Source organism: Brachybacterium alimentarium (assembly GCF_002332425.1).
Classification (GTDB): domain Bacteria; phylum Actinomycetota; class Actinomycetes; order Actinomycetales; family Dermabacteraceae; genus Brachybacterium; species Brachybacterium alimentarium.
In genome coordinates this window covers 115,344-172,344 of the sequence record NZ_NRGS01000004.1, presented here as the reverse complement: position 1 = coordinate 172,344, position 57,001 = coordinate 115,344, and the positions used below count along the sequence as shown (strand labels likewise).

Sequence of the window (57,001 nt, the reverse complement as noted above, 5' to 3'; positions counted from 1 at the left end):
CGAAGCCGACCTCGACCTCGGGTCCGGCACCGATGCGGACGCTCGCGATGTTGTCACCCCCGCGAGCTCGACCGAGGCTCCGACGCCGGCCTCGTCTCCGGCGTCGGGTCCGACGCTGTTCTCGGCTCCGTCTCCGGCCGCGGAACCGGTGGAGGACGCCTGGCTGCAGGAGGCTTTCACCGAGCCCGAGCCCGAGCCCGAGCCCGAGCCCGAGCCCGCCGTCGAGCCCGCCTCGAAGGCCGCGATCAGGGCGGCGGCCATGAGGGATGCCGAATCCGGGGATCGCTGGACCGTCGTCGAGCAGAGCGCCGACGGCCACGACCAGGAACAGGACCACGACCAGGACCAGGACCAGGACCGCGACCGCGATCACGAGGCAGGGCACGGAACTGATGACGAGCGGCCGGGCGAGGCCGCTGCGACCTCGACCGAGGCCTCACGCCCCGAGGGTGCCCGCGCCGCGGGGCCCGGGACCGCTGAGTCCGGCACCCGCGAGCACGGTGCACCCGATCGCGATGCTCCGCCGGCGGATGCGGATGCGGAGGAGGATGCCGACTTCGCCGGCGACGCGAGTGCCGACGCCGACAGCGGAACTCCTCCCCGGGCCGAGACGGGGCGGGACTTCGCGCCCGCCTTCCCGGTCCCGGTGACGATGTCCCCGAAGGCCAAGAAATTCGGATGGTCCCGGGACTCCCTGCTGCCTCATGCCTCGGGCGAGGACGGCGCGTCGGGTGCGTCCCCGGAGTCCGTCGAGCGCGCGCCCCGGCGACCTGCCGGTACGAAGCCCGGCCGCGGGATGAAGGCGCCGCGCCCGCGGACGCAGGCCCACGGCGAGTCCCGGTCGGCGCAGGAGCCGAGCTCCATGTCCGGCACGACGACGCCTGCTCACGACGCGACGCCTGCTCACGACTCAGCGCCCGCGCCGCAGCCCATCCCGGACCGTCCGCCCGCGTCGGCGCCGGCCGCGGCTGCTCCGCGGCAGCACCCCATGGCGACGCCCAGCGCGCCCGAGGCCGACACCACGTCGGCGATCGACTCGGCCAGGCCAGGAACCGCCTCGGCCGCACCGACCACCACCGCGACCGCGCCGCGGGGCACGTCCGTCGCACGGGGCGCGGGTGCCCCGTCAGCGCCCTCTGCGGCAGACAGTGCTGTGACCAGCATCTCGGCAGGCGACGCGTCGGAGGGCGAGGGGCCCTACCGGAACGTCGTCCAGGTGCTCAGCCCGTATCTGCGCCGCCATCGCGCGGTCCTCATCACCGGTTCGATCTCGCTGCTGCTGAGCGTGTGGCTGCTGATCGCCCTGCCCTTCCCCCTGAAGTACGCGGTCGACGCCGCGATCGCCTCGACCGGAGCCGACCTCCCGGCGCTGTCGGGCCTCGACGAGGATCCCGGACGAGCGCTCATCACCAGCGTGATCGTCCTTGGCGGGCTGCTGGTCCTGCAGGTCATCACCCGGTTCGTGGCCATCTCTGCGCTGGGCCGGGCCGGGGTCCGGATCGCGACCTCCCTGCGCTCCCGGCTGCTCGCGCACCTGCACCGGCTGACCCCGGGATCCGCCGACCATCCGGCGTCGGCCGCCCGTGCCTCCCGCCGCGGCGGGAGGCCGGACGCGGACCCGGTGCGGCCGCTGATCGACGACATCGCCGCCCTGCGGGACCTGCTGTCCCACTCCGGCCCGCGGGCGGCCGCGAGCGCCCTCACCCTGCTGTCGCTGCTGGTCGTCACGGTGATCCTCGACCCGCTCACGGCGCTCGTGCTCGCAGTGACCGGGGCGCTGTTCGCGCTCGCCGTGGGTGTCGGAGTGCGCCGCAGCCGCGCCGCCGAGGCCCGGGCCGCGGTCGAGGCGCAGATGCTCGCCGACACGGCCGACGAGCTGGTCGCGGCCACCGGCACCATCCAGTCCTACGGCCTGGAATCCCGCTCCGAGCGCGGGCTCACCGAGGCCGGCGTGCGGGCCGGGCGTGCCCTGACCCGGGCCCGTCGCGCCCAGGCGATGCTGCAGCTGCTCACCGTGCTCGTCGCCGGGATCGGCGTGACCGGCACCCTGCTGCTGGGCGGTCCGCGGGTCGAGGCGGGCACCATGACCCCGGGCGACCTGGTGATGCTGCTGGCCGACCTGCTCATCGTGGTCGTCGTGCTGCGCGAGCTGCTCCAGCACGGGGGAGCGCTGAAGTGCGCGACCGCCGCGGGCGACCGCATCGCCGCGCTGCTCGCCCGGCAGGCCGGGATCACCGAGCCCCAGCGCACCCAGCCCGTGGACCGGGTGGGCGGCGAGATCGTGTTTTCGGCCATCAACACCCAGGGCAGCGCCGTGGCGAGCGTCGGCGAGGGCGCGGCCGATGGCGCCGGGAGGCCCTCCGAGGCAGCGGCCGAGGCCACGGCCGGCGGTTTCCTCGACGGCACCGCCGACACGTCCTCGAGCACCGCGCTCAGCAGCCCCGAGCACTCCGGGGCACAGCTGTTCGACACCGTCTCGCTGGTGGTCCCCGCAGGTCAGCACGTCGCCCTGCTGGACCATGAGGGTCGCGAGGCCGCCGCGCTCATCTCGTACCTGCTGCGCTTCGACCAGCCGGACACCGGCCGGGTGCTGCTGGATCGCTTCGACACCCGTGCGGTCTCCCTGACGGATCTGCGGCGGCAGATCGCCGTGGTGCAGCGGGAGCCCGTGCTGTTCACCGACACGGTGCGCGAGAACATCCGCATCGGCCGTCCCGACGCCACCGACGCCGAGGTGGCCGACGCCGCCCGCAGGGCAGGGATCGACGACGTCATCGCGCAGCTCGCCCAGGGCTTCGACACGGTCCTGGTGGGGCGCGGGAACGTGCTCACCGACGGCCAGCGGCGCCGGATAGCGATCGCTCGCGCGCTGCTCCGCGATGCGCCGATCGTGGTGCTCGATGCGGCGGACTCCGGTCTGTCCGGGGCGGAGCGACGCCCGGTGATGGCGGCGCTCGTCACCCTCCTCGAGGGACGCACCGCGATCGTCTCCAGCCGCGATCCGGAGACGGTCGCCGCCGCCGACCGCGTGCTGTGGTTCGAGGGCGGCGAGGTGCGCGAGGACGGCGCTCCGTCGGTGCTCGCGGCCCAGGAGGACTCCCGCCTGGCGCGCTGGCTGCGCAGTCAGGACGAGAGCGTCTGATCCGACGGGTGGCCCCGGTCCGGTCACTTCCTGAGAGAGTCCTCATCCGCGCCTCATCCCCACCTCATGGCCCTTTGCGATTCTCCTGGCGTTCACTCGAGACGCTGCAGGAGGCCCGGACCCCATGGTGGAGACCACGATCGCGCTGTACTCCCACGACTCCGTGGGACTCGGCCATGCGCGACGCAACCGCGCGCTCGCCTACGCACTGGCCGAGCAGCTCCCGGCACTGACCGGCACCGCCGTGCGCGGACTGCTGATCGCCGGGCATCCCGACGCGGGCCGCGACCCGCTCCCGGACGGGTGGGACTGGCTCGTGCTGCCCGGCCTCACCCGCCGCGGCGACGGCTACGTGCCGCGACGACTCGGGACGGACGCCGACGCGCTTCGTGACCTGCGCAGCGCCACCATCGACGCCGCGCTCTCCGTGCTCCGTCCCGACCTCCTGATCGTCGACCGCCACCCCTTCGGCATCGACGGCGAGCTGCTGCCGGTGCTGCGCAGCCAGCGCGCCCGCGGCGGAGCCACCGTGCTGGGCCTGCGCGAGGTGCTGGACACCCCGCGCGTCGCCGCCGCCGAATGGGAGCGGCTGGGCGGCGCCGAGCACGTGGCCCGCCACCTCGACGCGGTCTGGGTGTACGGCGACGAGCGGGTCTACGACCCCCGCCGCACCGGAGAGCTCCCACCGGCGCTCGCCCGCCTCGCCACCACCACCGGCTACCTGGGCCACGGCCGCCCCGCCGTGCGCAGCCCCCGCCCGAGCGCCGCTGCGCCCGATCCGTTCGTCCTGACCGTCCTCGGCGGCGGCTCCGACGGCACCGAGCTCGCCCGCCTCGCCGTACGCGCCGAGCCGCCCGCCGGCCATCGGCACCTGCTGATCACCGGCCCCCAGATGGCGCCCGCCGAGGTCACGGAGCTGCAGGCGCTCGCCGGGCAGCGCACCACCGTGGTGCGCACCGCCCCCGACGCGCCCGAGCTCACCGCCGAGGCCGCCGCCGTGCTGTGCATGGGCGGGTACAACACGATCGCCGAGGTGCTCGTCACCGACACCCCCGCCCTCGTCGTCCCGCGCAGCCGACGCCGCCAGGAGCAGCGCCGCCGCGCACACGCCCTCGCCGCCGTCGGAGCCCTCGAGACCGCCGAGATCACCGACCTCGCCGTCGCCGACCTCACCGCCTGGTGGGACCGCGCGGTCACCACCCGCACCCCGCGCGACGGCGTCGACCTCGACGGCCTGTCCGTCGTTCCCCCACTGGCCGCAGAGCTGCTCGCGGCCACCGCACCGACCCCTGCAGAGGTGAGCATCCATGCAGTCTGACCAGCCCCGACGCATCGGCTACGTGCTGAAGATGTACCCCCGCTTCTCCGAGACCTTCATCGTCTCCGAGATCCTGGCGCGCGAGGCGGCGGGGGAGGAGATCATCATCTTCTCGCTGCGCCCGCCCACGGACGCCCGCTTCCACCCCGAGCTGGCGCGGGTCCAGGCCCCCGTGATCCCCGTCGGCCGCTCCTCGAGCCCTCGTCGGCTCTGGGAGACCTGGCGCGAGGGAATGGCGGATCCTGCGATCGCCTCCGGGCTCGCGAAGAGCCTCGAGGACCTGGTCGCCGCGGAGGCTGACGAGGCCGAGCAGGCGATCGCCGTGGCGCATCTGGCGCGCGAGCACGGCGTCACCCACCTGCATGCCCACTTCGCCTCGATGGCGACCACCGTCGCACGGCTCGCCGGCCGCCTCGCGGGCCTGCCGTACTCCTTCACCGCGCACGCCAAGGACATCTTCCACCGCGATGTGGAGGACGCGGACCTCGCCCGCAAGCTGCGCGACGCCCACCACGCGGTCACCATCAGCCGGTACAACCTCGACCATCTGCGGGAGCGCTTCGACCATCGGGACGTGCAGCGCCTGCATCTGGTGCGCAACGGTCTCGAGCTCGAGCGCTTCCCGTATCTCCCGCGGCCCGCGCTGCGGCGGGTGCCGCGGATCCTCGCCGTCGGCCGGCTGGTCGAGAAGAAGGGCTTCGCCCACCTGATCGAGGCGGTCGCCGCGCTGCGTGAGCAGGGAGTCCCCGTGACCGCCGAGATCGTGGGCGACGGCCCCCTGCACGAGGAGCTCGCGGAGCAGATCACGCGCCACGGTCTGGGAGAGGCCGTGCACCTGCTGGGCCCCCGCACCCAGGAGGAGGTGCGCCTCCTGCTGCAGGAGGCGGACCTCTTCGCCGCCCCCTTCGTGATCGCCGAGGACGGCAACGCCGACGGCCTGCCCACCGTGCTGCTCGAGGCGATGGCCAGCGGCATCCCCTGCATCGCGGCGGACGTCACCGCCGTGGGCGAGGTGGTGCGCACGGGGGAGACCGGCTGGCTGATCCGCAGCGGGGACATCGACGAGCTCGTCGCCGCGCTCCGCAGTGCGGTCGGCGCCGGCCCCGATCTGCGGCGCCTGACCGACGCGGCCCGCGCGCTCATCGAGGCCGAGTACGCCTCCGCCGGGCAGGCCGCTCGCCTGCGCACCCTGGTCGACGCCCCGACGGCCGCCCCGTCCGGAGACACGGCCGACGGGTCGGACGATGCCCGGGCCGTCGCGTCCACCGCCCCGTCCTCCACTGATCCGACGCCCGCGCCGGTGCTCGCCGCCGACGCCGCCGTCACCACCCCGAGGAGCTGACCATGCGCATCGCCTACATCCTGCTCGACCCCGGCATCGGGGTGTTCGGCACCAAGGGCGCCTCCGTGCACGTCCAGGAGGTGATCCGAGCCCTGCGCGCCGACGGCCACGAGGTCACCGTGTTCTGCACGCGCATCGATGAGCACGTGCCCGCCGACCTCTCCGATCTCGAGGTGCGCCGCCACCGCCTGCCCAAGGGCACCGGCGCCGAGCGCGAACAGGCCGTCGCCACCGCTGCCGGCGAGATCGCCGCGGCGATCACCGCAGGCGGCTTCGACCTCGCCTACGAGCGCTACTCCCTGTTCTCCGACGCCCTCGCCCGTCTCGCGGATCCCGCCGCCGGCCCGCCGGTGCCCGGGATCCTCGAGGTCAACGCCCCGCTGATCGAGGAGCAGCGCCGCCACCGTCACCTGCACGACGAATCCGCCGCGCTCGGCGCCACCCGCGCCCAGCTGCAGGCCGCCCAGGTGGTCTCCTGCGTCTCCCCGGCCGTCGCCGCTTGGAGCCGCGGCCAGGGCGCGGACCCGGCTCGCGTGGTCGTCACCCCCAATGGGGTGAACACCGCCCGCATCACCCCGCGTCCGCACCGCGGGGCTGACCTCGGCACCGCCGGCACCGCCCGCACTGCCGATATTGCCGGAACTGCCGATGAGGCCGACGCACCCGTGACCGTCGGCTTCGTGGGCACCCTCAAGCCCTGGCACGGCACCGACCTGCTGCTGCGGGCCCTCGCCCGCACCCACGGCGACCTGCGCCTGGACATCTGCGGCACCGGCCCCCAGCAGGAGGAGCTCGAGCAGCTCGCCGCCGAGCTGGGCATCGCCGACCGGGTGCTGCTGCGCGGCGCCGTGGCCCCCGAGCTGGTGCCCGCGGTGCTGCACGGCCTCGACATCGCCGTGGCGCCCTATCCGGCCGGCGAGCACTACTTCTCGCCGCTGAAGGTCTACGAGTACCTCGCCGCGGGCCTGCCCGTGGTCGCCTCCGCGATCGGCACCATCCCCGAGGTGCTGCGCGACGGCGAGCTGGGCATGCTCGTCGAGCCCGGGGGCATCGACGCCCTCGCCGCCGCCCTCGACACCCTGGCCGCGGATCCGGCGCGTCGGGACCGGCTGGGGCGCGCCGCCCGCGAGGCCGCGCTCGCCGAGCACGACTGGCGCAGCCGTTGCCGGGGCCTGCTGGCGCGGATGGAGGTGACCGTCCGATGAGCAGCTCCGCTCGTTCGAAGAAGGACCGGATCGACCCGTCGGCCCTGCGCCGCACGCTGCGGATCATCCGCCCCCACCTCCCGCGCCACCTGCTGCTGTGCGGCCTGGGCATGCTCGCCCTGCTCGCCGACGTCGTGTTCCGGGTGCTCGAGCCCTGGCCGCTGAAGTACGCGGTCGACGCGGTGACCTCGTCGCTCGGCGCCTCGATGCCGGATTCCACGCCGTTCGGCCTGGATCTCACCGGGACGGTGGTGGCCGCCGCGATCGGCCTCGTGATCATCGTCGGCGGCCGCGCCGCCGCCAACTACCTCGCCACCGTCTCCTTCGCGAAGGTCGGGGCACGGATCGCCACCGAGCTGCGCACCCGCGTGTTCGACCATGTGCAGGCCCTCTCGCTGCGCTACCACCAGAAGGCGTCGATCGGGGACACCTCCCAGCGCCTGGTGGGGGACATGGGGCGCCTGCAGGACGTCGCGGTCACCGCCGGCCTGCCGCTGGTGGGCAACGTGATCACCCTCGGCGTGCTGCTGGTGGTGATGACCCTTCTCGAGCCGCGGCTGGCCCTGATCGTGGTCGTCGCCGCGATCGGGTACCTGCTGCTCTCGCGCACCTCCTCGCCGGAGATCGTCACCGCCTCCCGCAGCACCCGCAAGGGCGAGGGCTCCCTGGTGGGCGCCGCCGCCGAGGCGCTCGGCGCGATCCGCGTGGTGCAGTCCTACGGGCTGGAGAAGACCGTCGCCCACGAGTTCGCCGGCGGCAACGAGAAGGCCATGAAGGCCGGCGTGCGGGCCAAGCGCCTGGCCGCCGGGCTCGAGCGCTCCACGGACGTGCTGGTGGGCATCGCGCAGGCCGCGGTGCTGATCGCCGGCTCGCTGCAGGTGCTGGGCGGGTCCATGACCCCGGGCGACCTGGTGCTGTTCATGATGTACCTGAAGATCGCGATGAAGCCCCTGCGGGACATGGCCAAGTACACCGGCCGCATCGCCCGCGCCACCGCCTCCGGGGAGCGCATCGCGGACCTGCTGGACGAGCAGATCGAGATCACCGATCCGCCGCACCCGGAATCCCTGGCCGGGGCCCCCGGCACGGTCGAGATCCGGGGCCTGCGCTCCCGGGACGGCCACGGCCGCCCGCTGTTCGACGGGCTCGACCTCACCATCCCCGAGGGCCAGCATCTGGGCATGCTGGGCCCGTCCGGCGGCGGCAAGTCCACGCTGGTCTCCTACCTGATCCGGCTCGCCGAACCCGAGGGCGGCGTGCTCCGCGTGGGCGGTCACGACGTGCGGTCGGTGACGCTCGAGGACCTGCGCCGGCACCTCTCGGTGCTCCCGCAGGAATCCGTGCTGTTCTCCGTCTCGGTGAGGGAGAACATCCGCTACGGCCGTGAGGACGCGAGCGACGCCGAGATCGAGGAGGCGGCCCGCCGGGCGGGCGCTCACGACTTCGTGAGCGGTCTGCCCGACGGATACGACACCGTGCTCGGCAACCGCGGGGACACCCTCTCCGGCGGACAGCGCCAGCGCATCGCGATCGCCCGCGCGCTGATCCGCCATTCGCCCGTCGTGGTGCTCGACGAGCCCACCACCGGCCTCGACCCTGCCTCGAAGGCACAGGTGGGCGAGTCGCTCCGGGAGCTCTCCCGGGATCGCACCACCATCTCGATCACCCACGACGCCGCAGCGGTCGAGGGGCTGGATCGCGTGCTCTGGCTCGAGGACGGCGCCATCCTCGAGGACGGCAGCCCCCGCGCCCTCGCCGCCGATCCGGACTCCCGCTACGCGCGCTGGATGCTCGAGCAGCGGGCCGACGAGGACGCCCCCGACGACACGGCGGCGGGCACCGGGCCCGACGACGCGGGCGACGTCGGGCACGACACGGCGGCGGACGCCTGGTCCGACGCGGAACTGGACGCCTGGCATCTGGAGGCCCCGGCCTTTCCGAAGGAGGCCCGCTCATGAGCACCGCCCGTCTCGCCGCGCACGCCGATCTGCCCGGTGTCGAGCAGCTCCTGGAGCCCGGTGCGCTCTCCGCGCTGCACGGGGAGGACCTCTCGCTCCTCAGGGGTCGCCTCAAGCCCGGCGCGAGCGCGCTGGTCGCACACTGTCAGGTCGCCACTGCTGACGCCGATGCCGATGCCGATGCCGAGGCCGACTCCGATCTCGAGGCCGATGCCGCTGACGAGGCCGATGCCGCGCGCGGGCCGTCGCCCGAGGACATCGGCTGGACTCTCCTGATCGCCTCCCCGCACAAGCGGGACGGCGTGCTGCGTCGCGCCGCCCGCTCCGGGGCCGAGGTGCACGAGCACACCGGCCCCGCCGAGGGACCGTTCCTGCTCAGCGGCGGTCTCGAGGCGGACCCTCGGCTGGGACGGCTGGTGCACCGCGTGCTGCGCTCGCTCCGGCAGACGCCGCGGGTCCTCAGCTACAACCCCGCCCGCCACCTGGTGCTGCATCTCCCGCAGACGGGGCAGGTCGTGCGCATCGCCACCCGCCCTCTGGACGGCCTGCTGCACGTCACCCGCTGCTGGACCGCGCTGGGCGTGCCCACCATCGCGCAGCGGCCATGGCGTCGACGCTCATCCGTACTGGTCAGTGAGCACTGGGGGACGGGCGATCTGGCGCACCATGCCCAGCATCCGCGGGCTCTTCGCGCCGCCGAGGCTGCCGGTGCGGCGCTGTCGCAGCTGCATGACGCCGCGGTCGCGGCCGACGAGCTGCCCGAGGCACGCCTCGGCGAGCGGATCCCCGCGACCCTGCCGGAGATCGCGGCCCTGCTCCCCGAGCAGGCGCCTGCCGTGCACCGTCTCGGGCGGCTGCTGCGGGACCGGCTGCCCGAACACCCCCGCACCGGGCTGATCCACGGCGACCTCAGCCCCGACCAGGTGCTCCTGGACCTCCAGGACACGGGTTCCCTCCCGCAGATCCGCGTCATCGACCTGGACCGCTCCGGCCACGGGCCGCTCGGCGCCGACCTCGGAAGCTGGCTGGCGGCGTGCCTGAGCGCGGACACCCCGGAGCTGGGAGCTGCGCTGCTGGCCGGCTATGCCCGCGCGGGCACGCCGCCCGAGGCGGACGAGCTCGCGGCCTGGACCGCCCGCGCCCTGCTGGCCGGGGCGGTCGACCCCGTCCGCCGATTCCGCACCGACTGGCCCATCCTCGTCGGCCGACGCCTGGAGCTGGCCGCGGCGATCCTCGAGGACCCCGCTCACCTCACGACGCTCCTGTCGGCCGCTCACCGCGGCGACCGCGGCGCACCCGTCGCCGCCACCGGGCCGACCGCGCCCGTCGCCGCGACCGACTCGGCCGCGACTGACCCGGCCGCACCGGTCGTCCCCGCCGCACCCGGCGCCGTGACCGACCCAGCCGTGGCTGTCGTCCCCGAGCGGGTCCTCGCCGACGGTGCCGTGTGGGCGGTCGATCGCGCCTGGCCCCATGACGGCCGCGGCATCCCCCTCGAGCTCCGCGCCGAAGACCCTGAAGACACCGCAGACACCGGGAACGCGGAGGTCACCGGGAACGCGGAGGACCCTGCCGAGCGCACCGACTCCGCGACCGCTCGCCGCGGGCCGCGCGGCGCCCGGCTGGACCCCGAGACCGGTGAGGTGACCGTCTTCGCCCCGGGCACGGATCCTCGCCTGCCCGGACTCGCCCGCTGCCTGGACGCGCACCCCGACGCCGAGGTCGTCTCCCACCGGCCCGGGAAGCGCGCCGTGGTGCGCGTCCCCGCCGCCGGTGAGCAGGGCGAGCGATACGTGAAGATCGTCCGCCCCGGTCGAGCGCAGCGTCTCCGTGATGCTCTGACCAGCGCAGCCTCCTTCGACGGGCCCTTCCGGCTGCAGCAGGAGATCACGGCTGACGAGGACTCGGTGACCACCGCCGCGCTCGCTGGGCGCACCCTGCACGAGGGGCTCCCGCTCGAGGACGGCGTCTGGCGCCGCGCCTGGCGCGAGACCCTCACCGCGTGGGCGCAGGCCCTCGCCGCAGGTCCGGTCACTCCGCCCGACGGCGCAGTGCACGGTCCCGCCGAGGAGAGCGCCGTGCTGGAGAGCTGGCGCGAACGAGCCCGGCTCGTCGACCCCCTCGGCAGCACGCTGCGGGACCGCGCAATCGAGGCCGCCCGGCGCGAGCTCGGCCGCCTCACGGCCCCGGAGCGTCCGGCCCTGATCCACCGCGACCTCCACGACAAGCAGATCCTTCACGCCCCGGGCCTGGCCCCCGGACTGCTCGACGTGGACACCGCCGTGCTCGGCGATCCCGCCCTGGACCTCGCGAACCTGCGGGCCCACGCCAGCTGGCGCGAGCTGCAGGGGATCTGGAACGCGGAGCACGTCCGGATCGCTCGCGAGGAGATCGACGCGGCCGCGCTGCGTGCGCGGATCCCCGCCGCCACCCTCGCCGCGTACGAGAGCGGCACGCTGGCCCGTCTGACCTGCGTGTACGCCTTCCGTCCGCGATGGCGCGCCCTCGCCCGAGAGCTCGCCGCGGATCTCCGCCCCGCCCCGGGAGCCCCACCTGTCGCTCCCGACGACTTACTGCATACCCCCGACGAGAGGACCGTGACGACATGACCCTGAGGATCTCCGTGATCGGGATCGGCTACCTCGGTGCCGTCCACGCCGCGAGCATGGCCGAGCTGGGCCACGAGGTGATCGGCCTGGACGTGGACCGTGACCGCGTCGCCGCCCTGCAGGCGGGCCACGCGCCCTTCCACGAGCCCGGCTTCGACGAGCTGCTCCAGCGCGGGCTCGACAGCGGCCGCCTGCGCTTCACCTCCGACTACGCCGAGCTCGCCGACGCCGACGTGCACTTCCTGGGCCTGGGAACCCCCCAGCTGGCGGACGGGATGGGCGCCGATCTCGGCCACCTGCGCTCCGCCATCGCCTCGCTCACCGAGGTGCTCCCCGCCCGAGGCGGCGCCCCGACGCTCGTGGTCGGCAAGTCCACCGTGCCCGCGGGCACCAGCCGCGAGCTCGCGGCGACGCTCGAGCAGGTCGACGGCGCCCGCTTGATGTGGAACCCCGAGTTCCTCCGCGAGGGCTTCGCCGTCCAGGACACCCTCGTCCCGGACCGTCTGGTCTACGGCGTGCCCAGCGGCGACGAGCAGGACGAGCGCGTCGCGATGCTCGACGCCGTCTACGCCCCGATCCTCGAGCGCGGCGTGACCCGTCTGGTGATGGGATACGAGGCCGCAGAGCTGGTGAAGGTCTCGGCCAACGCGTTCCTGGCCACCAAGATCTCCTTCATCAACGCCGTGGCGGAGATGTGCGAGGCCACCGGGGCCGACGTCACCGATGTCTCCCGTGCACTGGGCATGGACGACCGCATCGGGGCGAAGTTCCTGCGCGCCGGGCTGGGCTTCGGGGGCGGCTGCCTGCCCAAGGACATCCGGGCCTTCCTGGCCAGCGCCGAGGACCACGGCGTCGGCGACGCCCTCGGCTTCCTGCGCGAGGTGGACGCCGTCAACGGACGCCGCCGCACCCGCATGGTCGCGCTCGCTGAGGAGACGCTCGGCGGGCTGGAGGGACGGCGCATCACGGTGCTCGGTGCGGCGTTCAAGCCGGACAGCGACGACGTGCGCGACTCGCCGGCCCTCGAGGTCGCGTCCCGGCTGAGGGCCGCCGGGGCCCGGGTGACCGTCACCGATCCCGAGGCGCTGCGCACGGCGCAGCGGAGCATCCCGGGCCTGTGCACGGTCCCGGACACCCAAGAGGCCCTGCGCGATGCGGAGCTGGTGCTGCTGCTGACGGAGTGGCGCGAGTACCGCGATCTCGACCCGGTGGCCACTGCCGACCTGGTCGCCTCGCCGCGGATCATCGACGGCCGTGCGGTGCTGGACCCGCAGGCCTGGAGGGAGGCCGGTTGGGAGTTCCGAGCGCTCGGTCGGCCCGATTCCGAGGCGCCGGAAGCGCCCCAGGATCCCGGATCCTCCGAGGGTCCGGTGAGCTCCGACGAGGCCATCACCCCGGGTCGCGTGCTGTTCCCCTCGGGAGTGCGCGTGCCCGCCTGAGCGCCTCGGCTCGGCTTTCGCGGGCTGCGGCGACGAGGAGAGGCGACATAGAGTGCGGGGATCGACGGCCGTGCCGAAGGCCCTGAGACCCCGGAGGCGCACCATGACCCTCATGACTCGGTCGACCCTCATGACTCGGTTGACCCGGTTGACCCGGCTCACCCTCATGACTCCGATGACGGGCGTGACCCGTGGGACCGGCGCGGCCCGCACGACCCACCGGCCCACGCGCCGCGGCGCCCTGCTGCTGGGCTGCGCCGCGATGGTCGCGCTCACCGGGTGCGCGGGATCCCTCCCGCGCGACTCCCAGGGCACCCTCGACCGTGCCACCGGCGGCATCCTGCACGTCGGCGCCTCGGAGAACGCCCCCTGGACGCAGATCGACCCCGACGGCACCGTCGGCGGCACCGAGGCGGAGCTCGTCACGCGGTACGCCGAGTCCATCGACGCCACGATCGAGTGGGAGGTCGCCGCCCTGAGCGTCCTGGCGATGAAGGTGGAGAACGACGAGCTCGACCTGGTGATCGGCGGCCTCACGGCGGACACCCCCTGGTCGGACACGATCTCGCCGACCCGCCCGTACCAGACGGCCACCGCCGAGGACGGCTCCACGCAGAAGATGGTGATCGGGGTGCGCCCCGGCGAGAACGCCCTGCAGGTCTCCCTCGAACGGTTCCTCGCCGAGCAGGAGGGGGAGCTGTGAACGAGAGCGGCGAACCCGCCCCGGAGAGCACCTCGACCTCCGGTCGCGACGCCCTGCCGGAGGAGCAGCAGAAGATCCTGGCCAGGGCGATCCGGCTCGAACGGTTCTCGATCGTCTTCCTGGTGGTCACCGTCGCGATGGTGGCCGCCGTCTCGGGGCAGTCCCAGGCGATGAAGGCCGCCTGGCTCGAGGACTCCATGTCGCTGCTGCCGCCGATCGCCTTCCTCGTCGCCGCCCGGCGGATCCGCAAGGGCTCCAGCCGCGAGTTCCCCTACGGCCACCACCGCTCCATCGGGGTGGCGCACGTCGTCTCGGCGGCGGCGCTGCTGGGCATGGGCGCCTTCCTGGTGATCGACTCGGTGACGACGCTGGTGAAGGTCGAACGACCGCCGGTGGGCCTGATGGTCCTGTTCGGGCACGGCCTCTGGGCCGGCTGGCTGATGATCGCCGTCATGGTGGTCACCAACATCCCGCCGATCTTCCTGGGGCGGATGAAGATGAAGCTCGCCGAGCCGCTGCACGACAAGGTGCTCTTCGCCGACGCCGACATGAACAAGGCGAACTGGACCTCGGCGCTCGCGACCGTGATCGGCATCCTGGGGATCGGCGTCGGCCTGTGGTGGGCGGATGCGGCCGCCGCGATCGCCGTCTCCGTCTCGATCCTCCATGACGGCGTGAAGAACCTGCGCGCAGCGATCCGGGGGCTCACCGACGGGCAGGCGCGCACCTTCGACGAGAAGGAGCCGCACCCGTTGACCGCCCAGGTCGAGCAGACGGCGCGGGCGACGACGTGGGTGGCGGACGCCGTCGGCCGGGTCCGCGACGAGGGCCACGTGTTCCACGTCGAGATGTTCGTCGTCGCGGCCGACGGGGAGGAGATCACCGGCCAGCGGTGCGAGGACCTCCGGGCCGCGCTGCACGACGTGGACTGGAAGATCCACGACGTGGTGATCGCCCCGGTGGTCCGGATCCCGGCCGAGCAGGCCTTCCGGGAGCCCTGACAGAGTTAGGCGCGATCAGGCGGGATCAGGGGCGGCCTCCGCGTCCCCGCTGCCGGCCTCCTGCAGGTCCGCGTCGTCCCCGGCCCGCTGGGCGCGTCGCCGCTGCACCACGGCTCCGGCCAGCCCCAGCAGGACGCCGAGCAGCAGCCAGCCCGAGAGCCACAGGAGGTCCTCCGTCGGATTCACCCAGCCGCCGCCGATCGCTCCGCGGAACGCGTCCACGGCATGGGTCATCGGCAGGTACGGATGGATGATCTGGAAGAACTGCGGCAGGGTCTGCGTGGGATAGGTGCCGCCGGCCCCGGAGATCTGCAGAGCGATCAGCACCAGCGCCACGAACTTCCCCACGGGGCCGAACAGAGCCCCGAAGCCGTGGTTCAGTGCGACGAACACAAGGCTCGTCAGCCCGGCGAGCCCGAACATCAGCGGCAGGTCCCGCATCGTGATGTCGACGGCCCAGTACAGCGCGCCGACGGCGATCGCCGCCTGCACCAGTCCCAGCAGGAAGGCTGGGACCAGACCGCCGGCGAGCAGGCGCACCGGCCCCGCCCCACGGGCGGCGGCCTCGGCGGAGAACGGCGGCATCATGAGGAAGATGGCCATGCCGCCCACCCAGAGGCTGATCGCGAGGAACAGCGGGGCCAGGCCCTCGCCGAACCGGGACAGTTCGTTGGCGCGCTCGAAGCTCATCTGCACCGGGTCCGACGCCGTCTCCGCGAGGTCCGCGCTCTCGTCGTCGGTGTAGGCGGGCACGTCGTCCTTGGAGTCCTCCAGGCCGTCGCGCAGCTCGGCGGAGCCGTCGGCGAGCTCTCCGGCGCCGTCATCGAGGGTCACGGCGCCCTCGGCCAGGTCGCCGGCCCCGTCGTCCACCTGACCGGCACCGTCGGCGAGCTCTCCGGCGCCCGAGTCGAGGCGGCCCGCGCCGTCGGCGAGCTCCCCGGCGCCCGAGCTGGCGTCGCCGAGACCGTCGGCGAGCGTCCCCGCTCCTGCCGTGAGCTGCGAGGAGCCGTCGGCGAGGTCCTCGGCGCCCGAGCGGGCGGTGCCCACGCCGTCGGTGTACTGGCCCAGCCCGGAGGCGAGATCCTGGGCACCGGAGTTCGCGGTGCCGGACGCCGTCGCGAGCTCCCCGGCGCCGGTCGAGAGATCCTGCGCACCGCTGTTCAGGCGGTGCACGTCGTCCGCGCCCTGCTGGAGCGTCCCGTAGGCCTCGGGCAGTGCGGCGGCCGCGGTGCGCGCCTGTGCGGCGAGCTCCTCGGCGCGATCGCTCGCGGACGTGCCCTGGTCGGGATCCGAGGTACCCGCTGCGGCGTCCTCTCGCAGGTCCGAGAGCGCGGAGTCCAGCGCCGAGGCGTCCTCGGTGAGTGTGCCGGTGGTGCCGGCGACCTGCGAGGTGCCCTCGGCGATCGTGCTGGTCGTGGTCGAGAGCTCATCGAGGGAGTCGACGATGTTGTTCGCGGCGGTGGACATCCCGGAGGCGGTGTCCGCGATGCCCGTGGACCGCTCGGCGGCCTTGGCGGCGGCGTCGTCGGCTGCCTCCGCATCGGTCACGGCCGTGTCGGCATCGTCCCGGGTCGGCTCGGAGGTTTCGGACAGCTCGGCGAGCTCCGCGCACAGTGCGGCATCGCTCGCGCCACCGTCGCCTTCTCCGTCTCCACCGCCGTCACTCGGGTCGTCGCTGTCGCCGTTGCCGCCCTCGCCGCCGTCGCCGCCGGTGCACTGTTCGGCGACGAGGTCGTCCACGCGGGCGGTGTAGTCGTCGATGCTGGCCTTCGAGGCCGAGGCGCTCTCGGCGGCGTCCCCGGTCGCCGTCTTGACCTCCTGGACCTCCCCGTCGAGAGTCTCGACCTCGTCGCCAATGCTCTTGGCGCCCTCCTGGAGGGTCTTGGCGTCCTCGAAGCGGTCACCAGTGTCGGCGGCGAGGGCCTGCGCGCTGTCGTCGACGCTGGTCGCCGCCTCGTTCAGGGTGGCCATCGAGCTCGCGAGCGACTCCGCGTCGGTGCCGGGCTGCTCGAGGGCGTCGGTGACGGAGGTTGCCGCGTCCTCGAGGGTGTCGATCGCGGCGATGAGGTCGTCGGTCGCGGTCTGCACGCTCTCGGGCGTCACACCGATCTCCTGGGCGCGCTCCTGCGCGGCGGAGATGGTGTCGTCCAGCTGCTGGGTGCCGCCGGCGACCTGATCGGCGCCTCCGGCCAGGGCGCTCGCGCCGGTCGCGAGCTGATCCGTGCCCGCGGCGAGCTGGTTAGCGCCGGAGCGCAGCGGCCGACCCTTCTCATCGAGCGTCACCAGGCCCGTGCTGAGCTGCTGAGCACCGGCGTTCAGCGTGGCAGTGCCGTCGCGCAGCTCGACCGCTCCCGCGGAGAGCTGGTCCAGGCCCACCACCAGGTCGAGGCTGCCGCCGTGCAGGGTGGAGGCCCCGTCGGCGAGCTCGTCGGCGCCGCCGACGAGACTGCTGGTGCCGTCCTTGAGGTCGCTGGTCCCGGTGACCAGATCACCGGTGCCGTCGTGCAGCTCGGAGGAGCCGTCGGCGAGCTGCGTGGCGCCGTCCGCGGCGTCGACGATGCCGTCATGGATGGTCGTGAAGCCCACGTAGATATTGTCGAGGTACTCCTCGAGCACGCTCCCGCGCAGCGAGTCCGTCAGCGCGGTGCCGACGGACTTGGTGAAGTTGCCGCCCACGTAGTTGATGGCGTCGTTGGTGGTGATGGTCAGCAGTCCCGGGGCGGTCTCGGCGGCGTCCTCGGGATCCCCGCCCAGGCCCGCGATGTTCTCGGAGAAGTCGGAGGGGATCTCCACCGTCGCTCCGTAGGTGCCGTCCTCGAGGCCCCGATGCGCTTCCTCCGGGGAGACCTCAACGAAGTGGAAGACGTTCTCCTTGTCGATGTCCAGCAGTGTGTCCGTGAACTCAGCGCCCACGTCCAGATGGGTCTCGTCGCCGCCGGGCGGTGTCATCGTCGCGCCCTCGTCCTCATTGACCACCGCGGCGGTGATCTGGTTCAGGGAGTTCGAGGGATCACGGAAGGACCACGTCATGTTCCCCGAGTAGATCAGCGGGACCAGCGCGAGGCCGACGACGAACAGTGCCGCGATCGGCTTCTTCCACTCCCCGGGCAGCAGCGCGACAGCCCCGCGTCCGGCCGCGGCGGTGCCGCGTCCGAGGGAGCGGGCGGCGGAGGCGATCGAGGAGACGATGGCGTGGACCGCGGTCGACAATGCGGTCGACAGGGCGGTCAGGAGCGTTCGGAGGAATCCCATCACGAGCAACACGATACATTCGTGTATCGAGTTTTGCTCCACTCGGCGTCGAAGTGTGGTGTGGAAAACGTGCCGACCCTCTGCATGGCCTGGTGAATTCGGGATCGACAGCGTCTGCCGGACGGTGTACCCCCAGCTCGATGAGGGGGCGGGTGCCTAGCGCGCTGGGAGATGGCCTCCAGGGCCCTCTGCGAGGCCGCGGGTCGCGCCGGCGGCGACCTAGCGGTCGGGCAGGTCCACGATCCAGGGGTCGCGCGGCAGATCTGACGGGTCCCAGCGCTCGAGCACGTCGGACGCGGTGCGGCACCCGGGCAGGCCCAGCGACTCCCCGATCCGTCCGACGACGTCCGCCGAGCTCTCGCCCTGCTCGAGGCGATCGCGCAGGGTCACGGCACCGTCCCGCTTCGCCAGGCGCGCCCCGGCGGGGTTCACGGCGAGCGGCACGTGCGCATAGCGGGGCTCCGCCAGCCCCAGCAGCCGGGCGAGGTGGGCCTGACGGGGTGCGGAGCTGAGCAGGTCATCGGCGCGGGTCACCTGGTCCACGCCGGCGGCCGCATCGTCCACGACGACCGCGAGGTTGTACGCCACCACCCCGTCGCCGCGACGCAGCACCAGGTCGTCCACCATGCCGTGCACCTCGCCGGCCCACAGGTCCTGCACGGTCCAAGTGGTGACGTCGGCGCGCAGACGCAGGGCGGGCTCGCGCCGCAGCTGCCTCATCCGCTCGCGGCCCGCCTCCCGCTCGGCCTCGGTGAGGTCCCGGCAGGTGCCGGGATAGGCCCCCGTCGGGGCGTGCGGCGCGCTCGGCGCCTCGAGGATCTCCCGACGCGTGCAGTAGCACTCGAACACCTGGTCATGAGCGCGCAGGTGCTCGATCGCCGCGTCATAGGCGGTGCCGCGCGCGGACTGCCGCACCACCTCGCCGTCCCAGTCCAGTCCGAGCGCGGTGAGATCCTCCAGCTGACGCTGCTCGGAGCCCTCCCGTACGCGGTCCAGGTCCTCGATGCGCAGGCCGAAGGCGCGCCCGCTGCGGCGTGCCAGCACCCACGCGAGGATCGCCGTCCGCAGATTTCCCAGATGCAGGTCACCGCTGGGGGAGGGGGCGTAACGGCCCGCGCCGGAGGTCGGGGACGAGGTCGACAGCGGCGGGGCATCCATGGGATCCGAGTCTAGGCGGGGCCTGTCGAGTCGCCGTCGGGTTCGCTGGCAGTGGGGCTGCCGTCATGCTCGTCGGCCGTGGAGCTGCGGTCGGGTTCGTCGGCCGTGGAGCTGCGGTCGTGCTCGTGGGGCGCCGAGCTGCGGTCGTGCTCGTCGGCCGTGGGGCTGGCCCCGGCGTCACCCTCCGACGGCGGGAGCACGATCTCCATCCGTCCGGTCTCCAGGAACGACGGATCGGTGCGCTCCTCCATCAGGCTGGTCGAGTCGGCCTCCGCGGCGATCTCGATTCCGGTGACCCGTTCGTTCGCTCCGGGGAAGTACTCGGGCAGGGACGGGATGCCGCCGGGGCGGAGACGGTCTCTGCGCATGCTGGTCACTCTCCCTGTGCGATCTGCCGTCGTCATCTGCGGCAGGGTCCTCTCCGCGGGTCGTCACCGGCACCCTACGTGCCCGCCTCGTCCTCCGGCCGACGAACGAGCAGCACATCGCCTGTGCGCCCGCCGGGCGCCTCCCGCTCGGAGCGGAGGAAGCCGAGCCGCGCGGCGAGGGCGAGCGAGGGGCGATTGCCCGCAGCGGTCACGGCGATCACCTTCTGATCTCGAGCGCCGAGCCGGGGATCTGCGAGCACGGCGCGCGCCGCCTCGGTGGCGATGCCGCACCCTGTCACTGCGGGGTCCAGGCGCCAGTAGACGCTGAGGACATGCCCGCCCTCGAACGCGAGCGGGGTGAGGCCGACGACGCCCAGCAGCGAGTCCCGCGTGGTGAGCGCTCTCGCCGCAGCGTTGTCGGGCGCTGTTCTGGCCGCTGCCCGCGCTGCGGTGTCGGCGGTCGTCGTGTCCGCTGCGGTGCCGTCGTCCGCTGTGCGTCCGCGCACCGACCCCACTGCAGTGGGGCGCACCGTGAGATACCCGGTCCCATGCTCCTGCCAGGCCCGGATCCACTGCTGCAGCACCCAGCGCATCTGCTCGCGGTCGGTGAGCGGCTCGGTGAGGTCGTCGGCGAAGGCGAGAGGGTTCGCATGCAGCGCGAACAGCTCCTCGAGATCGCTCTCGGCCACGGGAGCCAGCAGCAGGCGCTCCGTGCGCAGCAGAACGGCGCGACGACCACCGTCGAAGGACGGGGTCGCCGCGCCGTGCACGGAATGCTCCGCGGTCAGCGTGCCGAGTCGGGACTCAGGCGTCGCCGCGGTGGCTGCCACGCTTCTCGTCGTCCGAGGCAACCGAGGTCTCGGCCGGATCGGAATCGACCTTGACCTCCTTCGGAGCGGTGTCCGAGGAGCGGTCGTCGCCCTTCAGGGCCGAGGCCACGTCGCCGGCGTCGGCCGAACCGACGGTGTCCGAGACGGTCGAGGAGTCGTCCTCGCTCGACGCGGAGGCCGGGTAGTGTGCACGGGCGAAGTCCGCCGGCGGGGCCCAGGGGTCCTCCACCGGACGGGTCTTCTGCCAGGCGATGTAGCCCGCGGCGGCACCGGCGGCAGCCAGACCGAGCACGAGCAGCACCTTGCCGGCGCGCCCCTTCTTCTTCGGCGTGGGCTGCAGAGCCGCGGTGCGGATGTCGTCCTGGCCCTTGTCGAGCTCGTGACGAGCGGCATCGACGGCGGCCTTCAGCACGCTGCCGGTGGTCTCAGCGGTCTTGCGGGCGCGCGGGAGGTAGTCGTCCTGCACGTCCTGCTTGAACTTGTCGGCACGCGGGCCGATGCTCGAGGACAGCTCGGAGAGCTTCTCGCCCTGGTGACGGAAGCGCTCCTCGACGCCCGGACCGTACTGGTCCACGAGGTCGTTGGCGCGGCTGCGGGCCTCGCGGGCGCCCTCGGACACGACGGGGCCGACGGTCGAGGCGAGCTTCTGCAGCTCCTCCATGGCCTTCTCGGCCTTCTGCCCGGTCGAATCGGCGGCCGCGACAGTCTTCTTGGCCTGCTTCTTGGCCTTCTTGGACTCACGCTTGCTGGTCAGCGCCATGAGGTTCCCCTTTCGGTCGAATCCGCCGGGTCGGGCCGACGGTGGTCCCTGGGCCGGACTTCCGCAGAAGCCCGGACCGTGTGGCACAACTCTAACGCGAGCAAGTCTGCACGGTCCTCGGACAAAGGTCAGGTTCGCGCCTTCCCGACTGGTCGGCCCAGCGCAGGCGCGCTGTCCGCTGAGGGCGGACAGGGGTGAGCCCTGCCCGTGCAGAAGCCTTGTGCGAAGATTGCGCCATGTTCGCAACTCTTCACACCAATCACGGGGACATCCGTCTCGAGCTGTTCCCCGACCATGCCCCCAAGACCGTCGACAACTTCGTGGGCCTCGCCGAGGGCACCCGTGAGTTCACCGACGCCGAGTCCGGCGAGAAGGTGAAGCGTCCCTTCTACGACGGCGTCGTCTTCCACCGCATCATCTCCGGCTTCATGCTGCAGGGCGGCGACCCCCTGGGCACCGGCACCGGCGGCCCCGGCTACACCTTCGACGACGAGATCTCCGAGAAGAACTTCAACGAGCCCTACGTGCTGGCCATGGCCAACGCCGGCAAGCGCCGCAACGCCATCACCGGCCAGCCCGCCGGCACCAACGGCTCCCAGTTCTTCATCACCGTGGGCCCCACCCCGCACCTGCAGGGCAAGCACACCGTGTTCGGCGCCGTCGCCGACGAGGACTCCAAGAAGGTCGTCGACGAGATCGAGGGCGTCAAGACCGATATGCGCGACCGTCCCCTCGAGGACGTCGTCATCAATTCGGTGACCATCGAGAAGTGATCTCCCGGTGACCTCGCCAGGGTCCGTCCCGCTCTGAGCGGACGGCCCGCACATCACAGCGGCCCGCCCCCGGTCTTCGGGGGCGGGCCGCTGTGCTGTGCGGGCGGTGCTGTGGACCGGAAGCTGAGCTGCGGGAACGGTTGCGCTGCCGGGCGGGCGTGCCGCGGCCCGCCGTGTTCTCGGTGGGCCGATGGTGACGAGCTGTGGCTATATCGCCAGTGCTGGTCACCATCGGCCCGCTGGTGACACGGGCCTGTCTGCTCGGCTCACCATCGGCCCGCTGGTGACAGAGGCCTGGCCGTTCAGCTCTACTCCGCTCACCCGTCGCCTGGTGCCGGCCGGTCGTCAGGCCTCTGGGACGCGCCGTCGCCGCAAGTGCCCTGCCGACCAGGCGTGATTCCGGGCAAGCACTCTGCTGCCAGGTCAGGCGAAGGTCAGCGTCGCCGTGATCGGATCGTGGGACTCGTCGAACTCCTTGTCGAGGATCTGCTGGAACCGTGGGGAGATGCGCACTGTCGCCGTGGGCTCCTCCGACGGCACCGCGAACGTCGCGACGTTCTTCGAGTGATCTCCGAAAACGGAGGACTGTTCCTGCTCGGGGAGCAGCTCCGTGCCGTCGTTCAGCACCAGGGCGATGCGGCTGACGTCCTCGATGTTCGCCGAGTAGTCCTTCTTCCACGCCAGCTGGACGACGACGAACACCTCGTCGTCGCCGGCCCAGCCCAGGTGGCCGCCGAATCCGTCGGTGTTGTCGATGAATGAGGTCATGTACGCGGAGTCGACGCCGCCCCGCAGGTGCATGACATCACTGGCGAAACCGTCCTCCACCTCGGTCTCGAACTCCTCGGACTCGGAGACCTCCACCTCGCCGGACCGCTCGTACATCCACGGTGCGACGCTCGCCAGCAAGGTGCCGTCGACCAGGGAGAGCTGCTGCTCGCCCTCGTCGAGGACAGTGCGCAGCGACGCCGCGTCGGGGCCGAGGGAGGCGTCGACGGTGGCGAGGACGGCGCCATCGTGCTCGGTCTGCCCCTCCCGGGCCTCGGCCAGCATCAGCTCCGAATTGCCTCCCACGGCCAGCTCGATCGACGTCCGACCACCCCGGACGGACACCGGCTCCCACTCAGCGTCGACGGACTTCCAGGTGGCCAGGAGGAACGTCTTGCCCTCACCCGGGTAAATAGTGGTGGCGGGCTCGTCCTCGTCCTGATCGGTGGCCGGGGGCTCCTCCCCGGTGAGCCGGACATAGGTCTCCGCGGAGAGCTCGTTCAGCAGTACGGTGCCGGTCACGCCGAGCTCCGAGAATGGATTGCGCAGCAGCGTCGAGCTGTCGATCGGTTCGACCAGGTCGGCGGCGTCCGTGGTGTCCTCGATGGCGGTCGGCGGGATCTCCAGGGTCGCGACGCCCGCAGCCTGCTCGATCTCGGCGTCACCGTCTCCCGTCCTTGTCTCGCCGTCCCCGGTGCCGTCGGCTTCTGCGTCCTCCGTGCCGGGGAGGAACCCGCAACCGGCCAGCAGCAGGGCGGGAGAGCCCAGGAGCACGCCGCGGCGTGCGAGGTCCATGGCGGAGAGGGAGTCGGACGGAGCGGCGAACGGGCGTCGGGGCGTCATGAAGAACTTCCTACGAGGGGGGAATCGACCCACCAGGCTATCGGCCTGGACGGAGCTGGGGAGCGGGTCGCAGAGCTCAGAGGCTCCCGATGCGCGGACAGCCGACGGGGTCGGCAGGTGTCCCTGCGCGCCCCGTCGGACGAGAACCCTCGATGCCGGTCAGGAGGTGGGCTTGGAGGGCCACCACATCCGGTCGCCGATCAGGGCGAACAGGGCCGGGACCAGCACGGTGCGCACCAGCAGGGTGTCCAGCAGCACGCCGAGGCCCACGATGAGGCCCAGCTGGCCGAGCACCACGAGGGGCAGGACGCCCAGGGCTGCGAACACCGCGGCGAGCACTACGCCGGCGCTGGTGATGACCACTCCGGTGGAGCCGACGGCCCGCACCATGCCCTGCTTCGTGCCGTGCTCGGCGGATTCGTGCCGGGCGCGGTGGACCAGGAAGATCGTGTAGTCCACGCCGAGGGCCACCAGGAACAGGAAGGCCAGCAGCGGGACGGTCACGTCGAGGGCGGGGATGTCGAACAGCAGGCGCCCGGCCCACAGGCCCAGGCCGATCGCGGCGACCGAGCTGGCCACGTTCACGGTGAGCAGCACGAGCGGTGCGACCACGGCCCGCAGCAGACCAATCAGCACGATCAGCACGACGGCGAGGATCATCGGCGCCACCACCAACAGGTCGCGGGTGGAATCGGCCCGTACGTCCATGGCGCTCGCCGTGGTGCCGCCCACCAGGGCGTCGGCTCCGGAGAGGTCGTGCAAGGTGTCCCGCAGGCCCTCCGCCTCGTCGATCGCGGCGGGGGACTCGGGCTCGGCAGTGCCGACGGCGGAGAGCACGGCCCAGCCGTCGGGCGTGGTGCCCGTGACCGAGGCGCGGTCGATGCCGGGCACGTCCTCGGCGGCGGCGAGCGCCGCATCCGTGCCTCCGCTCATGTCCTCCCGCACCACGATCTGATGCGGGGCGCTCTCGCCGGCACCGTAGTGCTCGGCCATCGCGGCGAAGCCGGTGGAGGACTCGTTGGCGGAGGCGAACTGCTCGTCCTGCGACAGGCCAACGCGGGTGCCGATCAGGCCGGTGGCCAGCACGCCCATCAGCACCAGAGAGATCACGGCGGCGAAGAGCGGACGCTTCGTGACAGTACGGGCGACGGTCGCGAACGGCCCGTGCTCGGCGTCGTCGCGGCGGCCCGAAGCGCTCTTCATGCTCTCCGCGCTCTCCCCAGTTTCAGCACCTGCCTGGGTGTCAGCGATCCCTACGGTCGCTGCGACCCCTGTGGTCTCTGTGGTCTCTGCGACCCCTGCGGTCTCGATGCGCCCCGCCGTCTCGGGCTTCGGCACGAAGGGCCAGAACACCTTGCGGCCCACGACGGCGAGCAGCGCGGTGAGCGGGAACAGCACGGCGATGACCGCGACGAGCAGCCCGGCCGCAGCGGCGATGCCGAGGCCGCGGGTGGCGGGCATGACGGCCGCCAGCAGGGTCAGCAGTGCGAGCACCACGGTGACGTTGGAGGCGATGATCGCCGGCGCGGTGCGGACCCAGGCGGTGCGCAGCGCGGCGCGATGGTCCTCATGCGCATGCAGCTCCTCGCGATAGCGGGAGATCAGCAGCAGCGCGTAGTTGGTGCCCGCGCCGAACACCAGCACGCTGATCACGCCGGCGTCGAAGGCCAGGGCGAACTGCTCGCCCAGCATCGAGGTGAGGGCGCCGGCGGCGCCGTCGGCGAGGGCCACGATCGACAGCGGGATCAGCCACAGGATCGGGGAGCGGTAGGTGAGCAGGAGCAGCACGGCCACCACGGCGATGGTGACGGCGAGGAGCTTGAAGTTCGCGCCGGAGAAGGCGCCGCGGATGTCGGAGCCGACGGCGGGGCCGCCCGTGACGGACACGGAGAGCTGCTCGGGGGCGGACTCCGCTGCCGCATCGCGCAGGTCCGTGATCATCGCGTCCATCGCGTCGTTGTCGGCCTCGGAGTCGACCGTGGTCATGACCAGGTCTGCCTCGCCGTCCTCGGCGGGCATCGGTCCGACGGCGTCGCGGCCGGAGACCTCGGCGAGGTTCTCGCCGAGGGTTTCGATGGCGGCCTTGTCGTCGGCCGTGAGCGCCGTGCCGTCCTCACGCGTGATGACGGCGAAGACCGGCTGATAGCGGTTGCCCTCCATGGTGTCTGCGATGGCTGCGGCGCGGGAGGACTCCGAGGAATCCGGCAGGGCGTCCATGCCGGCGGCGGGGCCGGCGCCGCGCAGGCCGCCGGCCATGGCCAGCAGCAGCGCGACGAAGACGGCGAGCATCACCCAGGCCGAGCGGCGGCCGGTCAGGCCGCCCGCGATCCGGGATCCGATGCGCCCGAGGGGGCCCGGAGGAGTGTCGGCCGACGACATGGTGACGTCGTCACCGGGGCCGACGGGGTCGTCGGCCAGGTGGCTATGGTTGGTGGGAGAGGGTGCAGGCACGGTGGGTCCTTCATCTGAGAAGCGCAGGTCACGGCCGGGAAATCGTCCCGCCGTGGAGTGTTCTCCACGCTATGGACCCCCGGTCGTCGGCGGATCAACCATTCGATGTATTCGCTGCTCGGCCGTGGGTGGCGGCGGCTACCCTCGGCGCATGACGCAACGGCACCTGGCTGGAGTCCGGATCCTCGCCCAGGGACTCGTCGGCTCACCGCGCTTCGGCGGGCCGACGGAGGTGGCGCGTGCCTTCGGCGCGCATCAGGGGCAGGACGTGGCCGGCGTGATGGCGTCGCTCGCCCTGCGCACCGGCGGGGACCTGGACGCTGTGCTCGCTGCGTTCGATCGCGGGGAGATCGTGCGCGGCTATCCGATGCGCGGCACCGTCTTCGCGGTCGCCGCCGACTCCCTCGCGTGGCTCACCGAGCTGTGTGCCGCGGTTCCGCTGCGTGCGGCGATCTCGCGGCGCGGCCGGCTCGAGCTCGAGGACCACCACGTGGCTCGCGCGCAGGAGGTGCTGGAAGCGGTCGCGACGGAGCACTCGGTGCCCGGGATCGGCCGGGGCGTGCTGCGCAAGGAGCTGCTCTCCGCCTGGGAGGAGGCCGGTATCGCCACTGGTCAGGGTCGCGGGTACCACGTGCTGAACGAGCTGATCTCCGCCGGTGTCGCCGCGTACGGCCCATGGCGGGACGGGGAGACCGCCGTGGTGCTCGCGCAGGAGTGGCTCCCCGCGGGCACCGATCTCCAGGGCGCCTTCGGGGGCGACGAGGTCGCGGCGACCGCGGAGCTCGCGCTGCGCTACTTCACGACGCACGGACCGGCGGGGGAGCGGGACCTCGCCTGGTGGACCAAGCTCCCGCTGCGCACGATCCGTGCCGCCATCGCGCAGGTGCAGGACCGGCTCGAATCCGGCTATCTCGATCGCACCGGCAGGCTCCACGCCCGTGCGGAAGAGGCCCGTGGGGGTGACGGGCAGCAGGTGTGGTGCCGTCCGGGCCTGCCCGAGGAGTACGCGGCGCGGGCGAAGGAGGCCATGACCGAGCTGCTCCTGCCGGGATTCGACGAGCTGGTGCTCGGATACCGCGACCGGCTGTTCCTGATGGACGACGACGGCCATCAGTCCCTGGTGCCCGGCAACAACGGCGTGTTCAAGCGCGCCGCGATCCGCCGGGGCGAGGTGGTGGGCACATGGACCCGGAAGGGCGCCGCCGGCAGACGCAGCCTGGTGCTCTCGGAGCTGCGATCGGTCAGCGATGCCCAGCGACGACGCTTCGAGAGGCTCTTCGCCGCGTTCCCGTACACCGTGCCGTGACCAGTACCCCGGTGTCGGCCCAGGTGCCCGTGATGGAATGGGCTCATGGAACGCCCCAGCTACGGCTACAGCGCCGAGGACAACTCGGATCCGCAGGCCGCACCGCCCGTCTGCCCTCGGCACCCCGACCGGGTGAGCTACGTGCGCTGCAAGCGCTGCGACCGCCCTGCCTGCCCGGACTGCCAGCGCCCCACCTCCGTGGGTGTGCTGTGCGTGGACTGCGAGAAGGAGCTCTCCCGCGCGCAGGCGGCGTCCCGCCCGCGCAACGCGATGGGCGGCAGCATGGGCAGGAGCAAGCCCTACGTGACCTACGCGGTCATCGCGCTCTGCGTGCTCGCCTACGTCGGGCAGACGGTCATGCCCGACGTGGTCTACCAGCTCGGGGTGTTCTCCCCGTTCCGGATCCTCGCCATGCCCTGGACGTTCCTCACCGCCGGGTTCCTGCACGGCGGTGTCATGCACCTGCTGCTGAACATGTACGCGTTGTGGATCGTGGGCCAGTATCTGGAGCAGACGATGGGTCATGTGCGGTTCGCGGCCGTGTACTTCGTCTCGCTCCTCGGCGGTCATACAGCCGTCTACGTCCTCGCCGATCCGATGAGCAATGCCTGGTACGGCGGGACGCTCGGGGCCAGCGGCGGTGTGTTCGGCCTGTTCGCAGCGATGTTCATCGTGAACCGCAGGCTCGGTGGCCGGACCGCGCAGATCCTGGTGCTGATCGGGTTGAACCTGGTCATCACCTTCACCATCCCCAACATCTCCTGGCAGGGCCATCTGGGCGGCCTGGTCATCGGCGGTCTCCTCACCGCGGGCATGTTCGCCCTGCGCCCCAAGGCCTCCCCGGGCGCCGACCGCCAGGCCCTCGCCAAGCGGTCTGCGGCGCTGCACGCCGCAGCGGTGGCTGGCGCGGTGCTGCTGTGCCTGGTGCTCATCGCGGTGAAGACCGTGACTCTGCCGATCTGAGCCGGGACCGACAACGTCGGGGCTGACAAGACCGACGGACCGACGGGCTACGGACCGACGGGACCGACAGACCCACAGGGCCGACGGCACTGACGGGCTATGGACCGTCAGAGCCGACGGGACGGGCCGGGGCAGCGTACGCGCTGCCCCGGCCCGTTCGTCCTGTGGAGGGCGAACCCCCGATCGAATGACAACGGTGTGACTATCCCCAGTTGTGGATAACTTTGGGGACGAACTGCGGTCCGGCGGGGGGAAAACCCGGCGAGGGTGTGGAAAACCGGGGATGCGTTGTGGACAGACGGTGGGTGTGGACGCAGAAGTGCGACGGAACGGACATCGGGCAACCACTGTCCACCGAGGCGCGGCAGGGCGACGACCACCCTCTGCCGTCTGAGGAGCTGCGACGTACGACGCCGTATCACGCCGAACGGAGTCGGTGCGAAAGTTTCATGACCTGCGGTTTCGTCGTGTTGGCCGGGTTGGCGGCGCAGTGTGCCGCCAGTGCCGGAGATTGTGGATCAGTGTCATCCACACGTCTGCCGCGACACGCCACGCACATCCCTCGTACCTGCGGAACTACAGGTCTGTCATTCGTCCACGACTGTGGAGATCGTTGTGGATAACTTCTGTATTCAGGCGTGGCGCGATGTTCACGGACTGTGGTTGTCCCCCGTGAGCCCCGATGTGCACACCCGCGCCGCCCTGTGGAGGACCGATGGGCGCCGGATATCCCCAGCGCGTGGCGTCAGTGCTCGGCGCCGCCCGTGACGGACAGGTCCGCCTCGGTCTCCAGGGCGGTGAGGGTGAGGGTCACGAGCGCCCGCGCGCCGTTCTCGGGTGCGACGACATCCGCCGAGGGGACGTGGACGAAACCGCCACGAGTCCCCGCGAGGCGCGCGTCGGTCTCCAGCACGTGCTGCAGCCGGTAGAAGACGTCGTTGCACACATAGGTCCCGGCCGTCTGCGAGACCGCGCCCGGGATGTCCTCGGCGGCCAGCGCCGCGACCATGGCCTTCAGGGGCAGCGTCGTGAAGTGGCCGACAGGCCCGCCCGGCACCACGGGCTCGTCCACCGGGGAGGCGCCTGCGTTGTCGGGGATGCGGGCATCGCGCACGTTGATCGCGACCCGCTCCGGCGTGATCCCGCGACGCCCGGCAGCCAGCCCCACGGCGATGACCAGGCGGGGGCGATGCTCGAGCACCGTCTGCTCGAGCAGGTCACCGGCACGCTCGAACTCCACCGGCAGCTCGAGACCCTCTACGACGAGGCCGTGCTCTCGCAAGGCGGGGACCGCACGTGCCACCGCCTGCCAGGACTCGTTCACGGAGGCCTCGGCGAAGGGCTCGAAACCGCTCAGCAGCACATCGATCGTCATGGGGACAGCGTACGGAGCCGCACGACGGCAGCCCCGCAGTCGCACGCGGGCAGCCCCGGAGCCGCACGACGGCAGCCCGCGAAGAACGACGTCGGCGTGACCCGGCAGAAAGGCGTCGCCGGGGCCTGGGAGACAGTCGTCCGTCCCCGAGGAAAAGACGTCGGCGCGCCCCGGTGCGTCGCGCTAACCTGTGCCGATGACGATCCCGGACCTCGCCGCCGAGTACCCTCCGTACGGCCTGCGCCTGCACGCCGGCGACCTCACGCTGCGCACGCTGGCCGAGGACGACCTGCTCGAGTACGCCCAGCTGCTGCGTCGGCCGGTCTTCGAGGACCCGGAGTCCCCGCAGGTCTTCCCCTGGTACAAGACCGACCCCGAGATCCGGGTGCGGGAGGCGCTGCGGTTCCAGTGGCGCCTGCGCGCGGCGGTCTCACCGCACGAGTGGACGCTGCCGCTGGGGATCTGGGCCGACGGCCGACTGATCGGCTGTCAGGACGTCGCCGCGGAGCGCTTCGCGCAGCGGCGCACGGTCACGTCCGGCTCGTGGCTCACGCTCGAGGCGCACGGCAAGGGCTACGGGAAGCTCATGCGGCAGGCGATGCTGGTCCTCGCCTTCGACCACCTGGGCGCGACGCGGGCCGAGTCCTCGGCCGTGCTCGGCAATGCGGCGTCGTTCGCCGTCTCGCACGGTTGCGGCTACGTCGAGAACGGCACGGCGGTGGGCCCGCAGCCGGGAGACGCGCTCATCGAGCAGCGCTTCCTGGTCACGCCGGAGACCTTCCGTCGGCCGACGGTCCCGGTGCAGGTCGAGGGCGTTACGCCCGCCCTGAAGGAGCTGCTCGGCGCCTGAAGGGTCGTGCCCCTCAGACAACGCGCCTCACCAAGGCGCCGCTCCTCAGCAGCTCAGGGGCCGCACGTCCTCAGCAGAATGCCGTGGTCGTGGTGGTGCGCACCGTCTTCTTGGTCGCCTTGGGGTGCTTGCCGCCCTTGTACGTGCAGGACTCCAGCAGCTTGCCCTTGGCGTTGTAGGTGCGGGCCGTGTCCCCGGTGTTGTTCCAGACGTAGCCCTTGTTGTTCCAGTACAGGGTGCTCGCCGTGTTCTTGCCCTTGCCGGTGCGGATGGTGAGGGTCTTGCCGGCCTTGAGCTTCGTGCCCTTGGGGAACGCGAACTTCTTCGGGCCGCTGTCGCGGAGCACGTACCCGGTGAGGGTGAGCGTGGACTTCCCGGTGTTCTTCACCTGGATGTACTCCTTGGTGAACAGGGAGTTCTTGGCGTAGTCCTTGCCGGGCGGATCGTAGTAGACCTTCACGATGTCCAGCGGCTTCTTCACCGCTGCGTCGGCAGCCTGGGGAGCGATCGCCAGGCTCGCGGAGAACAGGAGGGCGACGAGGAGGACGGTCAGGAGACGGGCGCGCGACACGATAGAGGAGAGCATGGGTGCCTCTGGGGGTGAGGGCGATCCGCGGGTGGCCGGCCGAGAGCGGCGCTGCTCCTCAGGATCGAGGTGATTGAGTGTTCAGGCAATGTAGCGCGCCGCGGGCCTGCTGCGCCATGACTTCGGAGAACCTGCCATGACGGCTCGATCACAGGCTGGTCGCAGGTGGCAGGTCGCAGGTCGCAGGTCGGCGTGAGGATGACGTCAGTGCAGCAGGCGCTCGTCGCAGGGCTGGTCCCGCGTGTCGACCTGGGCGCTCCACCGCAGGGTCACGGCCGGACGGCTCGGGCGGGACTCGATCGTGAGGTGGATGCGTCCGCCGGTGTCGTCGTGGGCAGTGAAGATCTGCATCGGCATGGGGTAGTCGTCATCGAGCTCGAGCTCTGCGAACCCCTGTGCGCTGAGCACCTCCTGCGCCGCATCCACGATCGGCCCGGCATCCGGAGGCTCCGGGTCGCCCGTGCTCGGCGGCCGGCCGCTGGCATAGGAACCGGCCGAGACCCAGCACTCATCGTCAGAGCCGGTGATCCCCAGGGCACCGGTGTCACTGGTCAGAGCGGTTCCCTCCTGAGTGATCGCCCTGGCGACCTCTTCCGTGATCGGCTCGTACTTCTCCGCCGCGTCGTGCGCCTCGAGCCGGACGTCGGCGCTGCAGGCCGCGACCGCGAGCATCGCCCCGACGGCCGCCACCAGGGATGTCGCACGCAGGGGCCTGCGGCGTGTGCGCGGCCCGGAAGTCTGCACAGAGGTGTCCTTGATCGTCAGGGCGGAGCAGGCGGTCGGCGCCGGAGCATCGACCCGGAGCATCGTCCCGGTGCGTCGCGCCGAGGTTATCCACAGTGGAGATCTCCTCCCGGTGGGTGAGGCCCCCATCGTCATACGCTCCCTGCCAGATCGCCACGGGACGCGGCGAAATGTGGATGACGAAGAGATTCTGGAGGATCGATGTTCCTGGGGGCGGAGACGGAGGGGGTCCGTGCGCATGCCGACGCCGTGCGTGCCGGAGCGTCGACGATGGCGACGCTTCTAGGGGCACTGAGGTCGAGCACTGCGGGTGTCGACTGGCGAGGAGGGGACCGGAGCCAGTTCGATGCCCGGGCCCAGGACGCCTGGGCAGGCACGACCGTCATGATCGATGTGCTGCGCAGGCTCGCCGAGGTGATGGACGCCGAAGCGCAGCAGCAGGACGAGGCGTCAGCGGGTGAGGGGCACGGCGCGGCGGATCTGCTCGCGAACGGCAGGCGTGATCAGGATGATCCCGAGATCGTCACCGGGAAGATGCGCAATGCGGTCCCGTACCGGAGGTCTGAGGAGGAGGCGGAGAGAAACATCGGGTCACGAGGTGTCGACCAGGGCAGCGTCAACGACTGCTGGTTCCTCGCCTCCTTGATGGGCATTGCCGAGCGCGACCCCGAGTACATCCGCGAGCACCTGTGGCGCAACGACGACGGCACCTGGACCGTGCAGATGTACCGGGACGGCGAGCCCGTCGAGATCATCGTCGACTCCGAGTTCTCGCCGGATGCCGTGGGCCATCGCGTGCCCGTGCTCGATGCGGACGGCGAGGTGATCCTGGGGTCCGACGGACAGCCGATGATGAGGACGGAGGCCGGCGGCTGGCCGGCGATCTACGAGAAGGCCGCGGCGGAGTACCGCAGCGAGTACGGGGACTCCTCGTACGAGAGCCTCGACTACGGCTGGGGCGACGAGGCGTACGAGATGCTCACCCCGGGCGACGTGGAGCGCACGGGACAGGCTGGTTTCGCGGGGATCCGCAAGCGCTTCGAGAGCGGTCCGGTGACCGTGGCGTCCGAGCATCCGCAGGATGCTCGCCTGTACCCCTACTGGGAGGGACGGGTCGACGACGCGACGGTCGTGCCGCGCCACGAATACAACGTCGCGGGCTTCGTGCCTGCAGGAGAGCCCGCGCCGGACGGCACCGTCTCCTCGGAGGACCGGATCCACCTCGAGAACCCCTGGGGCCCGGACGGAGGCTCGCTCGGCGGCACGGCCCGTGCGGGGGACCTGTTCATGACCGAGGATGAGTACAGGGAGAACTTCCGCGGGGTGTCCTCCGTGGACATGGGAGGCTGACGATGGACATCGAAGAGATCACGATCGACCAGGGCGCCCAGTGGAGAATGGAGGACCTCCGCATCGGGATCGTCCGGGTGGGGGAGCACGAAGGCTCCGACGCCGCCGAGCTCCTGGTGCGCTCCGACGCAGAGGCGCGGCACGCTCTCATCACGACGAGCGGGCGCGACGCCGACGTCGGAGGATGGCGGATCTCCCTGCTGTCCGCCACACGTCCCGAGGACCGCAGCCGACGCGAGACGGTGCGCCTCCGGGCAGTCCGGGGCGCGGCCGGCGCCGGACCGTGAGGCCCGTGTCGGCCACTCCGTCAGCTCACATCGAGTCCTGCCAGGCCTGGTACAGCGCCGCGAAGCGACCGCCCTGAGCCACCAGCTCCTGCGGGGAGCCGTCCTCGACCACCTCTCCGCCGTGCACCACCAGCACTCGGTCGGCGATCATCACCGTGGTGAGGCGGTGGGCGATGAGCAGCGAGGTGCGGTGCCCCAGCAGCTTGGTGAGGCCTTCCTGCACCATCCGCTCCGAGGGGATGTCCAGCGAGCTGGTGGCCTCGTCGAGGATCAGCACGCGCGGATCGGCGAGGAAGGCTCGCGCGAAGGAGATCAGCTGGCGCTGACCCGCCGAGACGCGGCCGCCGCGCTTGCTCACATCGGTGTCGTAGCCGTAGGGGAGAGCCTCGATGAAGGAGTCGGCCCCGATCGCACGGGCGGCCGCCTCGATCTCCTCGCGGCTCGCACCGGGGTTGCCGAGCGCGATGTTGTCCGCGACCGTTCCGGAGAACAGGTACGCCTCCTGGGTGACCATGACGATGTTGCGGGTCAGGTCGTCCATGGAGATGTCGCGCAGGTCCACTCCGTCCAGCTGCACGCTGCCCTCGGTCGCGTCGTAGAAACGCGAGATGAGCTTGGCGACGGTGGACTTCCCGGCACCTGTCTGTCCCACCAGGGCGATCGACTGCCCGGCGGGGATGTGCAGGTCCAGCGGCTGGAGCACCAGCGGGCCGTCCTCGGTGTACCGGAAGGAGACGTCCCGGAAGTCCACCTGACCGCTCGAAGCGGTCAGTGGGGTGGGGTTCGGGGCCTCCTTCACGTGCGGCTGGACGGCCAGCAGGTTCGCGATCTTCTCGAGCGCCGACACTGCGGACTGGAAGGCGTTGTAGAAGTTCGCGATCTCGTCGACCGGCTGGAAGAAGCGACGTGAGTACAGCACCAGCGCGACCAGCACACCGACCTGCAGGTCTCCGTGCAGCACCCGGAAACCGCCCACGACCAGCACGGCCGCGATGGTCACGTTGGCCAGGATGCGCAGCGCCGGCTGGTAGATGCCGAACACGTTCACCGAGCGCAGCGACGCGTCCCGGTAGTCCTGGGCGAGAGTGTCGAACTCGGCCTGGTTGCGGCCCTCCTTGCGGAACGCCTTGACCGCGCGGATACCGGCCATGGCCTCGACGAAGTGGACGATCAGCCGCGCGGAGTGGGTACGGATCGCGCGGTACTCGACGCTCGAGCGCTTCTGGAACCACATGGTCAGGAGGACGCAGGGGATCAGCATCAGCAGCATGACCGCACCGGTCACCCAGTCCATCTTCACGATCAGCACGATCGTGAACACCATGGACAGGAAGGCACCCACCATGACGTTCACGCCCGAGTCCAGCAGCTCCCGCAGGGCCTCCATGTCGGAGGTCTGGCGCGAGACGATCCGGCCGGAGGTGTAGCTCTCGTGGAACTCCAGGTCCTGGCGCTGGGTGAAGCGGAAGACCCGACGCCGCAGGGACAGCAGCATCTGCTGCCCGACCACGACGGACTGTCGAACGTATCCGAAGGTCAGGACCCCGCCCACGATCGCGGCGCCGATGTGCAGCGCCGCGGCCTGGAAGGCAGGGATCGGATTGCCGCGCATCAGCTCGGGCAGGCCGGTGTCGATGCCCCAGGCGATGATCGCGGGCCCGGCGACCACGGCGAGCTGGGCGACCACCACCATGAGCGCCATCAGCGCGAACTTGCCCTTCACCGGGGAGATCAGCTCACCGAGGAGGGCGAAGGAGCGGGAGCGGGAGAGCTTGTTCTCGGCGGCGGTGGGGATCCGCTGCTCGTCGCCGTCCTGATCGGGTTCGGTGGTCGTCGTGCTCATCGGTCCTCCTCCCCACTGGTCTGCTCGGTGCTCTGCCCGCCCACGGCGGGGATCCCGGAGGTCACGGTCTGCTCCCGCCCGGAGGACGCCCCCGGTGGCTCGCCCGATGCGTCAGGGCTCGAGGGATCGGCCGACGGTTCGGACGCGCTGGCTGCCTGCTGGATCGCGCTGAGCTCGAGCTCCCCGGTCAGGGTCTCGATGTCCTGGTCGCGGCGCACCTCCTCCTCCTGGTTGGCGATCACCCAGCGGTAGCGGGGTGAGGTCTTCATCAGCTCCGTGTGGGTGCCGACGGTGATCACCCGGCCGTGGTCCAGGAGGGCGACGCGGTCGGCGAGGGCGACCGTCGAGGTGCGGTGGGCGACGATCAGCGTCGTCGTGCCCGCGAGGACCTCGCGCAGTCGGCCGGTGACCGTCTCCTCGGTCTTCGTGTCCAGGGCGGAGAGCGGATCGTCGAGCAGCAGCACCGCGGGACGGGCGGCGATCGCCCGGGCCAGCGCCAGGCGCTGGCGCTGACCGCCGGACAGGCTCATGCCCTCCTCGCCGATGGGGGTGCCGACGCCGTCCGGCAGGTCGAACGCGAAGGTGGCGTCGGCCGTGCGGAGCGCGAGCTCGAGCAGCTGCTCGCGCTCCTCCTCGGACAGGGATGCCGCGGCGCCCAGCAGCACGTTCTCCCGCACCGAGTCGGAGAACAGGGTGGCGTCCTCGAAGGCGACGGCGGTCAGCGTGCGCAGCGTGATCAGGTCCATCTCCCGCACGTCGACGCCGTCGATCGTGATCGCTCCGGCGGTGACGTCGTACAGGCGAGGAACCAGCTGCAGCAGCGTGGACTTGCCGCTCCCGGTCACACCCACCAGGGCCATGGTCTCGCCGGGGCGGATCTCGAGATCGACACCGTCGAGCACGTCGTTCACGTGGTCCGGGGCGTCCTCGTAGCGGAAGTGGAGGCCGTCCAGACGCACCGCGCCCACAGCCCGGGCCGGGTCCACGGCGACCGGCTCCTGCGGCGAGGTGATCCGGTTGGCCGCATCCATCACGTCGTAGTGACGGTCCAGCGCGGTGGTGGCGTTCACGGCCTGGCCCAGGAGCATGCCGAGCTGGCGCACCGGGCCGACCACGAGGGTGGCGGTCGCGAAGTAGGAGGCCAGCTGACCGGTGGAGATCGAGCCGTTCGCGGTCAGGTGCAGGCCCACCAGCAGTGCCGCGCCCAGAGCGAGCTCGGGCAGCATGAACATGAACATGTCGAAGCGGGCGATGGCGGTCGCCTTGCGCACCTCGGTGGTGCGCAGCTCCTCGGCCTGCTCGGTGAAGCCCTCGAGCGCCGATGGGCCTCGCCCGAAGGCCTTGAGCACCCGGATGCCCTGCACGGACTGCTCGATGGTGGTGGCCAGATCGCCGTTCTGGTCCTGGGAGCGGCGCGAGAGGACCGAGAAGCTGCGGTTGAAGCGGTACGCGATCACCGAGACCGGCACAGCGGCCAGGAAGAAGATGATCGCCAGGATCGCGGAGGAGCGCCACAGCAGGGCCATGCCCACCATGACGGTGACGGCACTGGTCACCGCCATGATCATGCCGAACGCGATCCACCGACGGATCTGGCTGATGTCGGTGAGCATGCGCGAGAGCAGCTGACCGGACCCCCACGCGTCGTGGAAGGAGACCGGCATGTTCTGGACCTTGCGGTAGAAGTCCACGCGGATGAGCTTCTCGACCGTGGTCGACGGTGCGACCGCGAAGGTGCGGCGCATCCAGATCAGGGCGGCCTCGACCAGGCCGAGGGCGAGCACGATCGCGCCGCCGGTCCAGATGGTAGCGGCGACGGCGTCGCTCTCGAGGCGGTTGACGATGAATTCGAGCACCTGGGGGATCATCAGCGCCACGATGGAGGCGGTGAGTGCACTGAGAAGGCCCAGGTAGAGGCGGAATCGGATGGGGCGGACCGTCTGCCAGAGGCGGCTCATGGTGCCGAGCATGGGGGAAAGGAGTCCTCAAGGATTGCGCTGTCCCGGCGGTCGGGATGAAGTCTTAGCCTAGTCAACTATTCCGACGTTAGAAAGCGGTTTAGCGGGGCGAGATGCCCTTTGAGGCGACGTTCCTGCGTTGCTGAGGGGTGGGCGCCCGCCCATCCCGCGCTCGTCCGCGCCCGCCCATTCTGCGCCCATCCTGCGCTCGTCCGCGCTCGGCCGGGCCGCGCTCGGTCGTGCTCGCTCTGGCCGCGGCCGGTCCTGGCCTCAGGCCGTGGGGTCGGCGGGGCTCCAGTCGCTGTAGGCGGCGTCGGAGAGCAGTGCGGAGGCGCCTGCGGCGGCGGCGGTCACGGTCAGCACGGCGGGCCAGGAGCCGATCTTCTTCGCGAGCGGATGCGAGAGGCCGAAGCCGAGCATGTAGGTCGCGCCGAGCACCGCAGTGGTGGCGGGGCCGCGGCGTGCCAGCCAGGTCCGGCCGGCGTAGATCCCGGCTGCCGCGAGCACCACGCCGCCGAGCGGGCGGACACCGGTCTCGCGGGCCGTCAGCCACCCGCCGATCAGGCCAGCGGCGACGACAGGGGCGGTGTGCACGGACTCGGCGGACTTGATCGTGATGCTCATGGTCCCGAGCCTACGACTGGTCGGTGTGCGGAGGCTGAAGCGGGCGCTCGTCCGTCTCACACCGCACGGCGATCTCTCACCGCACCACGGCGATGCCGTGCGCAGGCACCACGTCCCGTGCGGCCGGGCCGACGCCGTCGAGCAGGTCCGCGCCGCTGAGGGCCTCGATCACCTCGCCGGGAGCCGGCCGGGCCTCCTCGCCGAGGTTCAGCACGAGGGTGAGCGACGGCCCGACAACGCCCTCGCCCAGGTCCTCACGCTCGCCCTCATGCCCGCCTTCGTCCTCGCCGCTCGAGCGCGCGCTGAGCACGATCTCCGCATAGGTGTTCTCCAGCGTCCCCTCCCGCACGGCGACGTGGGCGCTCGACAGCCAGGGCTCCCGGCGGCGCAGGGCGAACAGGCGCTGATGCACCTCGAGGATGCGCGGGGCGGCGTCGGCGCTGAGCACCTCCAGGGGATGCGTCGCCCGGGGGTGGGCCGCGGTGCCGGCCGCGGCCGGATCGTCGGGGAAGGCGGGGCGCACCGCGTCGTCGCCGCCGGGACGATCCTCCTTGAGGCCGGTCGCCCCGAGCTCGTCACCCGCATAGACCGCGGGGATGCCCGGCAGCAGGGCCAGCAGGGCGTAGGCGGCGGCGAGGTCGCGGCCGTCGGTGAGCTGGGAGGCGATGCGGGTGGTGTCGTGGTTGCCCACGAACGTCAGCGGGTGCGCGCCGCCGTCGGCGTCGAGGAACTCCTGGTGACGGCCCAGCGCATGGGCCAGCTCGAACAGGTTCTGCTCGCGCAGGCCGGACCAGATCGCCTTCCACAGCTCGTACTGGGTGATCGAGGTGGCGCCGGACGCTTCGGCGATCGCGGGATAGTCGCCATGGATGACCTCGCCGAGGATCCATGCCTCGGGGTGCGCGGCGCGCACGCGCTGCAGGATCGGCGCCCAGGCGTCGGCCCCCGCGGCATACATCGCGTCGAGGCGCCAGCCGTCGATCCCTCGGCCCAGCCACAGGGTCATGATGTCCACGATGGCGTCCTGGACGACGGAGTCGGCGAGGTTCAGCTCGACCAGATCCGGGTTGCCCTCGAAGCCGTACGGATGCTCACCGGACCAGCGGATATGGGCGCCCTCGGGACTGTTCGGACCCACCGAGATCGCACGTCGGGCCACCGGGTGCTGGTCGGAGACGTGGTTGAAGACGCCGTCGAGCACCACGCGGATCCCCCGCTCATGGCAGGCGGCGATCAGTGCGTCGAAGTCGGCGTCGTCCCCCAGCCGCGGATCGAGACGACGGTGGTCGAGGGTGTCGTAGCCGTGGGAGACGGAATCGAAGATCGGGTTGAGGATCAGCACGTTCGCGCCGAGGCCGAGGAGGTGGTCGAGCCACCCCTCGAGGCGTCGCAGGCGGTGCACCACGTTCTCGCCGTCGGCCCCGCCGTAGCCCTCGCCGCCGAGGTCCTCGCGATGCCGGGGCGCGCCGCAGAATCCCAGCGGATAGACCTGCCAGCAGATCGCGTCCCGGATCCAGGACGGGGTGGAGGGAGTCGTCGTGTTCATGCCGCCATCGTAGGTGCGACGTGTTCAATGGACCGTGAGCCGCGACCTCGCGCTCGCGCCGCCAGGCGTCCGCCTCCTCCGGAGCGCATCACTCGGTGCGCGCCGCACCGCCACTTCAGCACCGTCATCTCAGCACCGCCACCTCTGCACCGCCACCACCTCAGGAGTGATCCCCCATGATCCGCATGCGCGTCGACTTCTTCGCCGAGTCCCTCGGGATGGGCACCTCGATGGTGGTGCTGATGCCCCAGGCCGCCTCCGGGATCGGCATGGAGGGGGCCGATGCGACGAACGGGCCGGGAACCACGGCCGACGGAGTCCCGGTGCTCTACCTGCTCCACGGCCTCAGCGACGACTGCACGATCTGGGAGCGCCGCACGTCGATCGAGCGCTATGCGACAGAGAAGGGCATCGCCGTGGTGATGCCGGAGGTGCGGCGGTCCTTCTACTGCGATGAGGCGGTGGGGGAGAAGTACTGGACCTACGTCTCCGAGGAGCTCCCCGAGCTCGTCGCGCGCACCTTTCATGTCTCCACCGCGCGCGAGGACACCTTCGTGGCAGGGCTGTCGATGGGCGGCTTCGGGGCGTTCAAGCTTGCGCTGAACCACCCCGACCGCTTCGCGGCGGCTGCGAGCCTGTCCGGTGCGCTCGATCTGCCCCGCCTGGACCTCGGCGACAGCTCGGGTCACCTGTTCGAGCGGGTCTGGAACGGTCGCCCCCGCACCGGGACGGCGGACGACCTCGTGGGCCTGCTGGGCGCCGTCGACCCCTCGAGCGTGCCCGCGCTCTTCCTGGACTGCGGCACGGAGGACTTCCTGGCCGCGGACAACCGACGCTTCATCGACGCCGCGGAGCAGCACAGCGTCGACCTCACCTCGCGGCTGCGCCCCGGCGACCACGCCTGGGAGTTCTGGGATCAGAGCATCCAGGACGTCCTGGACTGGCTGCCGATCCGAGGCCGATGAGGGGAATCCTCCCGCCTCAGCGGCCCGCCTTCGCGTAGAGCGCCTGGAGCTTCTCCGGCGAGAACGGCTTCGCGAGCGCGATGATGCCCATGACGATCGCCGTGATCGGCCCGGCGACCACGACCCACAGCCCCAGCGGGACCAGGATGAAGGCGGGCCAGATCGTGTCGTCGCCGATGATGCCCGCCTCGCCGAGCGGAATGAGGACGCCGAACCCGAACCCGAAGAACAGGACCGTCACGAGCAGCGAGACCGCGCCGAAGAGCGCGGCACGGGTGCCGACGGACCGGGCCACCGGGTTCCGCTTCCGCTGGACCAGGCCGGTGACGAGCATCGCGATCGAGGTCGCGAGGATCGCGAGACCGGGGAACGAGAGGAAGCCGAGCAGGCCCAGGGCCCACGCGATCCGTCCGTCGTCGCCGACGGAGGTCGGGAGGTGCTCCGGCCGCAGCTCTGCGGAGGTCTGCGGGAGCAGGGGCCGCTGGGGAACGGGCTGGGGCACCGATTGTGGGGCGTTCTGCTGCGACATGCTGATCAGAGTAGCCAGCCGGCGGGTCCTGTGCCGCCGTGGAACGGTCCGTCGGACGGACTCGGCCGTGGGGCACGATGGTCCTGTACCCGCGCGGCCGGCGCTCGTCGTCCGCTCGTCCGCTGCCCCGACCCCAGGAGCGATCATGGCCCTCTTCGCCGTCCAGTACACCTACACCGACGATGCCGAGCGGGTGCAGTCGGTGCGCCCCGAGCACCGTGAGCACCTGCGGGAGCTGCACGCCGAGGGCACTCTGCTGCTCGCCGGTCCGCTCAGCGGCGCCCCGGGCGCTCTGCTGATCGTACGGGCCGACTCCGAGGAAGCGGCCCTGGCCGCGCTCGACGGCGACCCGTTCCAGCGAGAGCGCATCATCGTCGACCGCAGCGCCCGGGAGTGGAGCGTCTCGATCGGTGACCTGCCCGGCGCCTGAGCCGAGTGCGGCGCCGGAGTCGGCGAAGCGCATCGCGGCGCCGCGATCAGTCCTCTGGCTGCTCGGTGCCCGTCGCACGCTGAGCACCTGCGGCCTGCATGTCCAGCAGCTGCACGACGCTCGCGGCCGGCGTGGCCTCGTCCCCGACGATGACCAGGGGGATCGCCTCGTCCCCGCCGTGACCCGCGAGGAACTGCTGCGCCGCGGGATCCTGGTAGACGTTCACCCAGATCACGTCCTCCCGCGGGCTGCGGATCGCCGTCTGCAGGCGCGCCGAGAGGGGGTTCCCCGGCGCCCACAGCACGATGGCCACGTCGTCGGCGCGGCGTTCGAGGGCGCTGGCGAGCGGGGTGTGCGGTCCGGCGCGGAGCGGGCTCGTCCAGTACGCCATGAACAGGCTGAACAGCACGACGGCGATCGCTGCGATGTACTGGTCGGCGAGCACCAGCAGGCCGGTCAGGAGCAGCCCGCCCACGAGCAGCAGTGCAGGCCGCAGCCAGGCCTTCAGCGGGGCGCGGCGGCGCGTCACGGCGGCAGGGCCGGGGGCATCGGGGCTGGTCATGATTCCAGGGTAGGCGTGCTCACTGGGTGGGTGCTCAGAGGAGCGCGCCCCCGAGGGCTGCGTGCGCCGAGTGCGCGGATCTGCTCAGATCATCGCCGCGGTGGACAGCCGGGCGTTCGTCTCGGCCGCGATCGCATCACGCAGGGCGCTGACCGCAGGGATCGCGAGCGCGCCACGACGGTTGATCAGCCCGATCATGCGGTTGTCGAGGTCGGGCAGGGTGCGCACCACGACGTCCGCGTTCGGGGCGGCCTCGAGCGAGGTCTCGGGCATGAGCGCCACACCGCCGCCATGCATGATCAGGCGCTGCACCACGATCGTGTCGTCCGTCGAGTGGCGGATCTTCGGGACGAAGCCGGCACGGCGCGCACTGCTGAGCAGGTTCGCCCGGCAGCGTTCGCAGCCCGCGACCCAGGAGTCCTCCGCGAGGTCTCCGAGGGTGAGGTCCGGATCCTCGGCGCGGGGATGATCGCGCGGCAGCAGCGCCAGGACGCGGTCCTCCATGAGCGGGGTCCACTCCAGAGTGCCCTCGTCGTCGATGTCGCTGCAGGGGTAGCGGAACACGAGCGCCAGATCGAGGTCGCCCTCGCGCACCGCAGGGATCGCGTCCGGCGGCTCGAGCTCGGAGAAGGTGACTTCGAGATCAGGGGCGGAGTTCGAGAGAGTCGCCAGCACCGGCGGCAGCAGCACCGCGGCGGCCGACGGGAAGGTCCCGAACTTCACGGTGCCGCGGCGCAGCGCGGTGATGTCGGCGAGCTCCTCCTCGGCGGCGTGCAGCTGCGCGGCGATCGCCTCGGCGTGCGCGGCCAGCCGGCCTCCGGCCTCGGTGGGCGTGATCCCGGACGACGAGCGCAGCAGCAGCTGCGTGCCGACCTCCTTCTCCAGGGCCGCGAGGTGCTGGGAGACAGCGGGCTGGGTCCAGCCCAGCTCGCGCGCGCCGGCACCGATCGAGCCGTTGCGCACGACGGTGCGGAAGATGAGGAGACGACGAGGATCCATGCCGACCATGGTAGTCGCGCCTGGCAAGCTGTGCTTATGGGGCGGAGCGCGACGAGTCACACGGGCGCGGAGGACGGCTCACCCGGGTAGGTGCCGACGGACCAGCACGGCCCCTCATGGGCGGCCGCGGCTCAGAGAGGCGGCAGCCCCAGGTTCTCCCGCAGCGTCGACCCGGCGTACTCGGACGGGTACACGCCCCGTTCCTGCAGGCGCGGGATGAGGTGGTCCACGATGTCGTCCAGGCCCGAGGGGATCAGCCACGGAGTGATGTTCAAACCGTCGATCGCACCCAGTCGTGCGAACTCCACGAGACGATCGGCGACCGCGTCATAGCTGCCGGTGAAGGTGCCGCGCCGGGACCCGGCCTTGCCCCGGGCGAACTCGAGGATCGACTGTCCCTTCTCGGCGGCCTCCTCCCGCCAGGCACGGGTGAGCTCCTCGGCCTTGGCGAACTGGAAGCCTGCGCCGCGGGTCACGCCGGATTCGGAGACCTCCGGCGGCACGTCCGGCAGAGGACCGTCGGGGTCGAAGTCGGAGAGGTCCCGGCCCCAGTACTGCTCGAGCAGGGCGATCGCCTGCTCGGGCCCGATCTGCAGGTCGCGCACCCAGCGCACCTTCTCGTCGGCCTCCTTCTCGGTGGCGGCGAGCACCACCTCGGCGCCCGGCAGGATCTTCACGTCGGCCGCGTCGCGGCCCGCGGCGACCGTGCGCTCCACGATGCTGCGCCGGAACTCGACGGCTGCCTCGAGCGTGCCGTGCGGGGAGAAGACGACGTCGGCCGTACGGGCGGCGAAGTCCTGGCCGGCGGGGGAGGCCCCCGCCTGGAAGAGCACCGGCTCGCCCTGGGGTGAGCGCGGCAGGTCGCCCTGGGCGCGCACCGAGTAGTGGGCGCCGTCGTGGTCGATCTGCTCGCCGCGCCACAGCTGCTGGGCGATGCGCACGAAGGCCTCGGCGTGGACGTACCGGTCGGCATGGTCAAGATAGCCGCCGCGACGGAAGTTCTCCCCGGTCCAGGCGTTGTCCGTGGTCACGACGTTCCAGCCGGCGCGGCCGCCGGAGAGGAGGTCGAGGGTCTGGAAGCGACGGGCCAGGTCGACGGGGTCGTTGTAGGTGGTGTTCTGGGTGGCGACCAGACCGATCGTGTCGGTCACGGCGGCGAGCGCCGCGAGCAGCGTCTGCGCATCGGGCCGGCCGGCCACGTCCAGCTCGAAGGGCACGCCGCGGTGCTCGCGCAGCCGCAGGCCCTCGCCGAGGAAGAACGCCGCGAACCTGCCGCGCTCGGCGGTGCGGACGAGCGACTCGAAGGACTCCCAGGCCACCTGGTCGCCGCTCTCCGGCAGGCGCCAGATGGTCGAGGAGTTCACGCCCTGGAAGAAGACGCCGAACGAGAGCTGCCCGGTGGGTGTGTGGTCCGGGTGCAGCGGATGCTCGGCCGGCCCGGTCACGAGGGCCTGGGCCTCTGCGGACAGTGGAGCATCGGCGAAGGTGGGGAGCTGAGCGGTGGTCATGCGTGGTCCTTGCTCGAGAGGCGGGCGTGATCCCCGCGGCGGGCGGGATCGAGGGTGAACGTGGGCAGGGGCAGTCCCAGCTGATCGCGGAGGCTCGCGCCGTTCTGCGGGACGGGAGCGATCAGGCCGCGCTCGCGCAGAGCGGCGCTGAGCTCGGCGACCGTGCCCAGCGGGTCGGCCTCCAGGTCGAGACCGACCAGGCGCACCAGGCGCACCACGGGGCCGTCGGTCGCGGCCAGGGCCGTCTCGACCAGGTCGAGCACCGTCTCGGGCCGGGCACCGGTGGACAGGTCCAGGTCGAGCACGCGGCCGTCGGCCAGCTCGGTGGCCACGCGCTCGCCGACGGCGCCCCGGTCCGTGTCGGCCACGAGCACCGGGATCAGTCCCTGCGGGGACCGCGGCGTGATCGCGGGGCCGCGCACCGAGAACGTCTCGCCCTCGAAGTCCGCGTACTGCAGGCGGGAGGCGTCGACGTACACGCCGCGCTCGTTGTCCCGCACGACCGCGTCCTCGGCCCAGGAGTCCCACACCAGGCGGGAGGCCTCGAGCACGTCCGCCGCTTCGCGAGCGGTCGCCTCGAAGCCGAGGGTGGAACGGCCGACGGTCGCGGGCACCGCCGGGTCCGTCTCGGCGGTCAGCAGCCAGCCGGCGCGGCCGTGGCTGATGTGGTCCAGGCTCATCAGCTGGGTGGCGAGGTGGAAGGGCTCGACGTAGACGGCGTCGGTGCGCGGCAGCAGCGCGACGGAACGGGTGATCGGGGCGAGGTAGGAGGCGGCGTGGATCGGGTGCAGCCCGCCGTCGCTGAGGGTCAGTGCGCCGATACCGGAGTCCTCGAGGCCGCGGGCGAGCTCGGCGAGGGGTGCCAGCAGGGCCGGATCGGCGACGAGGTCGACGGCGAGGACGGGCAGCGTCCGGACAGGGCCGTCCTGGGCTCCTGCGGTGTCGGCCTGCGTCGAAGCGGACCCTGCGGACCCTGTCGGTCCGGTGCGCCCGGTGGTGCCAGTGCCAGTGGTGCCGGCGGTGCTTGTCGGGCCTGTCGTGGCTGTGGTGGCCGTGGTGGTCGTGGTGCTCACGGGTTCTCCTGGGTGTGGGCGCGGGATTCGGTGAGGGACTCTTCGCTGAGGTGCCAGCGATCGAGCACCTGTGCGTAGGTGCCGTCGGCCATGAGGGCGTTCAGCGCGGCCGCGTACGGCTCCGCGAGCCCGCTGCCGGCGGGGAACGTGCCTGCGACCAGCGTCTCGTCGGGCCAGCCGGCGTTGATCCTGCCCTGCAGCTCGACGTCGTCGCGGCGGGCGGTGACGAAGGACAGCGAGGCGAAGGGGGAGAGGTAGCCGTCGATGCGGCCGGAGCCGAGGGCGAGCAGGGTGTCGGCGTCGGAGGAGTAGTGCTTGAGCTCCGCAGGCTCCTTGCCGGCGGCCTCGAGCTCCGCATTCCAGTCGATGAGGATCTGCTCCTGGTTGGTGGCGGCGCCGACGGCGATGAGGCGGCCGCTGATCGAGTCGGCATCCTCGAGGAAGAAGTCGGCGCCCTTCGCGACCAGGAACGACATGTACGCCGCGCGATAGGAGGCGAAGTCGAACTTCTTCAGGCGCTCGGCGTTGATGCCGATGTTCGCGTGCACTGCGTCGAAGTCGCCGCCCTCGAGCTTCAGCGGCCAGTTCTCCCAGGTGGTCAGCTTCAGCTCGAACTCGAGGCCGAGCTTGTCCGCCACGATCCGCGCGATGTCGATCTCGGAGCCGATGTAGGTCGTGTTGTCGTCGGCGAGGAAGGACAGCGGAGCGGAGCTGGTGCCGTTGATCCCCACTCGCAGCACGCCGGAGTCGGCGATCTCGGGCGGCAGCAGCGCGGCGACCTCGTCGTCCGCGGTGGCACGGATCAGCTCCTGGGAGCCGGAGGTGTCCAAGGTGTCGCCGTCGGCGCCGCCGCCGTCGGACGCTGCGGACTCCTCTGCGCCCGCAGCGCCGGTCGCCGTGGGGGAGGGATCGGCGCAGGCTGCGAGCAGCCCGAGAGGCAGCAGCAGGCCCGAGGCCGCGAGCGTGCGACGGGAGACGTGGGGGAGGGCGGTCATGAGTGGTCCTCGTGGTGATGGCGCGGAAGCGGATGGGTGCTGGTGGCCGGCGACGCGCCGATGACGGGCGGGTCCGTCGGCGACGGCGAGGCCGCGAGGGTGCTCGGGGCGCGCGTGGCCTCGGGCTCAGGAGCGGTGCCGGAGCGGGGGCCGGTCTCGGGCTCGGGAGGGGCCGCGGGCGCATTCTCGGGAGGAGCAGCGGCCGACGGGCCCTCCGTGCCGGTGCGCACCCGCTGCAGGAAGGCGCGGGTGCGGTCCTGGGCGGGATGATCGATGACCTCGGCGGGAGGCCCCTGCTCGATGACGACCCCGCGGTCCATGAACACGACCGTGTCGGCGACGTCGCGGGCGAAGCCGATCTCGTGGGTGACGATCACGAGCGTGGTGCCGGCGCGGGCGAGCGAGCGGATCACGGCGAGCACCTCCTCGACCAGCTCGGGATCCAGGGCGCTGGTGGGTTCGTCGAACAGCAGCACCTTCGGGTCCAGCGCGAGGGCCCGCGCGATCGCGACCCGCTGCTGCTGGCCGCCGGAGAGCTGACGCGGGTAGGCATCGACTTTCTCCGAGAGGCCCACCAGCTCGAGCAGTTCCCGGGCACGGGTCTCGGCCTGTGCACGGGTCGCCCCGAGGGCCCGACGGGGAGCCTCGGCGACGTTGCCCAGCGCGGTCATGTGCGCGAAGAGGTTGAAGCTCTGGAACACCATCCCGATCGAGGTGCGCTGGCGCAGCACCTCCCGCTCGGACAGCTCGTGCAGCAGGTCCCCCTCGCGGCGGTACCCGATCACCTCACCGTCCACGCTGATCAGGCCGTGGTTCACGGGCTCGAGATGATTGATCGTGCGCAGCAGGGTGGACTTGCCCGAGCCCGACGGGCCCAGCACGGCCGTCACCGAGCCGGGCGGGAGGGTGAGGTCGATGCCGCGCAGCACCTCGAGGTCCCCGAAGGACTTGTGCACTCCGCGGATCTCGACCCGGCCACCGCGCGAGCGGGCCGGGATGCGGCCGGAAGACGCGGGGGCGGGACGGCCCGCGGACTCGGCGGACGACGTCGCGGAGACGGGAGCTCCTGCGGCGGTGGCGGCCGGTGCGGGGCCAGGGCCCTCGGTGGTGATGACCGCGGGTCGACGGAAACGGCTCAGAACGCTCATGCCAGTGCTCCCTTCGAGGTCGAGCGGCGGGCGAGGCGGGCGCGCAGGCTCTGCAGCGGGGTGGGCGGCAGGGTGCGCACGGCGCCCCGGGCGTAGTGGCGCTCGATGTAGTACTGGCCGATCGACAGCAGAGACGTGATCACGACGTACCAGACCGTCGCGACCAGCAGCATCGGCAGCACCTGCTGGGTGCGGCCGTAGATCAGCTGGATGGTGAAGAACAGCTCCGCATGGGCGAGCACGTAGACGATCGAGGTGCCCTTGACCAGGCCGATGATCTCGTTGAACGCGGTGGGCAGGATCGCCCTCATGGCCTGGGGCAGGATGATCCGCAGGGAGCGGTCGCGGGCCGGGATGCCGAGGGCGCTGGCCGCCTCGAGCTGGCCCTGGTCCACCGAGAGGATGCCGCCGCGGATCAGCTCGGCCGCATAGGCGGCCTGGTGCAGGCCGAGGCCCAGGATCGCCGCGAGCAGCGGGGTCATCAGATCGCTGGTGCGGGCGTCGAAGAAGGTGACGTCGGTCAGCGGGATGCCGAGGGTGATGCGCTCGTAGAGGTAGCCGAGGTTGTACCAGAGCAGCAGCTGCACCAGCAGCGGCGTGGACCGGAAGATCCACGAGAACGTCCAGGCCACACCGGAGATCAGGGCAGACGGGGACAGTCTCATCAGGGCGAGCGCCAAGCCCAGGCCGAAGCCGACCACACCCGCCAGGACGGTGAGCTTGAGGGTCTCCAGCAGGCCGCGGATGACGGACTCCGCGACGAACCATTGGGCCACCACGCCCCACTCCCAGCGCGGGTTCGTGAGGAACGAGTACGCGACCGCGGCGATCACGAGGCCGACCACCACGGCGAGCACCGCACGGCCCGGATGCCGGGCGGGCACGACGCGCAGCCGCAGGAGGTCCTCGTGCGCCGTCTGCGTGGATGCGGCGGCGGGCGAGCCCGCGGAGCGATCGGCCGACGGATCGAGCGCCGGGTCGGCGGCCTGCTCCACGTCTCGATCCCGGGATCGATCCTCGATCGCGCGAGACGTCTCGACGGTGGCGAGGGCGCCGTCCGCGGCGGGCCGGCACGACATCGAATCGGCTCCCATCGCCGGGACGCGAGCGACGGCGGTGGCCGTGGACGCGTGGCGAGCGGTCTCGGAGGAGACGGCGGAGGGAGTCATGGGGAGCCTTCCGTGACGGGGCGTGAACTCGGGGTGGACGGGGCTTGCGCCTCCCGACGGTATAAGCGAGCCTAATGATTGTGCAAGGCGTCCACTATGGGTCGTCACAGTGAGACACAGAACCACTCCGAAGGGATCTGCCGGATGACTTCCCGGATCAGCACCACCGGCACCCGCCTGGTGATCGTGGGCGGAGGCCCCCGCGCGATCGGCGTCCTCGAACGCCTCAGCGCGAACGCCGCCCTGCCCGAGAACGCTGCACGCACGGCGGAGGCGCCGCTGCACGTGGACATCGTGGATCCGCACATGCCCGGCGCCGGGCGCATCTGGCGCACCGGCGAGAGCCCGCTGCTGCTGATGAACTCGCGGGCGGCGGACGTCTCGATCTTCACCGACGACACCGTCCAGTGCGACGGGCCGATCGTGGCGGGCCCCTCACTCGCCCAGTGGGCCGAGGGGATCCGCGAGGGCTCCCTCACCGCCCCGACCGCCGGAACCGGCCGCCTCGCCGAGATCGCGGCGCTCCACGACGCCAGCTTCCCCAGTCGCCGCGTGCAGGCCCTCTACCTCGAATGGTTCTTCGGCCAGGTGCTCGCGCACCTGCCCGAGACGGTCACGGTCACCGTGCACCGCACCACCGCGACCGCTGTGCGCCGCCGCGAGGACGGATGGAGCGTGGAGCTCGAGGGGCGGGAGGGCCTGCACTCGGACCTCCTCGTGCTCGCCGCCGGGCACACCGACTCACGTCCGTCGGCCGCGCGCCATGAGCTCGCCGCCTTCGCCCGCCGTCACGGCGGCGCCTATCTGCCGCCCTCCCAGGCGGGCGACGCCCACCTCGACCAGCTCGCCCCTGGGCAGGACACGATCGTGCGTGGCATGGGTCTGGGGTTCATCGACCTCATGGCTCTGCTCACCGAGGGGCGCGGCGGCAGGTTCACCCCCGATCCGCGGCCCGACGAGCCCGGGCGCCTGAGCTACCGGCCCTCGGGGCGCGAGCCTCGCCTGTGGGTGGGATCCCGCCGCGGCGTGCCGTACCACTCGAAGATCCGCGACGAGGGCGAGCCCGCGGGCCTCGGCGAGCTCGTGCACGTCACCGCCGAGAACCTCCGGGCCCTGGAGGACTCCGCGGGGCAGCTGGACTTCCGGCGGGACGTGGTGCCACTGATCGCCGCCGAGATCGCCCACTGGGTGCCCGGGGCGCCCGCGGCCGACGGGGACGGCGCCACGGGCGACGGGGACGACATCGCGACCGACGAGGAGCGCGTCGTCCTCGGCGGGGACCAGAACCCCCTGGCCTGGCTCGATGACCCGCTCGGCTGGCTCCGCGGTGACGCGCATCCGCAGGTCACGCGAGATGCCGTGGTGCGGCACATCGAACTCGATCTGCGCGAGCGCACCCGCGGCGACACCACCGCCGCCCGGGCCCTGTTCCAGCTGCTGCTGCGCCTGCACGGCGTGCTCGTGGACCAGCTGCCTTCCTCCCGACTGGGCGAGAGCTCACGGGGCGACTACCCGCGCTGGTGGCACTCGCTGTTCAGCTTCGTCGACTCCGGGCCGCCGCCGCACCGCCTCGAGCAGCTGCTCGCCCTCGAGCGCGCCGGAGTGGTCGGCTTCCTCGGCCCGCGTCTCCGGGTGACGACCGACGAGTCCGCAGGCGTCTTCGTGGCGCGCGGGAGCGCCGGAGCAGTGGTCACCGCCCCTGCCCTGATCGACGCCTTCCTGCCCGAGCCCTCGCTCGCCGAGTCCACGAACCCTCTGCTGCGGGACCTCGTCGTCGGCGCCGCCGGCGAGCGGGAGGCGATCGGTCGGGAATCCTCCGCGGCCCCCGGCACGCTCGACGTCGACGAGCGCTACCGCGTGATCGGCCCGGATGGCCACGCGCACGAGAACCTGTGGGCCGTCGGCCCCTGGACCTCCGAGCTCCCGATCGGCGCCTTCGCCCGGCCGAGGACCAACGCCCCCTGCCATCGACGGAACGACGGCCTGGCCCGCGAGGTGCTCGCTGCGGCGCTGGCTCCCGTCGCCCCGACACCGCGCCCGGTCGTCGGAGCCCCGTTCCAGGCCGCGCCCCTGCCGGGGCAGTCCGTGCGCGGAGCCGTGCGCCCGCCGCGACTGGGGATCCTCGGCCCGGGGAAGATCGGCACGGCGCTGGCTCGCACGGCGCTGCGCGCCGGTCTCGAGGTGCAGGTCTCCGGTCGGTCGCCCGCCTCCGTGCTCGCCGCGAAGCTGCCGGGCGCCGTGCCGGTCGCCCCGGAGCAGCTCGCCGCGCAGTGCGACGTCGTGCTGGTCACCGTGCCGCTGCACGTGGCGTTCGGACTCGATCCCGACCGCCTGCGCGGCGCGATCGTCGTCGACGTCACCAATCCGTGGGGCGAGGCCGACGCCGCCGCCGTGGCCGCGGCGCGTGCTGCCTTCGGTGACCAGCAGGGTGCGCTCTCGACCAGCGAGCTGCTCGCCGCGCACCTCAGCGGCTCCCGGGTGGTCAAGGCTCTGAACCACATCGGTTATCACGACGTGGAGGATCAGGGGCGCGAGGGCGGCGACCCGTTGCGTCGTGCGATCGCCGTGGCCTCGGACGACGCCCGTGCGGCCGATGCGGTCAGCGCCGTGCTGAACCGGATGGGCTACGACGGCGTCGCGGTCGGAGCGCTCGCCGTGGGCCGCCATTTCGAGCCTGGGGCCGGACTGTTCGACGGCTGGAGCACCCGGGATGAGCTGAGCGTGCGACACCAGCAGCACGCGCGGGTCGCCTGACACACCGGTCGCCTGGCTCCCCTCGAGGTCGACTGCTGCTCTCCCGGCGCCTCCCCCTCGAGGCCGACTGCTGCTCTCCCGGCGCCTCCCCCCAAGGCCGACTGCCGCAAATGTGAGCTGGGGACCTATGCGAGGGGCTCACATAGGTCCCCAGCTCACATTTGGTGACTGCGACGCCGCGGAACGGGCCAGGACGCCGACCGGGCGCACCCGAGTTCGCCGCGCCCAGCTCGCCCGCGCCCTTGCACCCGTCGGCTCTGTCAGTCCTTGGCCGTCGCCTCGACGGGGGTGTCCGCCCTGGCCGCGTGGGCGCGTCGCACGTGCGACCGGGCATGCTCGAGGGCGCCGTCGAAATCGGCGAACACGTGCTTGTGGTGGCGCAGCGCGCGGAGCACCCCGACGGTGTCGAACAGCTCGGTGTGTCCCTGACGCATCCCCTTCAGGAGCACCGTGATCCCGCGGCCTTCGAGACCGCGCACGATGTTCTCGAGGACGCGCGCGCCCGTGGCGTCGACCAGCTCCAGCATGGAGACCCGCAGGATCACCACGGTCACCGGCCCCACCGACATCACCGTGTCGAACACCCGATCAGCGGAGATGAAGAAGAGCTGTCCGGTGAAGCGCACGGCGATGATCTCCTCGTCGCCCGGTTCCGGATCGGCGGTGCGCACGGGTTCGAGCGCCACGCCGCTGGAGCGCGAGACGGTGCGCAGGGAGAAGATCGCCGCGAGGGTCACGCCGATCAGGACTGCGGCGATGAGGTCGAAGGACACGGTGATCAGGGCCGTGAGCGCGAAGGTCGCGGCGTCGGCCTTCGTGGAGCGCAGGAGCGTGCGCGCCGTGGCCAGGTGGACCATGCGCACCGCCGTCATGATCAGCACGCCTGCGAGCGCTGCGAGCGGGATCATGCCCACCGGGCCGCTGGCCGCGTAGACCACGGCGAGGAGCACGAGCGCGTGGATGACGGAGGCGAGCCGAGTGCGGCCGCCGGCCCGCACATTCACGGAGGTGCGGGCGATCGCGCCGGTCGCGGGCATCCCGCCGAACAGCGACGCGCCGATCGAGGCGACGCCCTGGCCCACCAGCTCCCGGTCCGGGTCGTAGACGCCGGTATCGGCGAGGCCCGCCGCGACCCGTGCCGAGAGCAGCGACTCGATCGCGGCCAGCGCCGCGACGGTCGCCGCGGCCGGCAGCAGCGTTCCCATCGCGCCGAGGTCCAGGGTCGGCAGGCTCGGGGCGGGCAGGGCCGAGGGGATCGTGCCGATCCGCGCGAGCGGCGTCGGCAGCACGGCGGCCAGGGCGGTCACCACGGCGATGCCGACCAGTGATCCCGGGATCGAGCGGTGGATCCGCGGAGAGATGATCATGCACGCCACGACGATGGCGACGGCGCCGAGCCCCCAGACGAAGTGGGCAGGATCCATCGCCAGCAGGGACTGCACCGCGGCGACGATCGCATTCGAGCTGAGCTCGCCGGGCTCCGCCTGGTGCGCCGAGGTGATCAGCGGCAGCTGCTGCATGCCGATGATGCAGGCGATGCCCAGCGTGAACCCCTCGATGACGGGCCACGGGATGACCCCCACCACCCGGCCCAGGCGCAGTGCGCCGGCGAGCACGACGATCACCCCGGCCAGCAGGGTCACTGCGGCCACGGCCCCGGCGCCCTGGGTCGCGACGATCGGCAGCAGCACCACGACCATCGCCCCGGTGGGCCCGGAGACCTGGACGTTGGAGCCGCCGAAGACCGCGGCGAGCATGCCGGCCACGATCGCGGTGACCAGGCCCTGCTCGGCGGTCAGGCCCGAGCTCACGCCGAAGCCGAGGGCGAGCGGCAGGGCGACGATGCCGACGGTGACACCGCCGATCAGGTCGCCCTTCCAGGTGCGGCGGAGATCGCGGTAGTCGGCGCTGCCGGGAAGCAGGCTGCGGGCAGCGCGGAGTGCGCTGCCGAGGCGATGCGACCCGTTGGAGGGAGAGTGTGCGGCGGCTGTGGCGGTGCCGGGGGAGATCTCGGGGCGCGGGGTCGACGGGGACGAGGGCGACGGGCTCATGAGGCCACCCCCGGGAAGGGCGGCAGGTCGCGGGCCTCGTCGAGGCGGGCGCCGTCCTCGGCCACGAGGTTCAGCAGGAGAGCCCGCGCCACGGCGAGCAGCTCCGCAGTGCGCGGATCGGCGAGGCGGTAGTAGACATGGCTGGCGCGCCGCTCGGAGACCACCAGGCGGTGGCGGCGCAGTACGGCGAGGTGCTGGGAGAGATGCGAGGCCTCCAGCTGGGTCTCGCGCTGGAGGTCCGCGACGCTCACCTCGGAGGAGCCGGCGAGCAGCTCGAGGATGCGGATGCGGAAGGGGTGCGCGAGGCCCTTGAACAGGTTGGCCTTGACCTCGTACAACGGCTGATGATCTCGATTCCACGGCATGATGAAACCATCATATGGGGAGGTGGGCGGCCTGGCCAGGGGTGGGCGGCAGGAGTCACCCTGTGTGGGCTGTGGGCTGTGGGGCGCATTCTATAAATTGCGCACAACCAGGTTGTGCGCAATGGGAATGTGGGGCATCATGAGTTCATGACGGCGACGAACGAGATGGTGTGCTTCTCCCTCTACGCCGCCTCGCGCGCCACCACCCAGGCGTACCGGGCGCTGCTGGAGCCGTGGGGCCTCACCTACGGTCAGTACCTCGTGCTCGTGGTGCTGTGGAATGACGGCGCGCAGAGCGTCTCGGCGCTGGGGGAGGAGCTGCAGCTGGATTCCGGCACCCTCTCCCCGATGCTGCGTCGCATGGAGAAGGCCGGTGTGGTCGAGCGCCGCCGCGGTGGGACCGACGAGCGCGTGGTCACGGTGTCCCTCACCGAGCGCGGCGAGGAGCTGCGCGACCAGCTGGCTCACGTCCCCTCCTGCATCATCGCCGGCAGCGGCCTGGAGAGCGTCGAGGGGGCCCGCGCGCTGATCAGCACGCTGCAGGAGCTCACCCGGTCCATGCACACCGTCGTCGCCCCCGAACTTCCCGGCATCCCCGCCGGGATCACCCGCCGACCCTCGTCGGCACCAGCGAAGGAGAACTCATGAAGACTCTCTACACCGCAGAATCCCTGTCCACCGGGGCCGGCCGCGACGGCCACGTGCGCACTCTCGAGGGCACTGTCGATCTCGACATGGCCACGCCCCAGGCGATGGGCGGCTCGGGCGAGGGCGCCAACCCCGAGCAGCTGTTCGCCGCCGGCTACGCCGCCTGCTTCCACTCCGCGCTGAACCTCGTGGCCGGGAAGCAGAAGGTGGACGTCACCGACTCCACCGTCGGTGCACGCGTCCATATCGGGTCGGATGACAAGGGCGGCTTCCAGCTGGCCGCCGAGCTCGAGGTCGTCATCCCGAACCTGCCCCACGAGCAGGCCCAGGAGCTCGCGGACGCCGCCCACCAGGTGTGCCCCTACTCCAACGCGACCCGCGGGAACATCGAGGTCACGGTCACCGTCTCGGACGACTGACCTCGCGGCAGGCGGCCCCTCGGGTCCCCGGCGCCGGAGCGCAGCACTGCTCCGGCGCCGGGGACTTCCGCGTCGTGCGGAGATGCTGCGGCGGTGCTCAGGGCAGAGCGTGCGCGCCGGGCGAGGAGGCGGCACGCACGACGGCATCGGCCAGCACCACATCCCCGAGCCCCGACCCCAGGTTCTGCGCGACGACGAGGCCCTGCGGTCGGCCGGTCCGCAGCAGGTCCCCGGTCGCGCCGGTGGCCTGCGGATAGTCCTTGCCGAGCTTCACGGGGCGCAGCGCCTCGAACTGGATGGGGTCGTCGGCCACGAGCGTGCCGGTGCGGGCGACCTCGGCTCCGGCCACGGAGGCGTAGTCCACGGGCAGCAGCGTCGCATCGGTGCAGATCTCGGTCGTGGACAGCTGGGACCCCGAGAGCCCTATGGGCAGTGCGCTGATCACCACCCCTGCATCAGCCAGGGCTCCGGCCCGGTCGGTGGTGACGCGCAGCTCCAGCGCCGGGGTGTGCACGGCGCACCAGGCGGTGAGCTCCTCGAGAGCCTCACGGCGCCTGCCCCACACCGTGAGCGGCCCCCGCCCCAGCGCTTCGATCACCCGGGCATGCGACCGGGCCTGCACCCCGGTGCCCATGAACGTGACGGGGTGATCGTCCAGTGCGAGCGAAGCACCGGTGACCGCTGCGGTGCGCAGGGCGGTGAGCTCGGCGGCGTCCATCGTGGCGCGCGTGGAGCCGTCGGGTGCCGAGAGCACCATCAGCCCGTCGATCATCTCCGTGCCGCGCTCGCGATTCGACGGGGTCACCGTCACCCACTTCATCCCCAGCAGCCCACGCTCGGGCCAGGCCGCCGGCATCGCATTGGCGAATCCGCCCGGCTCGTGGACGACCTGCGACTTGGGGGTCACCGAGGCGATGCCGCCGGCCAGGGCCAGCAGCGTCTCGCGCATGAGCTCGACGGCCCGGACGGGATCGGGCAGGAGCGTGCGGACCTGGGCATCGCTGAGGTGGAGGATGGCTCGACGGTAGCGCGAGCGCAGGTCGCGCCGGGTGCGCGCCCGGCGTGGACGGCCCCGGGGAAGCATGCAGGTCCGCGCGGGGCGACAGCGCGGGCTCTATCGTGGAGGCATGACGACACCATGGGGGAACGACGACCGCGGCCTGGACGGGGAGCAGTCCTGGCTGGGCGGCCCCGGCCGCAGCGGGCATGAGGTCACACCCGGCGGCACAGAGGGCGGAGCCGCGGGCGGCGCGCAGGCTGGCAGCGGATCGAGCGACGGGTGGAGCTCGGACTTCGGACCGGACACCGGTTCACGCTCCGACGGCGCCGACGCGAGGGGCGGACAGGCGCAGTCCTCCGACCCTGCCGACTCGTCGGCCCGCCAGTACCAGGGCCCGCAGTTCGGGAACGGCGGCGACCGCAGCGACGGGAACGACTCCGGTTGGGCAACGGACTTCCACGGCACGAATGGTTCTCAGGGGAACGGCAGCGCCGTTGCGAAGAAGACATCGATCCTCGGCGCCATCGTCACGATCGTCGCTCTGGTCGTCATCGCCGTGATCGCCTACCGGTCCGGGACGCAGATCTGGTGGATGGTGTTCTTCGTGGGCGTGCCGCTGATCAGACGCCTCGTGCGACTGCTGGGGCGCGGAGCACGACGCTGAGGCCCGGCAGCGATCAGGCGGGGTCGGCGAGCCGGTAGGCGCCGCCGTCCGGCGTACGGGTCAGCACGCCGGCATCCACCGCGTCACGCCGCACCAGGGCGGTATCGCGGGCGAACATGGCGATCGCGGCGTTCAGCTCGCCTTCGGTGAGCGTGCGCTCGCGCCCGACGCGTTCGAACACGATCCGCGCGATCCGTCCGCTCATCTCCCGGCTCTCCTCGGTCTTGACCGGGATTCCGTCGAGGCGGGGGACCTCGAGGATCGCCTGATCGGAGCGCATCAGCGCGAGCACATCGGCCGTCTCCTGCAGACGCTCCAGGTCCACCTCGCCGTGCTCGTCCAGCCAGTCGATGCGGGACAGGGGTCCGTG

Annotated in this window: 46 protein-coding genes and 1 pseudogene (2 of these 47 only partly in view); 21 read left to right on the top strand and 26 right to left on the bottom strand. The window is 71.9% G+C overall.

Going from position 1 to position 57,001, the window contains the following annotated elements:
* From CIK71_RS02880 to CIK71_RS02840, 9 genes are all read left to right on the top strand, one after another.
* On the top strand, window positions 1-3,142 hold the 3' portion of the coding sequence (locus CIK71_RS02880; protein ID WP_096163664.1) for an ABC transporter ATP-binding protein. It extends 263 nt beyond the left edge of the window; only the last 3,142 of its 3,405 coding nucleotides appear in the window; its start codon lies off the left edge, out of view; the stop codon is at window positions 3,140-3,142.
* Window positions 3,143-3,266: 124 nt separating this feature from the next.
* Window positions 3,267-4,460 carry a glycosyltransferase family protein gene (locus tag CIK71_RS02875; protein ID WP_245857268.1) on the top strand — a complete coding sequence of 398 codons (1,194 nt, stop codon included), beginning with the start codon at window positions 3,267-3,269 and terminating at the stop codon, window positions 4,458-4,460.
* Window positions 4,450-5,802 carry a glycosyltransferase family 4 protein gene (locus CIK71_RS02870; RefSeq protein WP_096163663.1) on the top strand — a complete coding sequence of 451 codons (1,353 nt, stop codon included), beginning with the start codon at window positions 4,450-4,452 and terminating at the stop codon, window positions 5,800-5,802. Before CIK71_RS02875 ends, CIK71_RS02870 begins: the two co-directional genes overlap by 11 nt.
* A gap of 2 nt (window positions 5,803-5,804) precedes the next feature.
* Window positions 5,805-7,007, top strand: a complete 1,203-nt coding sequence (locus CIK71_RS02865) for a glycosyltransferase family 4 protein (protein ID WP_096163662.1) — start codon at window positions 5,805-5,807, stop codon at window positions 7,005-7,007.
* Window positions 7,004-8,965, top strand: coding sequence for an ABC transporter ATP-binding protein (locus CIK71_RS02860; RefSeq protein WP_096163661.1), 1,962 nt, complete (start codon window positions 7,004-7,006; stop codon window positions 8,963-8,965). Before CIK71_RS02865 ends, CIK71_RS02860 begins: the two co-directional genes overlap by 4 nt.
* A complete protein-coding gene (locus CIK71_RS02855; protein WP_096163660.1) occupies window positions 8,962-11,574 on the top strand; it encodes a phosphotransferase in 2,613 nt (870 codons plus the stop codon). The genes CIK71_RS02860 and CIK71_RS02855 overlap by 4 nt, the downstream gene beginning before the upstream one ends.
* Before the next feature lie 2 nt (window positions 11,575-11,576).
* The gene (locus CIK71_RS02850) at window positions 11,577-13,013 is read left to right on the top strand and encodes a UDP-glucose dehydrogenase family protein (protein ID WP_176485516.1); all 1,437 of its coding nucleotides are present in this window, start codon (window positions 11,577-11,579) and stop codon (window positions 13,011-13,013) included.
* A 112-nt stretch (window positions 13,014-13,125) separates the two neighbouring features.
* Window positions 13,126-13,716, top strand: a complete 591-nt coding sequence (locus CIK71_RS02845; RefSeq protein ID WP_245857267.1) for a transporter substrate-binding domain-containing protein — start codon at window positions 13,126-13,128, stop codon at window positions 13,714-13,716.
* Window positions 13,713-14,717 (top strand): cation efflux transmembrane domain-containing protein, encoded by a 1,005-nt coding sequence (locus CIK71_RS02840; RefSeq protein WP_096163658.1) that lies wholly within the window; start codon window positions 13,713-13,715, stop codon window positions 14,715-14,717. The genes CIK71_RS02845 and CIK71_RS02840 overlap by 4 nt, the downstream gene beginning before the upstream one ends.
* A gap of 15 nt (window positions 14,718-14,732) precedes the next feature.
* Here CIK71_RS02840 and CIK71_RS02835 read toward each other — a convergent pair whose 3' ends face one another.
* The 5 genes from CIK71_RS02835 to CIK71_RS02815 all read right to left on the bottom strand — a co-directional run bounded on the left by CIK71_RS02835 (window position 14,733) and on the right by CIK71_RS02815 (window position 21,085).
* The gene (locus tag CIK71_RS02835) at window positions 14,733-17,969 is read right to left on the bottom strand and encodes a YhgE/Pip domain-containing protein (RefSeq protein ID WP_096163753.1); all 3,237 of its coding nucleotides are present in this window, start codon (window positions 17,967-17,969) and stop codon (window positions 14,733-14,735) included.
* 219 nt (window positions 17,970-18,188) lie between these two features.
* Complete coding sequence (gene gluQRS / locus CIK71_RS02830) at window positions 18,189-19,127, bottom strand: tRNA glutamyl-Q(34) synthetase GluQRS (RefSeq protein WP_096163657.1); 939 nt, start codon at window positions 19,125-19,127, stop codon at window positions 18,189-18,191.
* An 11-nt stretch (window positions 19,128-19,138) separates the two neighbouring features.
* Window positions 19,139-19,495, bottom strand: a complete 357-nt coding sequence (locus CIK71_RS02825; RefSeq protein ID WP_096163656.1) for a hypothetical protein — start codon at window positions 19,493-19,495, stop codon at window positions 19,139-19,141.
* A gap of 74 nt (window positions 19,496-19,569) precedes the next feature.
* Window positions 19,570-20,325, bottom strand: a complete 756-nt coding sequence (locus tag CIK71_RS02820) for a GNAT family N-acetyltransferase (RefSeq protein ID WP_176485509.1) — start codon at window positions 20,323-20,325, stop codon at window positions 19,570-19,572.
* Window positions 20,300-21,085: a hypothetical protein gene (locus CIK71_RS02815; protein ID WP_096163654.1), complete on the bottom strand. Its 786-nt coding sequence runs from the start codon at window positions 21,083-21,085 to the stop codon at window positions 20,300-20,302. Before CIK71_RS02815 ends, CIK71_RS02820 begins: the two co-directional genes overlap by 26 nt.
* Window positions 21,086-21,321: 236 nt before the next feature.
* On the opposite strand from CIK71_RS02815, the gene CIK71_RS02810 reads away from it, so the two are divergent.
* Entirely contained in the window at window positions 21,322-21,858 is a 537-nt protein-coding gene (locus tag CIK71_RS02810) for a peptidylprolyl isomerase (RefSeq protein ID WP_176485508.1), read from the top strand.
* 423 nt (window positions 21,859-22,281) lie between these two features.
* Here CIK71_RS02810 and CIK71_RS02805 read toward each other — a convergent pair whose 3' ends face one another.
* Together CIK71_RS02805 and CIK71_RS02800 are read right to left on the bottom strand one after the other, a co-directional pair.
* Window positions 22,282-23,469, bottom strand: a complete 1,188-nt coding sequence (locus CIK71_RS02805) for a hypothetical protein (RefSeq protein WP_096163652.1) — start codon at window positions 23,467-23,469, stop codon at window positions 22,282-22,284.
* 159 nt (window positions 23,470-23,628) lie between these two features.
* Window positions 23,629-25,920 (bottom strand): MMPL family transporter, encoded by a 2,292-nt coding sequence (locus CIK71_RS02800; protein WP_096163651.1) that lies wholly within the window; start codon window positions 25,918-25,920, stop codon window positions 23,629-23,631.
* A gap of 151 nt (window positions 25,921-26,071) precedes the next feature.
* On the opposite strand from CIK71_RS02800, the gene CIK71_RS02795 reads away from it, so the two are divergent.
* The gene (locus CIK71_RS02795; protein WP_096163752.1) at window positions 26,072-27,226 is read left to right on the top strand and encodes a winged helix DNA-binding domain-containing protein; all 1,155 of its coding nucleotides are present in this window, start codon (window positions 26,072-26,074) and stop codon (window positions 27,224-27,226) included.
* Window positions 27,227-27,271: 45 nt separating this feature from the next.
* On the top strand, window positions 27,272-28,189 hold the full coding sequence (locus tag CIK71_RS02790) for a rhomboid family intramembrane serine protease (protein ID WP_096163650.1): 918 nt from the start codon (window positions 27,272-27,274) through the stop codon (window positions 28,187-28,189).
* 745 nt (window positions 28,190-28,934) lie between these two features.
* On the opposite strand, the gene CIK71_RS02785 is transcribed toward CIK71_RS02790, so the two are convergent.
* A complete protein-coding gene (locus tag CIK71_RS02785) occupies window positions 28,935-29,564 on the bottom strand; it encodes a pyroglutamyl-peptidase I (protein WP_096163649.1) in 630 nt (209 codons plus the stop codon).
* A gap of 196 nt (window positions 29,565-29,760) precedes the next feature.
* Between CIK71_RS02785 and CIK71_RS02780 the strand changes: the two genes are divergently transcribed.
* Window positions 29,761-30,414 (top strand): GNAT family N-acetyltransferase, encoded by a 654-nt coding sequence (locus CIK71_RS02780; protein WP_096163648.1) that lies wholly within the window; start codon window positions 29,761-29,763, stop codon window positions 30,412-30,414.
* Between the two features lie 70 nt (window positions 30,415-30,484).
* Here CIK71_RS02780 and CIK71_RS02775 read toward each other — a convergent pair whose 3' ends face one another.
* Complete coding sequence (locus tag CIK71_RS02775; RefSeq protein WP_096163647.1) at window positions 30,485-31,000, bottom strand: lamin tail domain-containing protein; 516 nt, start codon at window positions 30,998-31,000, stop codon at window positions 30,485-30,487.
* A 204-nt stretch (window positions 31,001-31,204) separates the two neighbouring features.
* Complete coding sequence (locus CIK71_RS02770; RefSeq protein ID WP_141393684.1) at window positions 31,205-31,744, bottom strand: hypothetical protein; 540 nt, start codon at window positions 31,742-31,744, stop codon at window positions 31,205-31,207.
* Between the two features lie 384 nt (window positions 31,745-32,128).
* Here CIK71_RS02770 and CIK71_RS02765 point away from each other — a divergent pair, with 384 nt between their 5' ends.
* Entirely contained in the window at window positions 32,129-33,094 is a 966-nt protein-coding gene (locus CIK71_RS02765; protein ID WP_176485507.1) for a C2 family cysteine protease, read from the top strand.
* A 2-nt stretch (window positions 33,095-33,096) separates the two neighbouring features.
* A complete protein-coding gene (locus CIK71_RS02760; RefSeq protein WP_096163644.1) occupies window positions 33,097-33,381 on the top strand; it encodes a hypothetical protein in 285 nt (94 codons plus the stop codon).
* Between the two features lie 25 nt (window positions 33,382-33,406).
* Here the strand turns inward: CIK71_RS02760 and CIK71_RS02755 are convergent, their stop codons facing one another.
* From CIK71_RS02755 to CIK71_RS02740, 4 genes are all read right to left on the bottom strand, one after another.
* Window positions 33,407-35,224: an ABC transporter ATP-binding protein gene (locus tag CIK71_RS02755; RefSeq protein WP_096163643.1), complete on the bottom strand. Its 1,818-nt coding sequence runs from the start codon at window positions 35,222-35,224 to the stop codon at window positions 33,407-33,409.
* On the bottom strand, window positions 35,221-37,194 hold the full coding sequence (locus CIK71_RS02750) for an ABC transporter ATP-binding protein (protein ID WP_096163642.1): 1,974 nt from the start codon (window positions 37,192-37,194) through the stop codon (window positions 35,221-35,223). The genes CIK71_RS02755 and CIK71_RS02750 overlap by 4 nt, the downstream gene beginning before the upstream one ends.
* Window positions 37,195-37,452: 258 nt before the next feature.
* On the bottom strand, window positions 37,453-37,806 hold the full coding sequence (locus CIK71_RS02745; RefSeq protein WP_096163641.1) for a hypothetical protein: 354 nt from the start codon (window positions 37,804-37,806) through the stop codon (window positions 37,453-37,455).
* 76 nt (window positions 37,807-37,882) lie between these two features.
* Window positions 37,883-39,352 carry an alpha-amylase family glycosyl hydrolase gene (locus CIK71_RS02740; protein WP_096163640.1) on the bottom strand — a complete coding sequence of 490 codons (1,470 nt, stop codon included), beginning with the start codon at window positions 39,350-39,352 and terminating at the stop codon, window positions 37,883-37,885.
* Between the two features lie 176 nt (window positions 39,353-39,528).
* Between CIK71_RS02740 and CIK71_RS02735 the strand changes: the two genes are divergently transcribed.
* On the top strand, window positions 39,529-40,317 hold the full coding sequence (locus tag CIK71_RS02735; protein WP_096163639.1) for an alpha/beta hydrolase: 789 nt from the start codon (window positions 39,529-39,531) through the stop codon (window positions 40,315-40,317).
* 16 nt (window positions 40,318-40,333) lie between these two features.
* Here CIK71_RS02735 and CIK71_RS02730 read toward each other — a convergent pair whose 3' ends face one another.
* Window positions 40,334-40,846, bottom strand: coding sequence for a hypothetical protein (locus CIK71_RS02730; protein WP_096163638.1), 513 nt, complete (start codon window positions 40,844-40,846; stop codon window positions 40,334-40,336).
* A gap of 145 nt (window positions 40,847-40,991) precedes the next feature.
* Between CIK71_RS02730 and CIK71_RS02725 the strand changes: the two genes are divergently transcribed.
* Entirely contained in the window at window positions 40,992-41,276 is a 285-nt protein-coding gene (locus CIK71_RS02725; protein ID WP_096163637.1) for a YciI family protein, read from the top strand.
* A 46-nt stretch (window positions 41,277-41,322) separates the two neighbouring features.
* Here the strand turns inward: CIK71_RS02725 and CIK71_RS02720 are convergent, their stop codons facing one another.
* The 7 genes and pseudogenes from CIK71_RS02720 to CIK71_RS02690 all read right to left on the bottom strand — a co-directional run bounded on the left by CIK71_RS02720 (window position 41,323) and on the right by CIK71_RS02690 (window position 48,730).
* Window positions 41,323-41,838 carry a hypothetical protein gene (locus CIK71_RS02720; protein ID WP_245857266.1) on the bottom strand — a complete coding sequence of 172 codons (516 nt, stop codon included), beginning with the start codon at window positions 41,836-41,838 and terminating at the stop codon, window positions 41,323-41,325.
* Window positions 41,839-41,922: 84 nt separating this feature from the next.
* The gene (locus tag CIK71_RS02715; RefSeq protein WP_096163750.1) at window positions 41,923-42,837 is read right to left on the bottom strand and encodes a LysR family transcriptional regulator; all 915 of its coding nucleotides are present in this window, start codon (window positions 42,835-42,837) and stop codon (window positions 41,923-41,925) included.
* A 131-nt stretch (window positions 42,838-42,968) separates the two neighbouring features.
* Window positions 42,969-44,345 (bottom strand): LLM class flavin-dependent oxidoreductase, encoded by a 1,377-nt coding sequence (locus CIK71_RS02710; protein WP_096163636.1) that lies wholly within the window; start codon window positions 44,343-44,345, stop codon window positions 42,969-42,971.
* Window positions 44,342-45,418 (bottom strand): LLM class flavin-dependent oxidoreductase, encoded by a 1,077-nt coding sequence (locus CIK71_RS02705; RefSeq protein WP_245857265.1) that lies wholly within the window; start codon window positions 45,416-45,418, stop codon window positions 44,342-44,344. Before CIK71_RS02705 ends, CIK71_RS02710 begins: the two co-directional genes overlap by 4 nt.
* Window positions 45,415-46,413: a transporter substrate-binding domain-containing protein gene (locus CIK71_RS02700; RefSeq protein WP_096163635.1), complete on the bottom strand. Its 999-nt coding sequence runs from the start codon at window positions 46,411-46,413 to the stop codon at window positions 45,415-45,417. Before CIK71_RS02700 ends, CIK71_RS02705 begins: the two co-directional genes overlap by 4 nt.
* Window positions 46,414-46,640: 227 nt before the next feature.
* Window positions 46,641-47,378, bottom strand: a pseudogene (locus tag CIK71_RS02695) (amino acid ABC transporter ATP-binding protein); the annotation flags it as partial.
* A 179-nt stretch (window positions 47,379-47,557) separates the two neighbouring features.
* On the bottom strand, window positions 47,558-48,730 hold the full coding sequence (locus CIK71_RS02690) for an amino acid ABC transporter permease (RefSeq protein WP_096163633.1): 1,173 nt from the start codon (window positions 48,728-48,730) through the stop codon (window positions 47,558-47,560).
* 144 nt (window positions 48,731-48,874) lie between these two features.
* On the opposite strand from CIK71_RS02690, the gene CIK71_RS02685 reads away from it, so the two are divergent.
* Window positions 48,875-51,484 (top strand): FAD/NAD(P)-binding protein, encoded by a 2,610-nt coding sequence (locus CIK71_RS02685; protein ID WP_096163632.1) that lies wholly within the window; start codon window positions 48,875-48,877, stop codon window positions 51,482-51,484.
* A 260-nt stretch (window positions 51,485-51,744) separates the two neighbouring features.
* Here the strand turns inward: CIK71_RS02685 and CIK71_RS02680 are convergent, their stop codons facing one another.
* Window positions 51,745-53,535 (bottom strand): SulP family inorganic anion transporter, encoded by a 1,791-nt coding sequence (locus CIK71_RS02680; protein WP_096163631.1) that lies wholly within the window; start codon window positions 53,533-53,535, stop codon window positions 51,745-51,747.
* Window positions 53,532-53,900: an ArsR/SmtB family transcription factor gene (locus CIK71_RS02675; RefSeq protein WP_096163630.1), complete on the bottom strand. Its 369-nt coding sequence runs from the start codon at window positions 53,898-53,900 to the stop codon at window positions 53,532-53,534. Before CIK71_RS02675 ends, CIK71_RS02680 begins: the two co-directional genes overlap by 4 nt.
* Before the next feature lie 147 nt (window positions 53,901-54,047).
* Here CIK71_RS02675 and CIK71_RS02670 point away from each other — a divergent pair, with 147 nt between their 5' ends.
* Together CIK71_RS02670 and CIK71_RS02665 are read left to right on the top strand one after the other, a co-directional pair.
* Window positions 54,048-54,548 (top strand): MarR family winged helix-turn-helix transcriptional regulator, encoded by a 501-nt coding sequence (locus CIK71_RS02670; RefSeq protein ID WP_176485506.1) that lies wholly within the window; start codon window positions 54,048-54,050, stop codon window positions 54,546-54,548.
* Complete coding sequence (locus tag CIK71_RS02665; protein WP_096163629.1) at window positions 54,545-54,967, top strand: organic hydroperoxide resistance protein; 423 nt, start codon at window positions 54,545-54,547, stop codon at window positions 54,965-54,967. Before CIK71_RS02670 ends, CIK71_RS02665 begins: the two co-directional genes overlap by 4 nt.
* Window positions 54,968-55,064: 97 nt before the next feature.
* Here the strand turns inward: CIK71_RS02665 and CIK71_RS02660 are convergent, their stop codons facing one another.
* Window positions 55,065-56,051, bottom strand: coding sequence for an ornithine cyclodeaminase (locus CIK71_RS02660; protein WP_241964066.1), 987 nt, complete (start codon window positions 56,049-56,051; stop codon window positions 55,065-55,067).
* Window positions 56,052-56,094: 43 nt separating this feature from the next.
* On the opposite strand from CIK71_RS02660, the gene CIK71_RS02655 reads away from it, so the two are divergent.
* Window positions 56,095-56,631, top strand: a complete 537-nt coding sequence (locus tag CIK71_RS02655) for a hypothetical protein (protein WP_096163628.1) — start codon at window positions 56,095-56,097, stop codon at window positions 56,629-56,631.
* A gap of 13 nt (window positions 56,632-56,644) precedes the next feature.
* Here CIK71_RS02655 and CIK71_RS02650 read toward each other — a convergent pair whose 3' ends face one another.
* A protein-coding gene (locus CIK71_RS02650) for a DUF2087 domain-containing protein (RefSeq protein WP_096163627.1) crosses the window boundary here: on the bottom strand, window positions 56,645-57,001 show its 3' portion. Its footprint extends 153 nt past the window's final position; 357 of the gene's 510 nt are visible here — the last part of the coding sequence; the start codon falls outside the window, past its right edge — the gene reads right to left on this strand; its stop codon occupies window positions 56,645-56,647.

Bases quoted from the DNA above. Each gene is read 5' to 3' on its own strand.
- CIK71_RS02785 (WP_096163649.1), bottom strand. From the start codon at position 29,564: ATGACGATCGATGTGCTGCTGAGCGGTTTCGAGCCCTTCGCCGAGGCC.
- CIK71_RS02810 (WP_176485508.1), top strand. From the start codon at position 21,322: ATGTTCGCAACTCTTCACACCAATCACGGGGACATCCGTCTCGAGCTG.
- CIK71_RS02700 (WP_096163635.1), bottom strand. From the start codon at position 46,413: ATGACCGCCCTCCCCCACGTCTCCCGTCGCACGCTCGCGGCCTCGGGC.
- CIK71_RS02765 (WP_176485507.1), top strand. From the start codon at position 32,129: ATGATCGATGTGCTGCGCAGGCTCGCCGAGGTGATGGACGCCGAAGCG.
- CIK71_RS02855 (WP_096163660.1), top strand. From the start codon at position 8,962: ATGAGCACCGCCCGTCTCGCCGCGCACGCCGATCTGCCCGGTGTCGAG.
- CIK71_RS02665 (WP_096163629.1), top strand. From the start codon at position 54,545: ATGAAGACTCTCTACACCGCAGAATCCCTGTCCACCGGGGCCGGCCGC.
- CIK71_RS02835 (WP_096163753.1), bottom strand. From the start codon at position 17,969: ATGGGATTCCTCCGAACGCTCCTGACCGCCCTGTCGACCGCATTGTCG.
- CIK71_RS02825 (WP_096163656.1), bottom strand. From the start codon at position 19,495: ATGCGCAGAGACCGTCTCCGCCCCGGCGGCATCCCGTCCCTGCCCGAG.
- CIK71_RS02815 (WP_096163654.1), bottom strand. From the start codon at position 21,085: ATGGCGCTGACCAGCAAGCGTGAGTCCAAGAAGGCCAAGAAGCAGGCC.
- CIK71_RS02745 (WP_096163641.1), bottom strand. From the start codon at position 37,806: ATGAGCATCACGATCAAGTCCGCCGAGTCCGTGCACACCGCCCCTGTC.
- CIK71_RS02875 (WP_245857268.1), top strand. From the start codon at position 3,267: ATGGTGGAGACCACGATCGCGCTGTACTCCCACGACTCCGTGGGACTC.
- CIK71_RS02715 (WP_096163750.1), bottom strand. From the start codon at position 42,837: ATGGATCCTCGTCGTCTCCTCATCTTCCGCACCGTCGTGCGCAACGGC.
- gluQRS (WP_096163657.1), bottom strand. From the start codon at position 19,127: ATGGATGCCCCGCCGCTGTCGACCTCGTCCCCGACCTCCGGCGCGGGC.
- CIK71_RS02790 (WP_096163650.1), top strand. From the start codon at position 27,272: ATGGAACGCCCCAGCTACGGCTACAGCGCCGAGGACAACTCGGATCCG.
- CIK71_RS02730 (WP_096163638.1), bottom strand. From the start codon at position 40,846: ATGTCGCAGCAGAACGCCCCACAATCGGTGCCCCAGCCCGTTCCCCAG.
- CIK71_RS02725 (WP_096163637.1), top strand. From the start codon at position 40,992: ATGGCCCTCTTCGCCGTCCAGTACACCTACACCGACGATGCCGAGCGG.
- CIK71_RS02675 (WP_096163630.1), bottom strand. From the start codon at position 53,900: ATGCCGTGGAATCGAGATCATCAGCCGTTGTACGAGGTCAAGGCCAAC.
- CIK71_RS02670 (WP_176485506.1), top strand. From the start codon at position 54,048: ATGACGGCGACGAACGAGATGGTGTGCTTCTCCCTCTACGCCGCCTCG.
- CIK71_RS02845 (WP_245857267.1), top strand. From the start codon at position 13,126: ATGACTCGGTCGACCCTCATGACTCGGTTGACCCGGTTGACCCGGCTC.
- CIK71_RS02740 (WP_096163640.1), bottom strand. From the start codon at position 39,352: ATGAACACGACGACTCCCTCCACCCCGTCCTGGATCCGGGACGCGATC.
- CIK71_RS02750 (WP_096163642.1), bottom strand. From the start codon at position 37,194: ATGCTCGGCACCATGAGCCGCCTCTGGCAGACGGTCCGCCCCATCCGA.
- CIK71_RS02760 (WP_096163644.1), top strand. From the start codon at position 33,097: ATGGACATCGAAGAGATCACGATCGACCAGGGCGCCCAGTGGAGAATG.
- CIK71_RS02710 (WP_096163636.1), bottom strand. From the start codon at position 44,345: ATGACCACCGCTCAGCTCCCCACCTTCGCCGATGCTCCACTGTCCGCA.
- CIK71_RS02775 (WP_096163647.1), bottom strand. From the start codon at position 31,000: ATGCTCTCCTCTATCGTGTCGCGCGCCCGTCTCCTGACCGTCCTCCTC.
- CIK71_RS02655 (WP_096163628.1), top strand. From the start codon at position 56,095: ATGACGACACCATGGGGGAACGACGACCGCGGCCTGGACGGGGAGCAG.
- CIK71_RS02680 (WP_096163631.1), bottom strand. From the start codon at position 53,535: ATGAGCCCGTCGCCCTCGTCCCCGTCGACCCCGCGCCCCGAGATCTCC.
- CIK71_RS02660 (WP_241964066.1), bottom strand. From the start codon at position 56,051: ATGCTTCCCCGGGGCCGTCCACGCCGGGCGCGCACCCGGCGCGACCTG.
- CIK71_RS02690 (WP_096163633.1), bottom strand. From the start codon at position 48,730: ATGACTCCCTCCGCCGTCTCCTCCGAGACCGCTCGCCACGCGTCCACG.
- CIK71_RS02870 (WP_096163663.1), top strand. From the start codon at position 4,450: ATGCAGTCTGACCAGCCCCGACGCATCGGCTACGTGCTGAAGATGTAC.
- CIK71_RS02735 (WP_096163639.1), top strand. From the start codon at position 39,529: ATGATCCGCATGCGCGTCGACTTCTTCGCCGAGTCCCTCGGGATGGGC.
- CIK71_RS02860 (WP_096163661.1), top strand. From the start codon at position 7,004: ATGAGCAGCTCCGCTCGTTCGAAGAAGGACCGGATCGACCCGTCGGCC.
- CIK71_RS02685 (WP_096163632.1), top strand. From the start codon at position 48,875: ATGACTTCCCGGATCAGCACCACCGGCACCCGCCTGGTGATCGTGGGC.
- CIK71_RS02805 (WP_096163652.1), bottom strand. From the start codon at position 23,469: ATGACGCCCCGACGCCCGTTCGCCGCTCCGTCCGACTCCCTCTCCGCC.
- CIK71_RS02780 (WP_096163648.1), top strand. From the start codon at position 29,761: ATGACGATCCCGGACCTCGCCGCCGAGTACCCTCCGTACGGCCTGCGC.
- CIK71_RS02755 (WP_096163643.1), bottom strand. From the start codon at position 35,224: ATGAGCACGACGACCACCGAACCCGATCAGGACGGCGACGAGCAGCGG.
- CIK71_RS02865 (WP_096163662.1), top strand. From the start codon at position 5,805: ATGCGCATCGCCTACATCCTGCTCGACCCCGGCATCGGGGTGTTCGGC.
- CIK71_RS02795 (WP_096163752.1), top strand. From the start codon at position 26,072: ATGACGCAACGGCACCTGGCTGGAGTCCGGATCCTCGCCCAGGGACTC.
- CIK71_RS02720 (WP_245857266.1), bottom strand. From the start codon at position 41,838: ATGACCAGCCCCGATGCCCCCGGCCCTGCCGCCGTGACGCGCCGCCGC.